Here is a 52,087-nt window from a genome sequence, read left to right on the forward strand (position 1 = left end):
ATGGTGCAAATCGTTCCGGTGTGCAGCGAACGTACCAGGAGTCGATCGAGGCAAGGGCCGGCCGAAATGTGACACGCACGTATCGGTGGGTTTTCATCGCTGGCGAACAGATCGCCAAACCCGCCGATCTCACCGTCAGTTATGACCTGACGTGCGGAAACTACCCCGCGTAGCCGTCCTTCTTCGCATTATCGTGCATTGTTTACATGCTATGAACCGCACCACAAAGATCGCCGTCGGGGTTCCTTTGCGCTTCCGCCGTGCCGAGCGGCCGAGATCGAGGCCGCGATCACCCTTCTCGTACTCAGAAGACCGGACGAAGCTTCGGCGGGCAGCAATGACGTGTTCCTGACACCATATCTCTACGGACACCCTATTGGGCGTCTGTCGACTCCGAACGAAATGATCACATCCACGCCCTGTTCAGGGCATCGTCGGGCATCCAGGCGTCTCTTCTCCGTCCTGCCGGCGCCGGCAGGTCCAGACCGTCGCGCGCGGCGAACCGTCCCCTGGGTGGCACGGCCCGCCGCGCCGCCCAGGCTGCGAATTCCGGGGCCGGCGTCAACCCGAAGAGCTCCCGCATCCCGATGACGTCACGAAATGCGGTCGACGATCGGTTCAGGCCCGCCTGGACGTCATCGGCCACCGGCTCCCACGTGCTCGCGGAGGCACGCACCGCCTGGTGACGCAGGGCAGGCGCCTCGGGGGTCACTCCGGTGACATGGTTACTGCCCGCGGCGGCCAGCAGCAACAGCAGGTCCTCACCGGTGTTCCGGCCGGTGTCGACCTCGCCCCGGTACGACTCGCCCGGAGACGAGCCGCCGATGCGCCGGTTGCCTACGTAGGACATATCGCAACCCATCGGGAGCCCGAGCAGCTTGCCGACAAAATGGTCCTCCAGCCCGGCCCGGATGATCTGCCGGGAACCGACCAGATATTCTCCGCCGCTGGATCCAACTACGGAGCTGACCAGAAACGGATCAAAAGCGCGAGCGACACCGTACGCACGCGCGGAAAGCGTGAGTTGGTCCACCCCGTGGTGTGCCTCGACGGACAGCGCATTTCCCTGCCCCGCCTCGAAGTACATCACCTGGTCGCCGCTGAAGTCAGCGGCACGTTCCCGGTGGTGCTCGAGCACCGCCTCCCGCGCTTGCGCAAGGAGGTCCAGGGTGACTCCGAACGCGTGGTTCGCCCGCTGCGTCCCGGCGACCGAGGCGAACAGCAGATCGACCGGAGCACCCGCATCCATCGCGCCCAGCTGCGTGGCGAGATTGCCGAGGACGCAGGTCTGCGCCGGCGCCCCGAGCTGTCCGACCAGCGCGGCGAGGCCATGCAGGATCCGCTCGACCCGCCCGATCGAGCTGCTTCCCGGATCCACACCGACGACGGCGTCACCGCAGCCGAGGGTCAGCCCGTCCAATGTCAACAGAAGGAGTGTCTCGATGTCATCAGTCGACTGGTCCAGCTGGAAACCGATACCGAACACGCCGGTCGCGCCCATTGAGTTTCGACAACGGGTGACCGTCCGCAGTGGTTTCGCGGCAACAACAAGATCCCGATCGGTCATGATTTTAGCCACCGCCGCCGCTATCTCGGGCGTTATTCCCGCAGCTAACCCAGCATTCCAATGCAGGGAAAACTCCGGCCGCAGGACCAGCTCGCGGAACTCGCCGACGGTAAGGGCGCAGACGGCACCGAACCGAAATTCGTCGTGGCCGCCGATGATCAGATCGGTGACGGCGTCCTCGATCAACGGATTCGCGACGATTTCCGAGAGCCGGACATCCGCGAGCGCCCGTCGGGCCGCGACCCGCTGGGCCGCGGAGTACGCGGCCACCCCCGCCAGTTGATCACCGGCCTTCGCCTCGCCCGCCTTGGCGAACAGTTCCACGAGATCGGCGAATACGTAGCGCTCGCCGTGCACGACCGACTGGAAACTCAACCGTCCACCTCATGTATCTGGTCACATCGTCGCGGCCGCGTTCCCTTCGGCCCTCGGTGGTCACTGGTGAACCTCCCACGGGACCCTCCTGCGTGTCGCCGGCGACCCCGAGGATGAGGAGCGTGTGCATCACGACGCGACAACGGGAGGTTCCCCTGAAAACGACCTTGGCGGCGATCGCGCCGGTACTCGCCCCGCAGGCGGCGCGGATCGGCCGCACCGAACGCAGCGCCGGCTGGTTGCGTCGCGCCGATCTGCTCACCGGCGCCGGCCTGGACGGGATGTTGCGCGAGCTGCGCCAGACATACGGATATGACCGGGGATCCCGACATCGGCCGGATGGAGGCCGATACCTTTTTCGCTCTGACCTGTCCGCCGATACGCGCTCGCCCGACATGGTCCGAGTTCACCCACCGTGGTCGGCGACAGACAGCGATGCGCCGGGGTTCGTGCTGTCTCGTCCACCGGATGGGCGGCCAGTACTGCACGACCTGCCCATTCACATCCGATTCGGAACGCGAGCGGCGCCTGCGCGAGTGGATAGACACACAAGGTGACGAAGGGTTGGCGGTTGGATGACGCCGCCGCCGCCAGGACCGATTTGCTCGTGTTTCCTGCTGAGCCACCGCGGGGCCACCCGGTGGTCATCACTTGCCCCCCGCTCGGTGCCATATACAATTGGCTACTGTAGCGTAGACATCGAGTGAGATTTTTCATTCTCTGCGCAATGGTATAGATCCGGAGCGCACAACATATTACTTTCAGCGACCATCGGCAGGCGGTTGAGGTATGGACCCAGGCGGGTCGCCACCGACGATCGGGGCCGTCCCGGTCTCCCGGTGCGAGGGCTCGCAGGCACGGTAACCATCAGATTTCGTTCTGCTCTCGGCGGAACAGCGGGACGGAATCGGTCCGGGTCAGCCACCGTTGGCTCAGGCGTCTTCGCTGGTGGATCGGCTACCTCAGTCGGTCCGCCGTCCACAAGGGAGAGGGCGGGGCCGGCGGGAAGGTTTCCGTTCGATGCGTGGGGACATGCCTCGGCGGAGCTAGCATGCGGATACCGACTGCCGTGTGGTCGGTCGCACCGCTCGAAGGAGCGCACATGTTCGAGAGATTCACCGACCGGGCACGTCGGGTCGTCGTCCTGGCTCAGGAAGAAGCCAGGATGCTCAACCACAACTACATCGGAACCGAGCACATCCTGCTCGGACTGATCCACGAGGGGGAGGGCGTCGCCGCCAAGGCGCTTGAGTCGCTCGGTATCTCCCTCGAGGGTGTTCGGTCACAGGTCGAGGAGATCATCGGGCAGGGCCAGCAGGCCCCGAGTGGGCACATCCCGTTCACTCCGCGTGCCAAGAAGGTGCTGGAGTTGTCCCTGCGGGAAGCCCTGCAGCTCGGCCACAACTACATCGGAACCGAGCACATCCTGCTCGGACTGATCCGCGAGGGCGAAGGCGTGGCCGCGCAGGTGCTGGTCAAGCTCGGAGCCGACCTCAACCGGGTTCGCCAGCAGGTCATCCAGCTGCTGAGCGGATACCAGGGCAAGGGCGACCCCGCGACCGCCGGCGCACCGTCGGAGGGCACTCCGTCGACCTCGCTCGTCCTCGACCAGTTCGGGCGCAACCTCACGGCTGCGGCGCGCGAATCCAAGCTCGACCCGGTGATCGGGCGCGAGAAGGAGATCGAGCGCGTCATGCAGGTGCTGTCGCGCCGGACCAAGAACAACCCGGTGCTGATCGGCGAACCCGGTGTCGGTAAGACCGCAGTCGTCGAGGGGCTGGCGCAGGCGATCGTCAAGGGCGAGGTGCCCGAGACGCTCAAGGACAAGCAGCTGTACACCCTCGACCTCGGTGCGCTGGTCGCGGGCTCCCGCTACCGCGGTGACTTCGAAGAGCGCCTGAAGAAGGTCCTCAAGGAGATCCGTACCCGCGGCGACATCATCCTGTTCATCGACGAGCTGCACACCCTGGTCGGCGCGGGTGCCGCGGAGGGCGCGATCGACGCCGCGTCCATCCTCAAGCCGATGCTGGCGCGTGGCGAGCTGCAGACGATCGGTGCCACCACCCTGGACGAGTACCGCAAGCACCTGGAGAAGGACGCCGCGCTCGAACGGCGCTTCCAGCCCATTCAGGTCGCGGAGCCGTCGGTGGCGCACACCATCGAGATCCTCAAGGGCCTGCGTGACCGGTACGAGGCACACCACCGCGTGTCGATCACAGACGGCGCCCTGGTTGCGGCCGCATCCCTGGCGGACCGTTACATCTCCGACCGGTTCCTGCCGGACAAGGCGATCGACCTCATCGACGAGGCCGGTTCGCGGATGCGCATCCGCCGGATGACCGCGCCGCCGGACCTGCGCGAATTCGACGAGCGCATCGCGGGTGTCCGCCGGGACAAGGAGTCCGCGATCGACGCGCAGGACTTCGAGAAGGCCGCGTCCCTGCGTGACCGGGAGAAGACCCTGCTCGCAGAGAAGGCCAAGCGGGAGAAGGAATGGAAGGCCGGCGACATGGACGTCGTCGCCGAGGTGGGTGACGAGGAGATCGCCGAGGTACTGGCGATCTGGACCGGCATCCCCGTGTTCAAGCTCACTGAGGAGGAGACGGCCCGCCTTCTGCGCATGGAGGACGAGCTGCACCGCCGCGTCATCGGCCAGCAGCAGGCGATCAAGGCGGTCTCCCAGGCGATCCGGCGTACCCGCGCGGGTCTGAAGGACCCCAAGCGTCCCGGTGGCTCGTTCATCTTCGCCGGCCCCTCGGGTGTCGGTAAGACCGAGCTCTCCAAGACCCTGGCGGAGTTCCTGTTCGGCGACGAGGACTCGCTGATCCAGCTCGACATGAGCGAGTACATGGAGAAGCACACGGTCTCGCGGCTGGTGGGATCCCCGCCCGGCTATGTCGGGTACGAGGAGGGCGGCCAGCTCACCGAGCGGGTCCGGCGCAAGCCGTTCTCGGTCGTCCTGTTCGACGAGGTCGAGAAGGCCCACCCGGATGTGTTCAACACCCTCCTGCAGATCCTGGAGGACGGTCGCCTGACCGACTCCCAGGGCCGGCTGGTGGACTTCAAGAACACTGTTCTGATCATGACCTCGAACCTGGGTACCCGGGACATCTCCAAGGGCCCCGGCATCGGGTTCGCGACCGGACAGGGCGCCATCGACTACGAGCGGATGAAAGCGAGGGTCCAGGACGAGCTCAAGCAGCACTTCCGGCCCGAGTTCCTCAACCGGATCGACGACATCATCGTCTTCCACCAGCTGTCCGAGGCTGAGATCATCCAGATCGTCGACCTCATGCTGGCCCGGGTGGACATCCAGCTCAAGAACAAGGACATGGCCCTCGAGCTGACGCCCGCGGCCAAGATGCTGCTGGCCAAGAAGGGCTATGACCCGGTGCTCGGCGCCCGGCCGCTGCGCCGGACGATCCAACGGGAGATCGAGGACGTCCTGTCCGAGAAGATCCTGTACGGGACGCTCAAGCCCGGCGAGATCGTCGTGGGTGACATGGAGGGCGAAGGGGAGACCGCGAAGTTCATCTTCCGCGGTGAGCCCAAGCCGAACCAGGTGCCCGACGCTCCTCCCATCGATCTGGCCAAGTCCACCGAGTAAGCCAAGTCCACCGAGTAAGAGCGCCCGGCCACGCCGGCCGGGATGTGATGTAGCTCGTCGGCAAGGGGCGGCTCCGCTGTGGCGGGGCCGCCCCTTCCCCGTGTCGCCGCGGCCCTACTGCCGGTCGCTCTAACGACCCCGAGCCTCGCGGGATGGAGGACAGCAGTTGGCTTTGCGCGCGCAAACTCCCGTCGAACACATCCATCTGACGTTCGGGCCGGAGCCGGCCAGGTCAATGGCCGTGTCGTGGACAACGCCGGGCGTGGTGGTCCACCCCCGGGTACGGTTCGGCGGCTCTCCTGGCGATCTCGATCGCGAAATACCCGCCATCACCCGGGTGTACACCGACGCCGTCACCGGTGTGGACGTGATCAGTCACCATGCTCTGCTCACGAACCTCGAACCGGACTCCGTGTACCGGTACGAGGTCCGCCATGACCGGATCGCCCACGTCGAGGACGGGACGCTGCGGACGGCACCCGCCGATCGGGCGAGGTTCACCTTCACCTGCTTCGGCGACCAGGGCACATCCGCGGCCTACGACCCGCTCGGCACCCCGGCGTCTGGACACGTCGTGGCCGGTATCGAACGAATTGATCCACTTTTCACCCTGGTTGCCGGCGATCTGTCGTACGCGAACCAGCGCAGCGACCCGCTGCAGGCATGGTCCGACTGGTTCAGCATGATCAGTACGTCGGCCCGGCACCGCCCGTGGATGCCCGCCGCCGGCAACCACGAGGTCGAGCGCGGGAACGGGCCGCACGGACTGGCGGCCTATCAGAGCCGATTCCTGCTGCCCGACAACAGCGAGCCCGACAACAGCGAGCCCAACGACGGCGAGCCCGTCGACACCCGGGTCGCCGAGGGTGCGATCGCCGCCGGCACCGATCCGGATGTCGCCGGCCTGTGGTACGCCTTCACCGTATCGAACGTACGTTTCGTCATTCTGCAGAACGACGATGTCTGCTATCAGGACGCCGGCATGGTGTATATCCGCGGTTACAGCGGCGGCCGGCAGCGGGCATGGCTCACCCGAACCCTGCGCGACGCCCGAGCCGACCCGGACATCGACTGGATCATTGTCTGCATGCACCAGACCGCCGTGTCGAGCGCCGAGCACCACAACGGCGCGGACCTTGGCATCCGGCAGGAGTGGCTGCCGCTGTTCGACGCCTTCGAGGTGGACCTCGTCCTGTGCGGACACGAACACCACTACGAACGGACGCACCCGCTACGTGGCGCGGTCGACGGTTCTGATGTACTCACGCCGCGCCCGGTCTCACATCGGACGGATGTGATCGACACTTCGCGTGGAACGGTACACATGCTCCTGGGGACGGGCGGGTCGTCGTCGCCGTCGGCCGGCAACCTGTTCGACCCGCCCGCCGGTCGAGTGATCGTCGGTGTGGAACCACGGGAATCCGACCCGAGGCGGCTTCGCTCGATCTACGTGCGCGAGCCGGCACCATGGCTGGCGCTGCGCGCACCGGACCACCCGTACGCGTTCGCCGGCTTCGAGGTGGATCCGGGCGAACCGGGCGGAACAAGCCGCATCCACGTGACCGTGTACGACAGCGCCGGACCCTCACCCGTCCCGTTCGACACGTTCACGCTGGTCAGAACCGGTGCGGCCACCACACACGACGCCAACGCCAACACGGTTGGCAACCCGACGGATACGCACGGCAGCGGCGAGGCCATCCCCAGCTGGGCCTGTTGACGACTCGGGCCGGCTGGCCCGTCGGGCAGCCGGCCGCCTGTCGTGGGAGCACAGACAGGGCTTGCACCTATGGTACGAAGTTCGCTACCTTCTGTTCGCGTCCCGGTGGGGCACACGAACGGCCCGCGCGTTCCCCCGTACGTCGTGGGCTGATCGCCGCCGGGGCGCGCACCGGCGGGACGATGATGACCCGCGAATGCGGCATCCCCGTGTGCCGATAAGAGCGCCCGGCAATAGGCCGCCGAACCTGCGCGACCGAGCCTGTGTGCGAGCGGCTCCCGTCCTGGTGTACAACGTGCATACCAAGGTGGTAGTCGAAGAGGTACCCTCATTGCATGCCACAGATCGCCGTCCGGCTGGACGATGCCGAGGTCGCCGCGCTCGACACGATGGTGTCGTCAGGGCGTTACCACTCGCGCGCCGAGGCCGTCCGTGCGGCCCTCCATACGCAACGGCGCCTGGAGGAAGACCGCATGATCGCCGAGGCGTATGCACGCGGGTACTGTCAGCAGCCACGAACGTCCGACGAACGAGCCCTCTCTACTGCCGCCGCGAACCTGGTACCGACGATCCTCGGTGATGACGGCGGCTACGACCTGGCCGACCTGGGCCTGGCAGCCAACTTCGGCCTGTCAGAGACACCCTGATCGCTCGGCCACCCCCTGGGCCATAATCACCTGGAATCTCCGCACGCGCTACACAATTACGCACAACACGATCATCTGGAACGGAGCAGGTGAAGCCACCCCTGCGTCGCGGCGCCCTCTGGGTCGCCCGACTGCCGCCACCCACCGGTGTGCGACCGGTCGTCATCATCACTCGTGACGCCGCGCTGCCGTACCTGACGAACGTCACCGTCATCCCCGTGACCCGCACGATCCGCGGCATCCCGAGTGAGGTCCCGGTCGGCCCCGACGAGGGCCTGAAGGTCGACAGCGTCGCCAGCTGCGACAACATCACGACGATCCCGTCCGACCTGCTTATCACCGAGATCGGAATGCTCGGGCCGGCACTGCTGCGGCGGCTCTCGGCGGCGGTCAGGCTCGCGGTCGACGTCTGACCGCGCTCCAGCGGCACCTGGCACCCAGCACCCGACATCTCTCAGCGGACCGCCCGGATCGACTTCCGGACCCTGATTTTCAGCGCTGACGACTTTGGCGCCAACCTCATGGGGCCGCCGAGCGTCAGAGCTAGAGAGAGGTTCCCGGCTCTGGACGGAGGGTCGGGAGCTTCTCTCTAGCGGCCCTCGTGCCCTCCGGACGCACGAGAAGATCCATAATCACATGGGTCGATGCCTTCATCCGAGATGTTCGGCATTGTGCACCGACGATTTCGCCGACCCGGTTCGTTCGGTCGACACCCGACGCCTCCGGTGACTCCCTCGCACCCCGCGATGCACGCACCCCAGCCCCGCTCCTTCATCCACGCCCCTATTGCCGGGCGCTCTAAGATCACCAGATTGGATCACCGAATGCAGTCTGCCTTCGGGACGGTCCCGAAAAGATCGGGCCAAGGGGGCAGCCGAGGATGATTCCCGGCGTGCCGGGCCGGCCCGTGATCGCGAATGCGCTGGTCACCGCGACCGCAGCCGCCGCTGCCATCGCCCTCGCTATCGCCGTCGCTATCGCCGCAGGCCACCGCCCGAACAGCATCGCGACAGGGAGACTGCGAAGTTGAACAACCACAACCATCGACCTTTTGAATCTCAACACCCGATCGACCGTTGGGTTTCTTGCGTAGTTTGGGATATAACAACACCACGGTCGCAATCTTGCACTACTTGTTCCGCCCGCGGGCCTGACGTACGCTGCACCTGCGGCGGTCGTCGGCGTGGTTTTGTTGTTCATCATGAAATACCTCGGGTACCTACCGGTGATCACAACAGGACCAACGACTATGGCCGCGGGGCCGGCGACTATTTCCTGACTGGCCATTTGAGGAGGCCGGGCGTGAGAGAACCCAGCAGTCTGCTCGGGCGGTCACGAACGAGTCGGGAGCTTGGGGCCCGCCGTTCCCGTCGTGGCACGGCAGCCACCGCTGTCAGCAGCGGTTTCGTTCACAACGGAACCACACTGACCGCCGACACCCCGCCGTGGACGCTGGCGCGCCTGTGGGCGCCCGACGGGCTTGGCGCCGCGCTCGACGAGGTGACCAGCCGGGTCCAGCGGCCGGCGGTCCTGACCTTCACCAGCGCGACGCTCGGCGCGGTCGTTCACTCCTGGCTCGTCGCGGCTCCCGTCCGGCCCGTGGCGGTACTCAACGGCCGGCACGTCAACGACGCCTTGGTCGCAGGCTTCGCCGACCGCGTCGATGCCCTGCGGCGGATGGATGACGTCCTGGGCGGTGAGGATGTGCACGGGCTCGCGGTGTCCGAGCTACGGGTGATCGTCCGGCTGCTGCGCACCGGTGCATACAGCCAGGACCAGCGTGCGCGGCTCTACGCCGTCGCCGCGGAACTCGCCCGGCTGGCGGGCTGGGCCGCGTTCGACAGCGGCCGTCATCAGATCGCCCAGCAGTTCTGGCTGGTGGCGCTGCGCACCGCCCACGAGGCCGGCGACCGGGCCATCGGCGCCAACATCCTGCGCTGCATGGCGGAGCAGGCGGTGCGCTACGGCGACCCCGCCGACGCGGTCACCATGCTGCGCGCGGCCCGCGCGGGTGCCGGGGACGCCCTCACGGCGACTGAGAAGGCGGTGCTCGCAGGCTCGCTGGCCATCGCCCATGCTCAGGTCGGCGACAGCCGAGCCGTGCGGGCCGAGATCGCCGAGGCGTTCACCCAGATCGAGCAGGCCGAACCCAGCGAGGATCCGGACTACGTGTACTGGTGTTCCCGTCCGACCATCGAGTACTACGCCGGCAAGGCCCTGTTGTGCATCGGTGACGCCGCCGCCGCCATCGGGCACCTGAGCCGGTCCGTCGACGAACTCGATGCCTGCGAGTACCCACGGGAGCTGGTTCATCACCGGGTCTGGCTGGGTGTGGCGCAGGTCGACGCCGGCGAGGTGGCGCGGGCCGTCGACCTCGGCTACCAGGCAATCGACCTTGCTGGTTGCGTCGCGTCGGAGAACGCGAGGGTCGATGTCCTGACTCTGTGCGGCGCGATCGAGATCGCCGGGCATCCCGGTGCGGCCGCCCTCGCCGAACATGCCCGCACCGCCCTGCGCTCCAGCGACCGGGCATCGGTCGGAGTCTGAGCGGGGGTCGAGGCCACCCACGGACCACAGACGACATCCGCGCCCACGGGTCCGCCGCGGCAGCGATGACGCGGCAGCGATGACGCGGCAGCCTGACACATATCCGATGCATCGCGGATACGGCCTGTCAGCGCTGGTCAAGCCCTGCTGGTCACTTGTGTCGATGTCGCGACACATCCGTCGGCCCATCTGCATTGATGCCATTGAGTGGGTACGGGGGACGTCAGCGCGGACGTCCGCTAGCGTGATCGGAATACCCACACGTGGGGGACGGAGGCCATGGACAGTTCGGTGGTACCCATCACATTGATCGTGGTGCTGCTGATCGGCGCGATTCTTTTCGTCGTCGTCTCCAGCCGCGCCTCGGGATTCGGCCCACGGCCGACGGATCCGCCACGTCCGGCGACACCCACCGGGAACACGCGGTCGGGACAACGCCGGCGCCGGCGGTCGGGGATCATCGGGACGATCCTCGCGCTGCTGCGGCGTGCCCCCGCGCGCCCGGCCGGTGCGACCCGTACCTCGAGATCAGCCACACCGAGGGGACCGGATGGTTCCGTGAGTTCCGCCGGCTCCGGCAACCCTGCCCGCCCCGGCAACCTGGGTCCATCGGCATCGTCGAGGACTGCGGCGATCCCCACCACGCCCATACCGCCACCGGCCGGCGAACCGCCGACGACCGCTTTCACGACGGTACCCGGCGGCGAGCAGCCCGATGTCTGGTCGACACCGTCCACGCACGATGCCGGGCATCGGGATCTCGACGCGGCAACGTCAACCAACGCGGCAACGTCAACCAACGCGGCAACGTCAACCAACGCGGCAACGTCAGTCAACACGGCGACGTCAGTCAACACGGCGGTGGCCGGCGCCAGACAGACCCGGGAAAAAGACGCGACGGGGTGGACGCCCCCACCGGTCAGCCCGCCCCCATCCGCGACATCCGGCCGTGAGCCGCCTCGCGAGCGCAACTTCGGTGGTGGCGACCCGTACGCTGGCACCGTGACACAAGGCGCGCCCGGTGGCCGGGATCGCTTCGGGTTCGACGATGCGGCGGCTACCCGCAGGAGCGGCACCTACCCGGACAACCGTGGCGCTGGCGGTCTCGGCGACGCGTGGGGGGAGGACCCCGCCGCGACGATGGCGCCGGATCAGACGATTCCCCCGCTGTCCCCGATGGTTGCGCCGGTCCCGACCGTTCCGCTGGTCGCGGACGAACCGGACGTCTCCACCTCGCCTACATTGCGGTTGGCCGCCGCTGGGCGGACCCGCCGGGGCAAGCGCGGCGGCCCCAATGAGGACGCCTTCGTCGTCCTCGACGGCCTGCTCGCGGTGGCCGACGGAGTCGGTGGCGAAGCGGCCGGCCAGATCGCGTCCACCCTGGCTGTGACGACCGTGGCGAGCTTCCGCCCGCAGTACGCCGCCGACCCCCGCGACGGTCTGCGGGGGGCCCTCGACCGGGCCAACCGGACGGTCCGGGAAAAGCCGTTGCAGGAGCCGTCCTGGCACGGAATGGCCTGCACCCTGGACGTGGTCGTCCTCGGCCGGCAGCACGACACGGGCGAGACCCTCTTCGTGGCGCACGTCGGAGACAGCACCGTCTGGCTACAGCCCGGACGCGGCCGGCCCCGCCAGCTCACGACCCCGCACGCCATCAAAAACGGGCCGCTGCTGAACGCGATCGGGCTCAACGAAGAGGTCGAGCTGGATCTGCTGGAGGAGCCGGTGCGGGCCGGCGACCGGGTCGTCCTCGCCAGCGACGGCATCACCAAGGTCATGAAGCCCGAGCAACTGGACGGCCTGTTGATGGAGCTCGGCACCATGAGCCCCGAACGGGCCGCGGACGCGCTCGTGGACGCCGCCATGATGGCCGGTGCCCGCGACGACACCACCATCGTCGTCGGCGACCTGGTCACCGACACCACCCCCCGCTAGGAGCCCAGCCACACGCCCAGCAACCCGGCTACCCCGCGTTCCCCACGGGGCCGTCATCACATGAACACATCCCCAATCCAAAACCTGAGGCGGCACGGCCGTGGGGAAACGAGCGGCGGTTTCTCAGCCGGCGCTGCCGAGAAGCGTCTTTGCGGCTCCGGTCGCGGCCTGCAGAACCGGGGTCGCGTCCGTCCCGGACCTGTCTTCGATGTACACGGCGACCGCAACCGTCGGTTTCTGAGCCGGAGCGAAGCCGACCGCCCATCCGGTGAAGCCGGCGTCACCGGCAGACCAACTGGTCATCAGCGCGATATCGGGGTTTCCTGCCGCCATCGCATCTCGTATCGCCTGTACTACATCCACGGTCAACGTTACGTCGCCGATCCGGATCGCACAGCTAGCCGGAGACACTTCGATGAAATGGGGGCAGGGCGCTGGCCTGCCGCTGCTCCCAGCAGCCAACGCGGACACCGCCACCGCCATCTGAAAGGGCGTGACCCGGATCGGAGCGTCAGCAGCAACCGCCGGGGTACCTCCGCAGCCCTCCCCCGGCAGTATCGACGATGCCACGATCTGCACGCCGTTCACCGGATGGCTGATTCCGTCGAACCCCAGATCACAGGCGATTGCCTGTGCCCGTGGCAGAAAACGCGCACCGAGCTGGGCCTGTAACGCCTTGAAACTTCCCGCGCAGGAATTTCTTACTATCGTCGAAAAATCCTTGCAGCCCAACGCTTCGGTCGCGTCCGCGTGAAGTCCGACGAGTCCGTTCTTGTCCATGGCGGCGGCGCTGAGGAGTGCAACGATCTCGCCAGGGTCCGCCGACACGCCGGTAGCGAGATTCGCATTGCCAGCGGCCTGACCGTGCGTGGCGATCGCCCGCACCCCGCCGTCCCTCGGGTCGATGACCACAACCGAACCATTGCGGCCGGTATGGTCGAGCGCCTCGGCAGCTTTATGCTGCAGGTCCTTGGAAACGGTCAGTCTGATTTCTTTTGGCAGTGACTGCGCTTGGGCCGCGTCTACCACGGCGTCGGCGAAGACAGCTGGAACATCCGGCGCTTGCCACACCCCATCATTGAAGACAACCTTCTTGAAGCTGCTGCCATCGACCCCGGTCACCGGAATACGACCCCCTCCGCCGCTCCGGCCGACCGTCAGTAATATAAAAGACACGATGACAACAATTATAATAAAAGCAATAACGATGACACGGAGCGGATTCGAAAAATCCACCCTCCGGCGTCGACCAGGAGGCGTCACATCGGTCGCGGAAGCCTCGGCACCCTGTTCCCGACCGCTGCGGGCGTCCTCTCCACGGTTGCTGGTCCATCCCGACCTCGCGGCCGGTCCGGGTTCCCTGTCATAAGCGTTTTGCCGCCAACTCTGCGGTGACTGGGCGGAAGGCGCCGAATCAGGATAGGGCCGTCCTGCCACGACAACGGCGTTTCCAGGCCCCTCGAACTGGGCCGGCTTTACGGCAGGCGGACGTTCCGTTGGGCGCTCCGTGACCGCGGCACGAGCACGGTCGAATGCCTGGTGCGCTTGTCTACGCAGTTCCTCGAGTTCCTGCGAGATCTCCGGATTGACCGACTCGCTAACCAGCCGGTAAATCCCCGCGACCAGGATTTCTATGATCTCCCGGTCCTGCCGACCAACGACAGTGACATCAGAAATTACCCTTTGAACAATTTCCCGACCGTATCGGACCCGCCTGCCACACTCGGTTCGAAGCACATCCTGGAACGCACGGTTCTGCTGATTGACGACATTTCTGCCACGGCGTCTCCCGACCTCGGCAAAGAGGAGGTCGCGCACGCCGTCGTCATCCGCGACAACGGAGGGTATCGGGAACGGACTGTCGCGGATGCGGCGAAGACATATCCAATGCAAGGTGGCGACGTGCGGGCCGGTCAGCCCACCGCCGAGCCGGATCATTTCGACAAGAAAGCCGATTATATCGGAAGACGACGGTTCCGCCGAACTAATCCGTTCCAATACCTCCCCGATGCTCCCCAGAAGCTGACTCTCGCACAGCTCGCGCACTTCCCTGGCCGCAGCGTCTTTCAACTCCTCTTGCTGCCGCGTCAGATGGCCCCGAAGGTCTTGGACCGCCGCGGTCAGCTCGGCTGCCTCCGCGGGAGGCCTCACATAGCTTGAATCAACCGTAGCCGCTGCGGCATTCACCGCTCCGAGCAGTTCGCTGATGACGTCGGATCGTCCCTTGAATATCGTGACGAACGTCCGGTCAACGACCTCCATAACACGTTTCGACAGTTGAACATCAACACCATCGGGACGGTGAAGAGAACCGAATGTCGAGGGAACGAAATCCTGATCCGGGGCGAATTTGAGCTGGCTGACCGCCCGTAGTCCGATTACATGGATACTCGTCAACCAGGCCATATCACGAATCATGTCGACAAGAATGTTGACGACCGCGATCCCGGTATCCGCCTCGTCCTGTACCCATTGGATCCCCGTTCCATACACGGCGATCACATGCTCCCTGATAGGCGGGGGATGCGGGGTCTGCCCCGGGCCTGCGGGTATTCCGGCCGGGGACGGGACCGGAGGTGGGGTTGATACCACGCCGGCCGGCATTTCGGTCGGGGCCGGCGGCAGCACGGGGAACGTGGCGGAGCGCGGGACAGCAGGCCCTTCCGGCGAGCCAAGCCATTCCAGTAGGCCGGAATTTTCTGTCAGCCACTCGCACCACCCGAGGGGATCCGCCGGATTGAACGCTTCCCGCACGATCTCGTCGAACATATGGCGATCGGCTCGGCGGGAAACCTTCACAAGAAGGCGAGCGGCGTCGGTGTATATTTGATGCGGATGCGGAGGCCGGCCGTCGAGGATGGTCAGACCCCCACCCTGCCAGGTGAACTTTTGAGTCGCGAATACCACCCGTGGCGCCGTATCTGCGGGTATGTTGTCTTTCTGCGAAGCCGAAAAGGAAAAACGCCTGACGAGGGCGCCGCAGCGATTGTTGTCCAGTGCCGCCAGCACATTCTGCAGCAGCTGGACCGCCTTGCCCGGCCCGACTCCCGGTACAAGTAGGTGATGGGCACGTTGAGCACTGTCAGGCTTTTCCAGGAAATCGACGACGATCCGCTCCAGAAAGATTTCGTAGTCGTCGTCGCCAACCGCCGGAACAACATAGGGGGCTTTCAGCGGCACCCGCTGCCGGGCACCTGCGGTCACGTACCAATGCTGATTAGGCTTGGTCGCCGGGTCGAAAGGCGTGCCCTCTGCCCAGCTCCAGTCGGCCAGCGCCAAGGCTACAGCGGCCGTGAGCTCGTCCGGCGAACCGATCAGCAGGAAACTGACGGTACCCTTTCGTGCCACGCTGCTGCCGGCGGTACGGTAACAAAGTATCGCCCGGTCTCTGCGGTTCAGATCCTGAGCGATCAAATAGCAGACGCTCGGCCCCCACCTGATGTCGGTACCCCTCGGTTCCCACCAGTGGCGGTAGGATTTGTGCCACCACTCGCGTTCGGGCGGTGGCAGGTTGGATTCCGCCGGAGTAAAACCGGAAAGACCGCCACCACGCCGCGGCGGGTCGTACCGGTAGACCAGATAGTCGACGGCAATGGAGGCTGGCATGTCCGGATCGGATACATTCGATCCGGACATCACCGGGCTCCGCCCTGTCCCGGCCGCTCAAAATCGCCACCGACGGCACGGGCCTCGTCACCCAGCATCCCACTCATGGCCAGGATCGCCGCCAGCGGATCGAGCACCCGCTTGGGTCGGACTCCCCGGGAGTATCTCTTGACGCCGACAGCGGATGCGTTCACGTCCCCATTCCGGGGCGACAGCGGCTCGACGGCCTCCGAACCGGTCGCTGAGACGAAATGCAGCGTCGCCCTGGAGAATACCGAATAAGGTCGCAGCCACGCCTGTGCATGGTTCTGGTGGAGGAAGGCGAAGGCGTCGGCGCTCTCCTCCCAGATCGTGGCCAGGTCGGGCTGCCGGGCCGACCGGTATGAGCTCAGGCCGTCCCTGCGCAGCCAGGACGAGACCGGCTGTTCGAACCTCCATCGATCACATTTGGTAATTGCGATGGCGACCGGTTTTTCCCGCGCGCCCTCCTGGTCACGGAAGCGATGCAGAACAGTGGCGAACGCCCGGTCACGCCGCAGTGGCCGGTTCCATCCGGTTGAGCCGTCGGCCGGATCCTTGATCGCGACATACGGATCGACTACAAAAATCAGTGCATCCATTGCCAGGATGAATTGTGTGTAGGGGCTTTTCTCCGCAAGAATCTCCCCCGAGATGTCGAAGAACGTCACCGCACGGGTCACACCCAGCTCGGGGTTGGAGAGCAGAAACGCGTCCTTGAACTCGGCGCCACTCGCCGACTCGCCGATCCCGTCGCTCTGAATCGCCTCCCCATCGTTGAACAACGGGTCGACGAACTCGCTGAGATAGTTTTCGTGGACGCCCGCGTCCACCGGGTCCACCCCCAGACCCAGTGTCTCCAGCCGGCCGTACTCGATCTCACCGACCATCGAGGCGAGCAGGTGGGACTTACCGCTCTCGGCGAAACCGACAAAGCCGATGACCAGCGGGCGGCCGTACTTCGCGTAGGCCGCCGGGAGATAATGTTCGATCTTGGAGCCGTCGTTGGCCGTCAGTTCACCGTCGTTGTCCGGGCAGCGTTTCCACGCGTCGAGCTCGCGATCCCGGCGCTTGATGGCCGACGTGGTCGCCGGGATCTCCAACGGGCGGTACCGCTCCGCGGCCACCGGGGTGTCGACCCGCTCATACAGCTGGCGCACCTCCTCCCAGACGAACTCGTTCAGGCAGATCGGGCAGCGAACCGTACGTCTGGGGGAGCGGAACCCGCCGTCATCCGTGGTCATGAGTGGTCACCAGAATAAGGGTCGAAGGTCGGAGCGGTCCGGCTCTTACTCCTGGACAGTTCGGCGAACCGCCGGCGCCCCTCCAGGAAACGAGGATCCGCCGTGACCGGTTCGGGGTAGGCGTCGACGGGCACGAAGTCCTGTTCGGCGCGCAGGTCCCGCATGAACAGCTCGATCAGCGGTCGGCCCGCAGGGGTTGGTTCGAAGATGCCCTGCAGGGTCCGGTCCAGACCGCCACCGACGGCGCGCAGGTCGGACGGCCCTGTCATCCCGGGCGGGAGCGGTCCCCCCACCACCTGGACGATCACCAGTCCGGCGCTCCAGAGGTCCGCGGCCGGATCCGCGGGGACACCGCCGTGGCGCGCCTCGGGCGCGGCCCAGCGCGGTGACGGAGCCGGGCCGGCCGGCTCACCGGTCAGCCGGGCGTGCTGGAAGTCAGTGATCTGCACCCGCGGGTCGTTCCAGCGGACCGTCCCCGGGGTGAGGTTGCGGTGCACGACCTTGGCGGCCTCCAGAATGCTCAGCGCCCGAAACAGGCTGGCCTGGAAGCTTTCGTACTTCATCGCCGACATCTTCCTGCTGAACCGGCCGGCGGGCTCACCTCGCTCGTGGAGCAGGATGAACGGCTCCTCAGCATCCGCGTCATAGCCGACCAACCTCGACAGCTCCGCCGGATAACGGGCCTCGCCGATCGTGCGCAGCAGATGCAGGCCGATCTGAATCTCGTTGTCGATGAGGTCGCAGTTGTCCGCGGTCACCTGATCTCTCGGCAGTATCTTCTGGACGAAATCCAGATTGGAATCCGGGTTGGTCAGCCGGCGCCGGCGGTACGGCGCGGACCGGGAAGGCGGGCGGACGGCGCCCGGCCGGCGCTGGCTGGGCTCCTCCCATTCCCCGAGCCGGATCCGAAGCTCCTCCCGCTCGCCGTAAGTCGTGACGTAGCTGAGTTCGGTCAGCGCGTCGGCGCGGCCCTGCGGCGACTCCTTGTACGGGCCACCGGTGGCACCGGACCCACCCGGTGACGAACCGTTGGTGCCGCGGCCGTCAGCACCAGCCGACTCGGCCCGGCCGGGCCGGCGTCCGCCGGGCGAGCCGGACGGGGCACCAGCGCCGGGCGAGGCCTCCGGTGGGTCGTCCGAAGCCTCCGGCGGCCTCCAATCGGGATGCGTCACAGCCGGCCCTCCACAGGCGTCTCGACCACACCGGAGCGCAACCGGACCAGGCGCAGCACGCCGGCGACCTGGCCGCCGGCCGTCCAGACCAGATCAGCACCAGGATGGGGAATATCAGGGCCGCCACCCAGCCCCGACCCCAGGCGGGTGGGGCCGCGGGCGAACAGCGCCTTGGCCGCCCGCGGCGCGAAACGGATCAGGTCCGCGCGTTCCGGTGCGACGTCGAGGTAACTCAGCTCCTCCGGCCCGCACAGCTGCTGGATGCCCGCGTCGAGCTTGGTGGCCCGCAGCACGTCGGCGACCCGGCGCGACTCGGTCCACACCGCGTCGACGAGCGCCGCGCGCCGCTCTCCCGACCGGGCGAACGGCGGAGCCTCATGCACACCCCGGCGGGCCAGATGTTCGGAGTAGACCTCCAGCAGCTGCCCGGACTCGATGGACACGTAGTTTGCCAGCGCGTCCGACGCACCCCGTTCAAGATCCTTCCAGCAGCGCCGGAGCACGGTCTGGATCAGATCAACCAGATCCTCCTGGACGACTCTGGCAATCTCACCTCGCTGGTCGCGCAGCAGGGTGGCGACCTCGACGTCGATGCCGGGCACCCCGCCCGGCTGGTCACCGATGGGATGATGGTCACGCAGCAGCATGGCGTGATCGGTCAACTTCGTCTGCATGTCGAGCAGCGCGCCGGTCAGCGCGTTGGTGATGTCGTGCGCCTCCCGCCGACTGTCGGCGAGCGCCCATTCGTACAGTGCCACCCGGCAGACCAACCTGCGGAGCTCCTCGACCACCACACCGGCCGTGCCGAGCTGTGGCTGCCAGCGTTTCGCCGCGGACACCCACGCCCACAGCGGCCACAGCAGCAGCCCGACCAACCCGAGTGCCGCAAGCCCCGTCTGGACCGACCCGGGCAGGTTCAACCTGCCAGACCACTGCAGATACCACCCCCCACCGGCCGCGGCCAGGGCGACCAGCACCAGCGCGACGAGGTCCAGCGCACCCGCTTCGTCCGGGCTGACCTGGCGGGCGTTCATCAGCAGCCAGGCACCCAGAACGACGACGACAACGATCGTCAACGCCGGAACGACGCTGACGACGGCTCCGGCGACACCGTCGAGCGGCGACCACAGCGCCGCCAGAAAGCAGAACAGGGCCACCGGGACGAGCACCCGTGGCGAGGCGAGGTTCAACCGCAGCGTGCCCGGGTTGTCAAGGTTGTCGAGGACGCTGTCCGGACAGATCCGATCCAGGTCGTCGATGTATTCCCGGCTCCCCCGCGGGTACAGCCGGCGCGCGATCCCGGACAGCCACTGGGACGCCTCGACGACAGAATGACCCGCGTCCAGGGCGTTGTCGGTGAGAACCCGCAGGCTGTCGACCACGGTCCGGGGCACGATGTCGGTGGGTCCCCGGGTCACCACGCCCAGCTCTTCCAGATGGTTACGCCGCGTCTGGTCGAGCCCACGGCTGCCGTCGATCTCGATGAACTCGATCCGCAGGTTCTCCCGCAACTCGGCGAGCCGGGCCGCAGCCTGTCGCATCGCGGACCAGACAACCATCCCCGGCTGATGGCCGCTGAACAGCACCCGCCAGCCACGCATGCTCGTCACTGCGGCGTCAGCGTCCGCGATCCGGCCTGCACACTCCCGCAGCAATGAGTCGATCAGGCCGTCGGGCCGCAGTACGGCGTCGGCGCGCCGGTCGGCCATCCCGAGCAGCAACGGCAACGGTCCGGTGAGGAGCTCCGGGGGTGGCTCACCCTCCTCGCCTGGTTCCGGGTTCGGGGCGAGCAGCCGGTCAAGCGCCCGTAACTGGGCGTCGGAGAGCACGCCGTCCTCAACCCTGCCGGCCACCGCACGCAGACCGGGCGCGGCGGTCGCGTCCGCCATGGAACCGACCCTTTCGGCGACCGCGTCGAACACCTCGTGCTGGCACAGGGCGTCCCGCAAGGCTGCGAGCGCCGGTGCGTCGTCGGGGTCGTCCAGGAGCGAGGGCAGGGACTGCGGCTGGGTCTGCCCCATGCCCCAGCCGACCCCCCGGGCGTCACTCACCCACAGCGTGGCCACCGGCGCGCGGAGGACGAACGGCTTGACCAGCGCGAGCCGGGCCGGATCGAGCCGCGAACCGGCACGCGAACCGGAGTCGCCCGCCCGGGAAGTACCGGCAGCGGCGGCGGCAGCAGTGGTGGCTGTGGTGGTGGCAGCGGAGCCGGCGCTTCCCCGCCCGGGACGGCTCCCGTGCCGGCCCCGGTCCGCGCCGGTGGAGCCGGGAGTCGTGTGAGCCGTATGAGCCGTGCCGGCCGAACGATCCGCCCACGCCCGGCCAGCGGCCGCCTCGCCTCGGCCCGGCCGGGCTGCGTAGCCTTCACGGCTCCCGGCGTGCGCATCGGTGTCGCGATGGCCGACGCTGGCCTCGCCACCGCCGAAATCGTCGTAGTCGAACTCGTCGTAGTCGGGATCCAGATCTGTCTCATCACTGTGGTCGGCATAGCCACGGCCGTCCGGGGATGCCTGATCATTATGATCGCCTCCGTCGGTCGAGCCGCCGCGCTCGGAGTTGGGCGGGCCGACAATCAGGCAGACGACCTGATTCACCGATCGGGCGGTGATGATCCGTTCAAGACCCGGGGCGTGTTCGACGAGCAGACGGGAATCGTCGATCAGCAGCACCCGCCCGGGATCGCTCTCCGCCACGCCCAGATCCCGCACGAATGCCCGCTGAATGTCGGAGAACCGCTCGACCATCATGATCTCCGCATAGCGAGTACGGAGATCGATTTCGACGACCGTCGGCGCGGCTCTACTCAGGGTCGACTCGGTCACGACCAGCTCTCATCGTCCGCTGAATAATCGTCAATCGGATAACTATCAGCCTGAAAACTGTCAGTCCGATTCTCCGACCGGTGGTCGAGCGCACCATAGTCACCGGCCTCGCGATCGTCCCCGGGACTTCCGGCTCCACCGCGGGCGGACCTGCCGCCGACATCCTTGTGGAGTTCGATCGCCCGCCGGCCGTCGTGGTTGTTGTCCCGCTGATAATCGTTCCGGCTCCGGCCGTACCCGGGTTCCGGGTCAGGTGCCGGGTCAGGATGACCACGCCCGCGGCGGCCACCTGCGCCCGCGCCGGCGCCATCGGGAGGGGTGTCCCAGCCCCCCTTTACGTGATCCACATCGTCCTGCCAGTGCTGGTCGTCCCGAGAATCCTCTTCCGGTCCGGGCCCGGTGCGGCCGTACTCCGGACGGTCGGACCCTGCGCGTGCGGGCACCGGGCCGGCGCCACGCGGCCGGCGTACAACCAACTCGTACAGCTCGACGAGGTTGGTACGGGCACGCAGCGAGACGTTCTCGAACGGCATCTCCATGGCCGTGTCGAAGGTCTTCGTCCAGAAGTCGTAGAGTTGACCCGCCCAGCCCCGGCTTCCCGACGGCAGGGTTCGGCGCATGTTGTCGAGCAGCGTGGCCTGCTCCCTGGCGAGGGTGAGCATCCGTAGGAAAAGCTCACTCGGCTGCTTCGTCCGACCGGACAGGCCCTCGGGCAGGGTCCGCATGAGCTGCTCGCAGAAATCACGCCTGATCTGCTCGTCGTCGGCGAGGGTCCAGTCCTCATACGCGCGCAATAGACTTCCCCACGAGGACGCCGGCTCGAACGGCGCCAGCGACAGGGTCATCGACACCATGTGCTCGTCGTCGTCGGCGAGCTGAACGCGTACCTGCGCCGGCGAGTCACGCTCACCACCCCGGGTACGGACGTTGCCGTTCCACATCGCGCACAGCAGATGATGCAGAATGCGGACCCGGTGCTCCTCGGTGGTGGCCAGCCAGCCGTAGTCGTAACCGACCCGCTGGCGCCATTTCAGGAAATCGTGCGGCTGCTCGTCGACCAGGGCGTCGGACCAGTGGTGCAGGATCTCCCGCAGCTCGGGGACCTCGGTGATGCTCATGGACGTCCGGAACAGCACCACCGCGATCGACTCGGCGTGGATCGGCCGGAACTCGACCACCATGTCGGGTTCCCGGGGAAGACGGATCTGTTCCCGCAGGAACCGTTCGATCGTCGGGTCGGCGCCGCCCGCCGGGTAGGAGATGAGCACCTTCAGCGCGCCCGATCCCTGCGGGGTGAAGTTCGCCGGAACCAGACCGTGGATCTTCGCCTGGAACTGGCGGACTTCATCGCTGACAGCAATCAGCGCCTCACGCCGCGCCGCACCGGCGAGCAGACTCGCCATCGTCGGCAGGAGGGCGTCCGCACCGGCGTTGGTCTCCTGCGTGAACAGCCGCTTGACCTCCTGCTTGAGACGCTCCCGGACGATCGCCACAGCCGCCGTCGGGCTACGGTCGATCGCCGCGGCCCAGGCTGGACGCCAGCCGTCGGCGCCGAGCAGCGCCGTGACCACGTCCGCCTCGGTCGCGGTGTTGCGGCCGTGGTCACGGCGGACAAACCGCTCGAGCACCGTCCGGTAGAAGGTCTCCATGTCGACCGGGGGCAGCAGGTAGGTCACACCGACCCGGTTGCGGTAAAGCTCGGCGCTGCGCTTGGCAAACATCCCCGGTTCGTTCTGCGCATGATCATCAAACGCGGCCGTGACCGCGCCGAGTTGCTGGCGTACCCGTTCGAAGGTGCGGCCCCAGCGGGTCGCCTGACCGGCCCACGCCGCGCTCCATGCCGACTGCGCCCGCCAGGTGAACCAGGCGTCCTGGGCCGCCAGGGTCTGCTGCACATACGGGTCGTCCCAGCGCAGTTTGCTCAGACCCAGCCGGCGGTCGCGAATGTCGGCCGGCTGCGGCGGGCTGAAGAAGATCCCGGACGGGGCGAACGGCTCCCGCCGGTAGTCGTCCAGCCGTCGGGCCACGCCGCCACGCTGCTCGTCGTAGTCAAGCCTGTTGTCACCGAGCAGGACCCGGCGGGTCCGGAACAGGTCGAACCGTCCGAGCAGGATGTCAACGGCCTTGGTCGGGTCGAATGCGGCGACCATGTCAGGCACGTCGGCCCGCAGCCGATCCTCGAGCGCGAAGACGCTGTCCTCCATCGCGCGAGCCCGGCTCCGGAGCACCCCGGTGATTTCCAGTGCCCCGCGCGTGGCCGAAACCTCGGTGAACGGCAGCGGTCGGCTGGACAGCAGTGGCTCGAGGTTGGCCGCCGCCATGAACTCCCCGATCGCCGGCTCGTTGTCCTCGCCGCTGCCGGGCACGATCTCGCCAAGCAGGTCGACCGCGCGCGCCAGCAGCCGGGAGGCGACGATGTCGGCTAGATCGTCCACGGGTACGTCCATCGACGCCACCAGGCTGGTCGACACGCCCCGCAGGCCGATACCGGACGGCGCGGGGACCTCGCGCTCCACGCCCCGGTTGATGAAGTCGTCGGCGAACGACTGGTAGAGCCGGTCACCCGCGCCGGCGCCGGTGGCGTCGACCTTGCCCGTCCCGACCAGCGACAGCATCAGCGACACGATCGAGCGGTGCAGGTCGTCGCGGCGGACACCGTAGCTGCCGCTGAACAGGAAGGCGGTCTGGATGGTAGCGGGCGCCAGCGCGGTCGCCTTCTCCTGACCCGGGTAGAGCACCCCGAGCGTTCCGGTGGTTCCGGTGGCGGTCAGCTCCGTGCCGGCGGTGGAACCGTTCTGGTCGTCCACCAGGCGGAACAGGTCGAGCAGGGCACGGCCGGCGTTGAGCCGGGCCCGGCGCCCACCGCCCATCCCCTCCTCGAACGCCGACGGCATGAGCACGAGCGGATAGATCTGCGCCCGGTAGTCGGTCCGCTGGAACGCCTCACCGATCAGATACAGATAGTCGTAGAAGATGCCGGCGCCGGTGCCGCCGGCAACGGAGAACGCGACGAAGACATCACAGGTCTGGCCGAACCGCCCGCCGAGCCGGGACAGCTCGTCGCCAGAGTTACCGATCATCCCGATCGCCCGCGCGATCGGCTGCTGCGCCGGCTCCAACCCGTTACGGAACGTTTCGAACAGGGCGGCCCGCCCGACCGTGGGCAGCTGCCCGGCACCACGGACCAGCGGCGCCACCCGTGGCTCCCCGGCGGGTGGCGGCACCCATCCCCGGATGAACTTTCGGGCGTTGGTCCGCAGGCTCAGCGCAACCTGTGGATAGGTGTCGAACCGGGGTACGAGTTCATGGGTGATGTGCTGGGTGTGCGCGACCGCGGCTTCGTGCTCCTCGCCCGGGACGACCCGGCCGCGGAGCTTGGTGAGCTCGCTCTCGTTCAGGTCGGCGTACACGAACTGGACGCAGGCCGGTAGCTGGTAGGGCAGATAACCCTGGCCGGGAACCCGGCCGATCAGGTCCCGGCCGTCCGGTCCGCACAGCTCGTTGCGGAGCCGGCGTTCCAGCTCGGCTCCGATGAGGCATCCGGTGCCCCCCAGACCGACGAACATCATCGGCTGGTAAATGTTCATGCGGACTCGCTCGCTTCCCTGTCAGATCGCCCACGACCGCGGGGCCCGGAGTCAGCCGTCGCCACACCGGCCGGTCCGGCTTTCATGACTGCTCGAAATCGTCGCCGAAGTGGTCCCGGTCGCGAGGCCTGCGACCGCCGTCACGACCGGGCTGGGTTATCTCGTCATGCAGGTCCGAGCTGCCCCGATCATCCGGAGAACCGGGATCATAACCGCCATACCGGCTCTGCCCGCCAGACCCGCCGTAGCCGCCGGACCCGCCGCGGTCGTCCGCCCGAGCCTGGCTGGCGGCGCGGTCGGACTCCCCGCGGCCGGGTCGCTGCCCGGTGTCCCGCTGCCCGGAATCCCGCCGGCCGGTCTCACGGATGTCATCAGGCCGACCGCCTGGTCGATCAGCACCGGGTCGGAAGCCGTCCTGCTGATAGCCGGTTCCCGTGCCGCCATCCGACGACGACCCGCGGCCGGGCCGGCTCCCCCCGCTCCGCCACGAGCCGGACTGCGCACCGCCGGGGGCGGACTGGCCGTAACCCCCGTCACCCCGACCGCCCCAACCGCCCTCTTGATCGCGGGATGCCCCCGGCGGGCGACCGAAACCGGCACCCGCGCCGGCCCTGTCCCGCCAGCCGCCTGCCGTCTGTCCGCGCCCAGCCCCGTCGGAGGCCGCACCGGCGCCGGCGTGAGCACGACCTGCACCACCCGCACCGGTCCGGAAACGGTTGCGTTCATTCGAGGAGCCGCGTCCGGCGCCGCCCGCGGCCCCGGCTGCCCCCGCCGCGCCTGCCGACCCCGCCGTTCCCGCGATACGGGCATCGAGGAAACCGAGCGCCAGTCCGTCCGCGATCGGTGTAGGCCTCCCACGCAACAGCGTGATCGTCGCGCCACCGGGCGTCCTGACGATGAGCTCGCCGCTGTCCCCGCGGCGCGCCTCATGGGCACTTTCCCGACCGTCGGCCAGATCGAGACGCGCCGACCTGCTCCGGGGGTCCCGGATCGCGAAGGAGAACCGGGTGGACGGTGTCGGCGGCGCGCGGAGTTTGTAGATCTCCGCGTCGTTTCGGTGCAGGACCATGGTGAGGTCGCGGACATCGCGACGGGCGAGGAAGGCCCGGCGCCGACCACGCAACCGGGCCACCGCTGTCAGCACCGCTACCAGCAACAGGATCCACAACCACCACAGGCGCTGGAGCAGCGGCGACGGGTAGGCGACATTCACCGTGAAGAAGCCCGTCGCGACGACGGTCGCGGGGTCGGCCACGTCGTACACGTCGAGCTCTCCGCTGGCCGGCCCGAGTTTCGTACCGGCGCGGAACTGGATCGTCAGTGCCTCTTGCGAGCGTCCGGAACCGTTGGTCTGGATTCTCGCCGGACTGAGCTCGGCAAGAGTGCCCGGGTCCAGATCGATCAGACGCAGCCCGAGAGTACGGGGCCTGCCGTCCGCCGTGTTGATGATGACCGTCCCACCCAGGGTGTCGCCCGGCGCGACCCGTCCGCCGTCAACGCTGATGTCGGCGGTGACCGGAGGCGGCCCCTTGGTGATCCGGGTGGTGAACGGTCGCTCGTCGCCGACGACACCGATCCCGTCGATGCGCCCGACGAACGTGAGATCACCGGTGGCGTTGGTCGGAACGGTGACCTGACCGGCGAACTCGCCGTCGTTCGCCCGTCGGTCGGGGCCCTTGCCGTCGTCGGCGACCGGAACGCTCTGGAGCGGCATTCCGTCACCAGATGCCTCGGCGTGGACCGTGAGCTTGCGCAGTTCGGCCGGGTCGGTGACCGCGTCGGCGCGGGTCTGTAGCCGCACCCGTACGTCGACGGTCTGGCCGGGTTGCGGTGCGGGCGGGGTGACCGCGATCGAGGAGCGGATGCGGCCCTGCCAGATCGCCGAGGCCGCAACCGTCGACGTGGGCACGCCCGCGGGTGCGGTCAGCCGCACCTTCCAGGTACCCGGGCGTGGGTCGCGGATGTGCAACGACTCGGCCGCCGCGTTCTCAGTTGTCGCCTGGAGCACCGAACCGTCGAAGTTCTGGCTCTGGCGTGGTACCTCCACCCCGCGCGGGTCGAAATAGGTGACCCTGACCTTGTCACTGCCCTTCAACACCACGATGGACCCGTCGGTACTGATGGGCGGGATGTCGACGGCCAGGTCAACGGACTCTCCGCCGGCGAGGGTGCCCTGGTCGAAAGCCGAGACGCCAGCGCACCGGGCCGACGCGAACGCCTGCAGCAATGCCTTGCCCACATCGCTGGATGACGTGTAGATGTTCGTCCGCGGCCTGGCGTCGACCGAACGGTTACAGGTCCCCTGAAAGCCGCCGGTGGCGTAGCCGTCGAGCGAGGCCATGTCGACGTTGCCGAAGCCGATCGGCCAGATCTGCACCTTGCCGTCACGGGCTTCATTGATCTTCTCGACTAGCTGCCGCTGTCCTTCAGCGTTACGCGTGGTGACGTCCGGACCGTACTGGGGACTCCCTGAGACGTCGAGCCGTCCATCGGTCAACAAGAAGATCATTTTAGGACGGTTGAGGGCATCCGGCGCGGCCAGGATGTCGAGGGCCTGGGCAAGCGCGGCTACGTGATCGGTGTTGTTACCTTCCTCGGCGGTTCGCCGGTGCAGCGTGCCGATACACCGGAGCAACTCCTGCTGATCACCCAACTGGTTGACGGTCGTCAGGGGGCATACCGGGTTGACCGCGCTCTGGCCCACTCTGCCCTCGGAGCTCCCGAAGCCCAGGACCGCGACCTGGGACTGCGGGGAGACGTCCGCGACGGCGATGACCGAGGCGGCGTTGCGTTCGTTGACGACGTCCTGGTCGGAGAGACTTCCGGACTCGTCAACAAGAACAACGACCCGCACCGGCTGGGTGGCCAGGTCATTGCCTGCGGCATTCGAGGCGGCGGTGCTCGGTAGCGCGCTCGGTAGCGCCTGGCCGCGGGCCGGGACAACCGTCCCGGCCAGGACGATGCCAACAGCTACCGCGCCGCCCATCAGGCGCGCTACCAGGGCAGGCGGCAGCCACGCCTGGCGACCTCGTACGCCCGATTGCTTTACAGCCAATGGACGCTCCCCCCGCGTGGTGGTCCATAGTGAATACCGATCCTACCGGAACGCACGCCAGTTTCCCGACCCGAGTGAATCTTGCACCTCCGCTTGGCCGGCTGTTTACCTAAAACGACACCCGCACTGTTGACACCCATTAACCCCGCAGACTCCAGACAGGGGCGGTCGCGACGCAACCCACCGACAACGATCTACCGATTGCGGAGTAGGTTCTCGTCGGGTATTGCTCGACTGGACAACGCCGGTACGGGGCAGTCGAGCCGGGAAGCGCAACGAACACACGATCCAATTACCATAAGTACACCAATGAACACTCAATGTGAATTCCGTCAAATGCCGAGATTCGAAGAGCTCCGGTGTCGACGGTGGCTATTGTCCGGTACGGTTTTCATCGCGGCGAGAGCTTGGCGCGGTGGGGTCCGGCGCCGACGGGGGTTAGGGATGGCCAGCCGAATGTCCACGGCACGCTTCGGGCGCGCACTGGCGGGGATCTGCATCACCGTCGCGATCGCCTTCTGGGCTGTACCTGTCAATGCGCAAACGCGCTCTCCCGACCCGGCCGCACCGGTGCCGAAAACATCGCCACAACCGGTCCGCGTCCAGATCCTGGTCGACGAATCCGCAAACGTGACGGTCGGCCAGATCGATTGGGAGAGGGATGCGGCCAAGAAGATCGCCGCATCGGCCCTGGCCGGCACACCGACAGGCGACTACCAGGTCGCGGTGGCCGGCTACGGGAGTGCGCCGCCACCGCCAGCGGAAGGAAAGCCCACCTTCGACCGGGTTTGTCCGTTTCAGGAAGCGGGCCTGTCCGCGACCGCGACCGCGACCACGACCGGTTCGTCGATCGCGGAGTGTCTCAAGGGCCTGCACCCACGCAAGGCCGCCGAAGGTAATGACTCCGACATCGCCGGGGCACTGAAGTTCTTCGAAGATGATCTGGTCCGCAACACGCCCCTCGGCACGCGGCGGGTGCTTGTCCTGTTCACCGGCGGTACGGCCAACAGGCGAAACCAGCTCGTGAACGCCGTCCCGACCGACTTGCGCACCAACCAGATCGAGGTGTGGCCACTGGGCTTCGGGTCCGCGGACGCAGCCAGCCTGGACGCGATCGCCCGCGGCGGTTTCCAGGGGTCGGGCACCTGCGAGCGGGATACGCCGTCCGTACACATGGCGGGTACAGGGGATGATCTCATCCCGGCGGCGACGGCGGTTGCCAGTGCTCTCACACCCCGAGCGCTGTGTCGGAGCGAAGCGAAACGGCGAATCCCGCTGCCGGCAACCGACGCGACGATCCGCGTACGGCACGAGGATCGTCTCACGTTCAACTTCTGCCAACCCCACCCCGTGGGCGGCCCGCAGGACTGTTCCGACAGCAGCTTCGTGAAGATCGGCAAGAAAACCCCGGACGGCTCCACCTTCGAGCGCCCCGCCGGCGCGGACGGGTACGACCGGCTACACGTCACCCGCCCGATGCCCGGCGAGTGGACAGTCGTCGCAACCGCGTCACCAGGTGGGCCACCGATCATGTTTGACGTCCAGGTGGAGTGGGAAGGTACGCCGCGTACCGCGATGCTGGTACGCCCGACCCCGCCACAACCCGGGCCGAACGGCGGCCCGCCCATGGTGAACGTGGAAGCACGCCTGTACACCCGGGCCGGTGCACTCGAGCTCCCGCGAGCGTTGGCGGGTGTGACCGCCCGGCTCACCGTCGACTACGGAACCGGAAGCCAGCCACCGGAAGAACTAGACGCCGCGCCCAGATTCGCCGCTGACGCCGGCGGCAGCGACATCATCGTCTTCTCCACGCACGCGCCCTTCAAGATTCCCGTGGCAGCCTCCGGCCCACTGACGTTCACAGCGACCGTCTCCTGGCCCGATGCCAAGGATCCCGCGCAGACTGCGATCATTTACGCCACCTCGATTCAAAAAATCTCGGAGGCCAAGAAAAACTCGGGGCCGACCGTCACCTTCCCGACCTTCAACGGCCCTCTCCCACGCGGCGGCTCGGTATCCGGCTATCTGACCGTCACCGGCAACTGGGGCAGGATCAGAGAAATTACTCTGTGCTCCCCGGAATCCTGGGCGGCCCTCGGGGTCACCATGGACACCGTCACCCTGCGTCCCAACGAGATGAAGGACGGTCAGCCGAAGCTCCTGACGATCCGCGCCGGTGACCACGCATCACTCGGCCCGACCGGCGGGATCATCGAGGCATTCGACCAGCCCGTCGGTTCCTGCCCGGATGACCGGCTCGGAAACTTCCGGCTGGGCGACCAGTTCGTCGCGCTGACCGTCGTCCCCTTCCCCGCCGACAGCCCCGTGAACGAATGGCTGGTAGCGTTCTTCGTCCTCGTCAGCCTCATCATCACGACCACCGTAGGCGCAGGCATCCTCGAATTCCGGAGCCGCATCACCCGACACGCCACGGTAGCCGGTCTTAAAATCAGTCTCTACCGTGACAACATCGCCTGCGATGTTCTGGAGCCGAGCGCTCCCGGAGAATCCACGATTTCTTTCGGAATCGACAATGTGGACGGCACGAGCCGTGGGGATCCGTCTTTCTCCACCGACGACGCCAATGTGAGCAGCGCCGGTCAGCGCTTCACGGTACAACGCAATGGACAGAACGGGATGATTCAATTGGAGCGCAATTCTCCACGGGAATCGGCCACGCACCCGGTCGGTGACAAGCTCGCCCATCTGCTGAACGAACGGGTCTACTTCATAATCGCGGACACCACGCAAAACGCAGCCACGACCGGTGCGACGTCCACCATGGAGCCCTGATGCCCGGGAAGATCGTCACTTTCTACTCCTTCAAGGGTGGCGTCGGCCGATCCATGTGCGTCGCCCAGGTCGCCTGGATACTCGCGTCGAACGGCAAAAAAGTTCTCGTGGTGGACTGGGATCTGGAGAGCCCCGGTCTCTACCGCTACTTCGAGCCCGTGCTGCCGCGGGCCGGCTACGGCACCGACGAGATAAGCGACCGCCCGGGCCTGCTGGAGGCCATGACCTACCTCGCCCCCTATATTTCTCGTGTAGCCGACGCAGGAAACTCGGCGAGCGCAGTCCTGGAAAAGAGAAGAAAGGAGTGCGACCAAGCCGAAGACAAGGCACGGGAACAACTTGTGAGATCCTGTTTTCCCATGTCGACCGACGGACTGTTCGACCTCAACGAGGAAATGCTGTTCATACTACCCGCCGGCATGGAGAATAGAGCAGACGGAAACGGCAATTCCTATCACGCCCGACTGGCCAAACTGGAATGGAGCAGCTTCTATACAAGAGGCGGCGGCGAATTCCTCAAAAGGACCTTTGAACACCTGCGCGACGAGTACGAGTACATACTCATCGACAGCCGGACCGGTTACAGCGGCACCGCCGAGGCATGCCTGCACGACTTTCCGGACACGGTCGTCTTCTGCTTTGCGATGAACAACCAGAACATCGAGGGTACCCGACGAAGAGCCTACGAGATCACACAATCGGGAAGGAACATAAAAATCTTGCTCCTACCCACTCGGGTCGACGGTTCCGACGGACTCAGGCTCGACGCCGCACAAGACCTCTATCATCGCGCCTTTAATAATCTGGTTCAATCATCGACACTGATTCCGCCGGCGGAGCGCGACACCTATCTGGAGGCTGTGGAAATTCCCTATGTCCCAGGCCTCGCTTTCAATGAGAAACTGCCACGACTCCCCGAGGCCAATCACGACGAATCCGACGCGGCGCCACTGGTGACCGCGTCGTGTGAGCGTCTCGCTGGCTATCTGACGGGTGGTGCGAATACTAAGCTGAGGATTAAGGACAAGAATCGGTGGGTGCAGCTGTCCAATCGGGAACCGTGGGACCCGATGACATTCTCCGACATCGTGGTCAGCTCCGCATATGGAGACTATAAATGGGCCGACTGGGTGACATGGCAGCTCGAGGAACGGGGGTTCCGTGTGAGCCGCCATCACGCGTCCAGGCCGGACGTAGACGACCTGGAAAGAATCTGGACGGACCAAGATCAAAAAATATGCCTCGTAGCACTCATGTCGCGCGAATACCAACGGTCCGCCTCCGCGGAGGCCGCCTGGGAATTGTTCTACCGGCAGCAGGACAGATTTAATCGTACAGTCGCGCTCTTGCCGGTGGCAGTCCGTAACCACACTGCGACCGGAATATTCACGCGTCGACGGGTGACCGCGAGCCTGATGGCGCACGATGAGGACGGCGCCCGGCGCGAGCTCTATGCCGCCCTCGGTGAGCCGGCTGGTGCCCGCGCTACCAACACGGCCCGCCGCCGTTATCCCCCGATATTTCCCGCCGAAGTGGCCCACATTCCTCGACGTGCCGCACAATCCGTCCCCGAGTTGCCGGTGGACGATCTGGAGCATTCCTATAATGAGGGCCGCTATCTGCTTGGCACAGAAGAGCAGATTGACACCGCGGTTGACAAACTGAGACAGTCCGCGAATGTGGCGAAGACAATCGGTCACACCTACGCCGAAGCGCGGGCCTGTCTCAGCATGGCGGTCGCGAGTCTCAGACAGGACGACTGGGCCGGTGCGGCCACGAGCCTTCGACGGGCGAACGACAATATAGCCCTACTTGAGCTCGACGGCGCCTTGGCGGAACAGATCACCGACGCGATCGGCATGGCAATGGAGAAAATGGGTGATCGACCGTCACTGGACAGACTGGGTGGGCCACTCGACGACAGGCGTCGCACCTGGGGCGAACTTGAGATCACTCGCTCCACCGCTGCGCGCTATGCCGAGAAGCACACCCGTCAGCACGCTGCGGCCGCGCTGCGCTTACTCGGAGATAACCAGGATGAGCGGGCCCGCGGTAATCTGGCGCTGGGACTCTTCTTTATCTTTGAAGATAATCTCGTCCGCGCCCGACAGAACCTCTCCCTTGCACGCGACCATTCACGCGAAAGTGACCCGATAACTCATTTTGTGGCGTTGACGGCACTTGCTGAAACCGCCCAGGACAGTGAATCCGGCGAAGAGTACTACCAAGAAGCCGCGAGGGCGGCGGTCGGCGACAGTCAGCAGATCATCGCCCATGTCAAGCTCGGTGATTTCGCGAAGAATCGAAATGATGATAATTACCACGTCCACTATGAGAACGCGGTCGGCGTCGCTGGCGGCAGAATTCTGATCTCGACCTACCTGTTACGGGCGCTGGAGCAGACCCGGCCCATCTGGCCGGCACCCAACAGGCTGCAACCAAGGCCTGACGGGCCGACCGACAAGGACGCTGAACGCGAAGCCTCCTGTATCGACCATGCGTTGAAAATCATCTCGATTTCACTGGAACTTAAAAACGAAAAAGCCGGCGAAGAACGGACCACGCTGGTCGAACGTCTCAGCGAGAGGGATAATGCGCTCGAAGTGATTAAAGCACGGCTGGTAGAACTCCGGGCACCCAACAGCCAGACGGTCGAGAAATTTGTCGGCGAAGCTTTTGGACCAGCCTCGAGGTAGCGGCACCGTCCAGTTCGGAATATTCACCCCACCTATTTCCGAATCAGCTCATCCGCGCCCTGAGCGCTGTTCTGCCACGGCGTGGAAGAGTGCGCGGCCGACAGTCTGAGCCTGCTCTTGCTCCGCAGCGTTCGCACCGGCCCGTACCCCGTGCCTCACCAGGCTCCGGACCTTGCACAGCGCCTTGTCGCCAGCACCTTGTTCGTCAAATTTATTCGGATCACGGTGGAACGCCAGCACAGCCGCCGCGATGATCGCCCGCACGTCCTGCAAGAAGCTTGGTGTGATACCACGCAGCAACAGTGTGCCCGCATCGTGGATGTTCTCGAAAGCTTGGGATCCCAATCCCAGTCGACCATACAGCGTATGCCCGTTCAGTGCTTCATAGGGACCCGCGAGAAGGGCATCCACCACCTTTTCCACTTCGCATGAAGTTGCTGCTGCCGGCCAGGGCTCGGGCCAGTGGGAGGCGACTTCCGACGCCACGGCACGGCCGCGGATCCGTTCGACGGCCGCAAGGCATACCCGCGCTCGCAACGGTGCGGGCGGGTACTTTCCGGTGCCAACACCCATTCCAGCGTTCAGAATCGCGTCGAAGAGCGTCACGGCGTATGCCTCGCCGACCGACACGCAGCCGTATATGTCAGCAAACACCTCGCCCGACCAGTCCAACCACTCCGCGCTCACGCCAGCGCTTGCGATCCGTTCGATCAAAGCGTCACCGAGATCAAAACGGTCTTCGATATGATGACCGACCTCGTGTGCGACGTAGAGGAGGTCTGGTACATGGCGGGTCGTGTACCATGGTATCCCGATCATCGGAAATGGTATTTCCCGTTGCCATCTACGGCCTTCTTCCGAACTCATTCCAAACTGGAGAAACTCGCTCCCTCGGAGCTGAGCGAACGGCGTCCGTGAACGGTTGAGGAATACCAGTGGAGGCTCGATCGCAATGGCGTGATCAACTCGATCACTACCGACCTCGACCGCTGGTCGGTAGCAGGCCCAGGCAAACTCGTCAGCGACTGTCAGAAAATCCCTGGTCCATTCGACGAAACGGAGCGTCAGCTTCGAGCGAAAAAAATCCCAGGCATGATGTAGGTCAAGAATAATATCTTGACGATCATCGATCGAACACGTCGCGTCCTGCATCTGCACACCGGCTTCCTTGGCAAATGATTGAAGCATTGTGACGATGCTCCGCACCTGGCTATGATGTTTCTCCAGGGGTCGTCCTGCCATGGCTTGTTGCTCCCACAGGCAAAGTTCGTTCGACAAGCTCTCCACCTGATGTTTCCATTCAACCCGACGCCGTTCGTCCAGCCGGCTCATGCTCGAATCAGCGCCGAGGTAGCGGCGAACACGGCCGTGGCGCGCGTTGCCCAGCCGTTGATACCGCCCGATTTCGGCATGGCGTCCGCCCAGACTCGCTCACGCAGATCGCGGATAGCAGCCAGTACATCGCCTTGTTGGCGCAGCCCCTTGGCCAATGCACGGGCCACTGCTATGCTGTGGCGCAATTCGAGCCCGGTGGCCACCACCACGGGTGTCGCAGCCTCTTGGAACAGCAGGGCCGCGAAAAGATTGCGGAGGAGTAGTTGGGAGTGGAAGTCCGCGGGCGAGCCGGGCTGCGGCGGGTCAAGCACCACGACCGGCGCGGTACCCGGTTCACATTCGGCAATCCAGCTCGCCACCGCCCGAGGTCGGACGTCAGTACCACGGATTCCGCCCGCCGGCCGTCGGTGTGGGCCGTCGGCGGAGAAATCGAGGCACGGCGAATCACCGATCATTGCCAGCGGTGCCCGCAGGTGCAGTATCGTGGGAGTCGGGAGGTCATCGGTCGCAATCAGTCGCAACCCAGTATTTCCCAGAGCCGACCGCCTGATGGGCAAAACCAGGTAGTCACACTCCTCGTAAACCCGGACGATGTCGAACAGCATCGACTCACCGGACGGTTTGACCTGGTATCCCGAACGCGTCGCCGGCCTGACGATTGCTACCAACGGAACGCTGTCGTCGGCATCCTTCCCCCGCAGCGATAGCTGCAATGACCTGTACAGTGTGCGGCCCTGGCCCGGTGAAACGGGAAGCGTGGCCGTGGCGCTGTCGATCTGCAGGTTTGCCAACCCGCTCACATCAGTCGCCCGCGCGGCTTCCAACCAGCGAGTGTTCACCCTGTCGCCGGCGGTTGGCATGCAACGATACATGTTCGGCCACCGATGGCGGTCGCCATCTGCCGCCGGCGGATCGGCCAGTTCCCATGGCAGCATCTGAACTCGGGGCTCATCCGATTGGAGTCGAAGTGTGTCGCTGAGCCCGTCGCCATCAATAGATCGCGACGTGATCCCGGTAAGTACGGCGACGAGTCGCAGCGGTAGGTACGTCTCGTCGGCAGCCATCAGGCGCTGGAGCTCATCAATGTCGACGGTCACGCCCTCAGGCCCAGTAACATCACACCATTCAGTACCGCTAGCGTCCTCGAAACAGACCTTTATTTCTTGCGGTGGCGCGGGCCGACCCAGATCCTCATAGATGCGCCGCGCTTTGTCTTTGTCGTTGCTGCCGCCCCGCTGATCAGACGGCACGATCGCAGCGCGCGCATCGTGTATCGCCGCCGTCCAGCGTGACTTCGTCCGCACCTGACCGGCACTGCCGATCGCTTTCTGGAGCGCAGCATCACGGTTATCTGCGTCGCGGGTTTCTCCGGCGGCTGGCAGCTGCTTGGCCAGTAGTTTGAAAGCCCAGGCGCGCAGGAGCCACAATCTGTCGTCGCTGTCCGGCAGGCTTCCCTCGACCAACGACTCAAGATGATCCCGCAATATCGGATCAAAATTACGCTGACCGGGATCAGGGTTGAGTTCAGCATAGTGATCGCTGGGCCGCGACCAGCGCCATCGCGCCAACAACGGCCAAGTCTCGGGCGGCGGGCTCCCAAGCGACCGCTGATCACGACAGACCCGTCGCGCTTCGCGGAACAACGACGTTCGCAGAGTCGTGTTGGAAAGAAGAACGCCGGGGCCGCTCAGCTTTGCGACCTCCGAACGGAGCCCTTTAAGTTCGTCCGAATCCGACTGCGGTGTATCGCAGAATTCAAGATCCGCCAAGGGAAGAAACCGAGCGGTCACCGGCCGGATCTTAGGGAGCTCTGCGGTTAGTCTGACGGCAAAAAGACCCGCCTCCGCACGTACGTCTTGTGTGTTACTGCTCTGATGGCAGAGCACCAACCCGGTCACCGCGACGCGGGCAGCGATCTGCGGTGGCGCGACGCGTTCGGTCATCGCCGTAAGGCAGTCCGTCAAGACGCCGATAAACGTCAGTATTTCCGCACCGGACGCTTTGATCGCCTGAGCCTGCACAGCGAGTAGCCAGATACGGACAGCGACCTCGTCGAAACGTCCGTTCGGCTCGACAGCCGGCGGTTTGGACACGTCATCGGGTAGTTCTTCGCTGGCCGTTGCCATGTCCCCGACGTCCCGCATCAGGAACGTCCCATACGCCAATCGCCACGTGAGGTGCCCGCTCGTATATCCCAACCCCCGCCACAGTTCCCCAGCCTCGCGAAACTTCTCCCCTGCCTCGTCCAACATGAGCAACTCGCCGAGAAGCGAGGCGTGAAGCTGCAGCGTGAGAGCACGATGGTGGATGCCGTCCTCGACCGATGAGAAATCGTCATCGACGATCATCATGGCCTGGTCAAGGCAGGCGAGGGCGGCCTGCTCATCACCGAGCAGCAGCGCAGCCTCAGCCTTGGCACGGGTCAGTGCGGCCCGCTCGGCGGGGGCCATATCGGCCCTGCCAACCGGTGGAGCCGGATCGGTGAGCGCCCGCCGTGCAGTATTGGCAGCTTCCTGCGGCTCAGCGCACCGCAACAGCAGGTCTATCCGCCGAAGCTTCAGCGTAACCGATGGGGATCCACCATCGGTTACGGCCCGCAGCGCAGCGTCGAAGTCGCCTCGCTGCTCATAGTAATCGGCCAACGCAAGCGTGATCTCTTCCTCACGGCCGCTCCAGCCGGTGGCGGCCTCCAGCGCCTGCTCATAAGCCTCAATAGTCCGATCATCGCCCAGCGCCGCGCGGCAGTCACCTACTACCTGCCAAACGTCGATCTTGTCACCAAGGTCCTCGGGCGTATGGCCGGAGGCGACGTCAAGCACGGACTCCGCGATCTCCAGCGCCTCCCGGGCCGCTCCCTCGGCCAGCCGGACAGCCGCGCGGACCGCGGCCGCCAATACGGGTCGCGGCGACGGTTCGGCGCAGAGCTGGTCGTAACGGCTCAGGTGGCGTGCGGCTGCTGACCAGCGTGGGTCGGGGGCATTCGCCCGGTGCAGCCGTGCCCGCCGGGCAGCAGCATAGGCGAGGAGCAGGTCCGCCTCACCTGGGACAAGCGAACCGACAGTCGGGTTCCCGTCCTCATCCTGATAATCTTCCCCCAGGACATCCCGGGCGAGCACCGTCAGATCGTCGACCGCCCCGGCGCGCCGGCAACGCAGGAGCGCACCCCGCCATTCATCCAATGCGCCCGGATCAGCACACTGGAATTTATGATAGACAACCTCCCGATAACACGAAACCCACTCAACGCCCTGCCCGGGATCAAAATCCACAGATTTCCGGAGAAAATCCTGCGCGAAGGCACGATGCAGGTCCTTGAACACCTGCTCCTCGGCGACGAGTTCGCGCATACACCGACGTGTGCGACTGTGGAAGACGACGGATTCCGGGTCATCCAGAGAATGTTGCAAGAATGACAGGATACCGGCGTGGGAGAGCAGGCCCGCCCAAATTTGATCCAGTTCGTCGTCACCGAAAGCCTGAGATGTGTGCGGAAAGACATTCGGGGCGAGCGGGTTGTCCGCGTCGGCCAGGCCAGCCATTATCTGTTCGAGATGGGGGCGCATCACCGTGCGGACGGCGTCGAGCCGCAAGCGTCGCGGCACGACCCCGTAGCGCAGCAACCACCGTACAGCCGGGTCGACGATGGTCAGCACTACTTTTTCGAGCAGGTGAGGCAGTGCCGGTTGGCCGTCCATTTCGAGCTCGGCGGCAGCGACCACCCCGTCCTGGTTGATCAGATCGGCATGAAGATCGGTGTAAAGATCGGCATAAAGCGCCAGTGCCAACGGTGAACCGCCGGCCTGACAAACACCCGTCACCACCAGGTCGCGGTCCTCGATGCCGCGTATCTCCCGTAGGTAACGCCCAGCGGTCTCTTCGTCGAAGTTCGTCACTTCGATCTTCTCAAGGTCTGCGAACCAGGCCGGCACCTCCAACCCGTCGGTGGTAGGAAAACCGGTTGTCTCCAGCCCCGACGCGAGCAGTTCGGAGTGTCGGCCAGCAATGATCAAACGTAACGCCGAACACCTGCGGTGTACGTCGGCGAACAGCCTGAGGAGATCACGCGTCTTCTCCTCATCGAAGTTCAGCAGCGCTTCGACGGTGTCGACGACGACGACAACCAGTTGATTTCGGATAACCGTCGAATTTCGGGATGGCAACTCGATCTTGGCGATAAATTCGTCCGTGACCTTACGCCCGATGTCCGCGGCGGCCTGGTCGTCGGACAAGATCCGCGCTGCTGCCGCGATTTGCTCCGACGGTTCCGCCGGCCGAAGCAGACCGGCGAACATCTCATAGTGTCCGATGAGCCACTCGAAATTCGCGGTATCCGTGTGCAGCTGCAACTGCGCGGCGATCGGTAGCAGGATCAGCCACGGATGTCTTCCGAGGATGACCGGGTCGAGCGCACCCAGGTCGACCCGGGCACAGGGAATGTCAGTGAGCGGGCCGTCGCCACCGGCGCCTTCGCCGGGATGTGCCGGAACGCAGCGCCGGGCGATGAGCCACTGCAAACCCATTGATTTACCGCTGCCATCGGCTCCGAACATGTACCAGCCACGAACACCGCTGTCGCCGGCCAGCAGGCGTTCCACCTGCTCGCGCCAGCCGTGGGGTGGCAGAAAATGGGCCGACCGCCGGTATTCCACGGACCAGTACTGCTGCCGACGGAAATAGCCGGCCCACTCGTCGTAGTAGTCATGGAGATCAGCGCGATCAAGGCGAAACTCATCGCCCAGTACGCTGAGAGCATCCCGGAAACGTGCGAAGTCGCGAGCCCGGTCCGCGGCGGCAAACTCGGCGGTGAACAGCCTCCTAGCCTCCGCCGGATCGGCGATCATAATGTGTCGAAAATACTCAAGCCGATTATTCCGCTTCTTCTGGTAATGAGCCAGCTTCTTGGATAGATTCTGTAACTCGGTCGATTTTTTCCGCCCGGGCTCCGCTCGCCACCAACTCTTCAGGTAATATTCACGTTCCTCAGTTTCCAGCCGGAACTGGTTTTTCCTGCCTGGCGCCTTCTCAACGAGTCCATGCCACTCAAGCACGTCGAGACCGGGGCTGTCGTCTAGGCCCGCCTCAGGCCGCAGGATTTCCTTCAGCGCGCGCCGGTCGAAGATGTGTGCAACTGCGCAGAGCTGGAGCAGGAGGGGCCACTTCGGGGGCAGCGGCTGCTGTCGGGTCAACCCAGTCCCACCGGGATCCAGATGGCCAAGCTCGGCGGGCGGCGGGACCATTATTATGACCAGGCCCGCAGTTTAGAATCGTCCGCTGCCCGCTTCCGGATGCGACCGAACCCGTGAAAGGACCTTTCGAAACTTTCTGGCAGCATGTCGAGGTAGCCCTCGAGTTCATCTGGCCTGACGAAGGGCTGACCAAGACGTTCGAGATACTCGCGGAACAGCCGCTTGAACTGATCGCCGGGAGGTTTGAGGGGTCCTACTATCGCACGCAGGCGCTCTTCAACCGGGGGCAGTTGCCCGCGCGGAGCCATGATATCCCACATGAGGACGACCCGTAGTCGCCGCCGCTCCCCGATTAATATCGGTACTATAAAATTACTATAGAAAAGCTTGAATTCATCGCCGTCCATACAGTCATTGCAATTTTCCTCGGGATCGAGAGATTTTCGATTCCCAACCTTAACATGATCAAGAAATATCACCCGAACGATATCGCCGTCCACCCGCTGCGATACTTCGATGAGTTGCGTGACGAACGCTTTCACGGTACGCATCGCGAGCCTGCTGTCCACTTCTACGGGGTACGGCGGGAGATAGTTGCCGACGAATTCACTCCGCGGAATATGATCCGGGTTTTCCGCGTCCGTCACCGCTTCGAAAATTAGAGTAACTATATCCAGCGCCTTTTCAACCGAGACTTCGACTGGCAGTCCGCTGACATCCCGTATCTGTTTTCCATCGGGGTCCAGCCGGCCCACCAGTTTATTGCAGTCGACATAGGTGACCCGGAGCCCGCGCAGTCGCAGGATCAACAGTACCCACAGGGCGAGGGACGTCTTTCCAGACCTTTTGTCCCCACTGATGACCGCGAAATTCTTCGGCTTCATACCGGGGACGGGAGGGTCGATCGCCCACCACGCGTCCCTGCGTTCCGTGTCACGGTCGACGAGGAGGGATTTCCCATCCATTTCCGGGCTGTGAAACGACTGCAGGCGTTCGACCGCATCGCTGTCGGCGGGGTCGACGTCCACATGTAAAAGATCTCCCCATGGACGAGCACTCAATAACCGGGGCACGGCCCACACGGGACTGTCGAGGCGCAACTCGTATCGGGCGATCGCGATCGCTTGGTCGACCGCGGGGGGATCGCTCCTGCCGAGGACATCATAAAAGGCGCGGGAAAACTGGACTGCATGGCTGGACTCGATCTCAGCCCGCATCGCGACCACGGCACCCGCCCCGGAGTCCAGAAACGCCTGTGCAAGATCCTTCGTATCACTGGTCAGGTCATTGCCCTCGGTGCGGCAGACGTTGAGGACGACGAGCCTCAGTTTCCACCTGCTGAGGGTGCGGCGACGGACATCGTCTGCACATAACTGCCAGTCCACTCCGGTGCGTGGCCTGAAACTGAGCATCGAAACGCCGTTCTGCATAAGAAACCCATGTCCAATAAAATGCAGGACATGTGGATGCAAGGTGTCGATGGTCTTGGACAGGTCATTTTTTGAAGGCCCAAACAGCACCTCAGTATGCACCCGTACCGACCGGGCGGCAAGACCCGTTGTGATGCTTACGACTTCCTGATCCGCCAACAGTCCAGGCGTGTCCGGCTCACAGACCACGACCAGGACACGCAACGGACCTTTCTCCCTGTCGAGATCCCACCGACCGCCGTGCCGGTGCCACAGCGACCAGGGTATTTCGTGGTCCTGGAAGAAAAACCCGGAGAGGCTCTCGTCCGCCGGCCCGCATCCGTACATCAGCTCCCATGGCAGGTCACGCAACCCGCCCTGCTGGAGTGGCTCATCGGGCAGCGCGAGCAGTACCCGATTCGGAGGATCCGTTTGAAGTGCACGCCATTGGTCCTGAACCTCCTGCCGGTTGACCAGGGCAAACAGGCTTTCGCCCACCCCCTGCCGGAGGCTGTCGTCACCAGCCTCGCTCAGCGGTCCCCGCTCAGCCATCTGGTCCCGAACGGCCTGCACCTCCGCAGCTGAGAACGAGGCATGGCCCGCTGTCAACCCCTGGGGGGAGCTGCTCTGGCCGACCCCGCACGGCTCGGTATGACGGTCCAGGTTGACTACGTAACCTCCCGGGTTCGTCGGGTCGGATCGGATATCGAACACCACGGTCGGACCGGTGGGCACGCAGGGAGCCAGCGGCGCTTGTCGCGCCCGCGACGGCTCCGCCTGGTATGTCGTCATGGCGTCAGACGGATTGGACATCGGCAGCGTCATACACCGACTCGGGCGGCGCTTCGCCTGGGGGAAGCACTTCGATGACGTGTGCGGGATGCTCACCCACGTAGCTGATCAGCGCGGGTGGAACGTCCTTCGGGAAGGCGCCGCGGCCGCCCTGACTCATCCCGAAGTCTTCGACCACTCTACGGAGGAAGGTCCTCTTCAGCCGCGTTACCTGGAACATCGGTGTGCAAGCCTCGACCGTCCAGGAGTCGTTGCGGGCGGTGGACCGGTCGAGATCGAAGTTCATGGCGAGATCGACGACTGTGAACGGCCCCGACCCGACACCCGCTCGGGCATTGAGCCGGACCGAGCCACCGGACTCGCTCGCGCCGGAGAGGAGAATCCCGCCGGACGCCGTCACCACGGACGTGACCACGACCTTGTCGAGGTCCCAGTCGTCGACCCACCACCGCCGCAGCAACGTTGTGGCGACCTCCGTCGCGTCCGCGACGTCGATCTGGGTCACCCCGTCGTAGGCCACCAGCATGGCGTCGCCCCGCCGGAACCGGATCTCCGCCTGCATGCGGGCATCCGCGACACCCGCTGCCGGCGCAAACGTGATGTCAACGCTTCCGTTCGAGTCATGCTCGAAGCTCGGGATCGATGCTCCGGCGCGGATGGATAGTTCTGCGGTCATATCGCCGGCCCGCACCAACCTGGCCGACGTCGCCACGAAGATGTCCCCGACCGCGACGACCCTGGTCAGGGGCCAGTTCACCCACCAGTTCGGCCAGCGCTGCACAATAATGTGCCGATAGCGTCCGACGACGTCTGGCATGTGTCCCCCCGGATGCCCGTTGATTGCATGGAACGCCGCGCTGCGCGATCGGTTGACATCGTACCGAATCCGGATAATCAGCTGTCTAGCGGTAGTCGGTCTGAAACTGGACAACATCCGGTCGGGAGAAGGCAGATGGCGGACCCGCGAACGTGCACGAACCGGGAGTGCGGCTGCGTCGGTCAGCACCGGGTCGGCACGGGATCGGTACAGAAAGAACGGACGCCGGCGTCAGCTGGCCGTGCGGCGCACGAAGATCTGTAGATGTTTGTCGTTGGGTACGCCTGGCGGCTGAAAAAGCATACGCAACGACAAACATCTGGCGATCTTGCCGGCGAACGGTAGAGTACGGCCACCAACCGGAATGTGGCTGCTGCTCAGTGGACGCGGGGGTCGGCGGGGCAGTCCAAGGCGCTGGCCCCGGTCAGGCCGCTGACGGTCAGCCGGGCGGACAGGCGCACCGGGCCGGGCGAGTCAGTGAGGATGCCCGTCCAGCCGTCCGCCGCCTCGAACACGCACGCCTCATACCCGTCGTCCAGCCGCCAGTACGGCGTGAAGTGCACGAGGACGATCGCGAGCCCCGGTGCGGAGAAGTTCACCGCCAATGAGCTGACCCCGAGCTCGGTCAGGGTCGCCGGCCCCCGCACCAGGCCCGGCGCGTCGGTGACCAGCCAGACCTTCCAATGCGCGTCCGACCACGCGAGCTCCAGGTAGGGCTGGCCGGCCGCCAGCAGCTTCGCCTCCTCGACGGCGGAGGAGTCCAGCTCCACGTCCGGCAGCGCCACGAAACGGACGCCGCGTTCGAGCAGCCACCGGTGGTAGGTGCTGGGGGAGAGCGTGCCGTTGTAGAACAACGAGTTGTACGTCATGTCGAGCTGCCGTTCCCAGCCGCGGGCGAGCGGGACGTGCGGTGCTACCAGGGACGCCTCCCAGTGCGCACGGGTGAACGGGACCTCCACCCGGCCCACGGCCACCGGGCCGTGGTCGAGGTAGTCGAGCAGCTCGGTGTAGTAACCGGGCTGACCCGACGCATCCCCGTAGGTGGCCAGTGCGCCGTGTACGGGGCCGATCTGCCAGCCGACGAGCGGTATCGCGACAACGAGCAGCACCCGTGGACGGCGGGCCAGCAGCATCGCCGCGACCGGACCCGCGAGCAGGGTCGCCGGCCGGGCGATGTTCCCGCCGATCTGCGTCGGGACGAAGAAGAAGACAGCGGCAGACACCGCCCACAGCCCCAGTCCCCGGCGAATCGCCACCTCCTGCTTCGGGACGACGACCAGCCCGGCCGCGATCAGCGCGAGCAGCGAGAGGAACGTCAACGCCGGGAACGGCTGCACACCGTGTTCGGGGAACAGCAACGCGACGATGATGCCGCTCGCCGCGCCGACCAGCGGCAGCACCCGACGCCGGTTGAGCGTGCCGAGCAGGGCCAGACCGATCAGCAGCACGAATCCGCCGGCGAGCGGCGAGGCCAGCGACGAGCCGATCGCACCGACCCACGCCGTCTTCATCCGCCGCTCACGCACGCCGAGCAGCGCAAGCGCACCGAACGCCATCCCGAGGGCGAACGGCATCCGCCCGACGACAAGGTTCGCCACTGTCGCGACCGCGAACCAGACCAGCGCCAGGTCGTGGTCGTGGTCGTGGTCGTGGTCATGGGTCCGGCCGCTGCCACGCAGCAGCCGAGTCACAATCATGGTGGACGCGACGCAGGCGAGGCAGCCCAGGGCCTGCACCCCGAACAGTGCTCCGAGCGGCGGGAAGAGCACGCTGTAGCCGGGTACGGTGTGCCCGCCGTACCACTGGTCGTCCCACAGGAGCGCACCGCCGTGCTTGAACAGCCACACTCGGTATTCCTGCGCGGGGGTGTCCGGACCGGTGAGCCCAAGGGCCAACGACAGCCCACACAGGACGGCAGTGATCACCCATGGTCGGCGCCGGCACGCCGCGGCGCCGGCGAGCGCACCAGCGACGATGGCCCGAACCGCTGTGGATGGGGAGTGCCGGTCGACAGTTCTGCCGACGGATGCCGCCACGTGCCGAAACGGGGGAAAGAAGACTGGGAAGGAGCGGATCGCCGGCGGCTCGGGTTCACCCGCGAGTATTCGGCCTGTCACGTTTCGTCCTACCACGGTTTCACGTGGCACAGTTTCACAACGGTCGTCCTGATACTCGTCACAACGGTCGTCGGGATGCCGGTCGGGATGCCGGTCGGGATGCCGGTCGGGATGCCGGTCGGGATGCCGGTCGGGATGCCGGTCGGGATGCTCGTCGCGATGCCGGTCTGAATGCCCGCCACGATGCGACTCACGCGACCGGCATGCGCGCAGCCGGTGTTCGCGAAGCAAGGTGCCGAGTGGACCCAACCGACACCTCCCAGTGTCCAACCTCCGGGAACCCGCGGACCGGAACTACCCGGTCAGCGCCGATCCGGACCGCCGGCGGCGGCATCGATGAGCGGCAACGAAGATCTATAATGCTGTTCCGTAACCGTACGGTCCTATTTGATACACCCGCCGTCTGGCCGACGCTGGTAGGCGCCATCGCGGCAGTTACCGCCGTGCTCGCCGAAGCCCGGCTCGGACCACGCAACCCGAACACACTCAATCCCTCGTCCTGGTGGGGGATCCTCCCATCCGGCCCACCGCCTGGCACGACCCGGGGCTGGCTGGCCGCGATCGCCGCCATCGCCGTGATAACGCTGTGTGTGTGCTGGTGCGCCCTGATCCGCGCGACCCTCCGCGAAACCCTCGCGCCATCCCGCCTGGCCGTCACCTCACTCGGGTGGGCTCTGCCGTTCGCCCTCGGCCCCCCGCTGTTCAGCCGGGACGTCTACGCGTATGCCGCTCAGGGCGAGCTTGCCCGCCACGGGCTCGATCCTGCGACACACGGCATTTCAGCGCTGCGCACGCTCGGCCCCCACCTGGACTCCTTCGTGGCCGCGGTTGATCCACGCTGGCGCGAAACTCATGCCCCCTACGGCGGAACGGCCGTGTTCGTCGAGAAAACGGCCGCGGCGGCCGGTGCCGCGCTGTTCGGTGCTGGTCCGATCGGTGCTGGTCCGATCGGTGCTGGTCCGATCGGTGCTGTGCTCCTGCTGCGCCTCGTCGCCGTCACCTCGGTGGTGGCGCTGGTGATGCTCACGTTGCGCCTGCTGCCCCAGCAGACGGGCAGCCAACGGACGGGCAGCCAACGGACCGCGCTGGTGCTCGCGCTGCTCGCCTGCAATCCGGTCACCGTCATCCACCTGGTCGGCGGAGCGCACCTGGACGCGCTGGCCGGCGCACTGAGCGTCGCGGCCCTCGTGGTCGAGCGGCACCGCCGTCGCCTGGATCTCCGTTGGCGGCCCGATCGCCGGCCACCTGGACTCCCGATCAGTTCGTATGCCGCCCGGGCGTGCGCGGTCGCCCTCGCCTGCCTGGCGGGCACGGTCAAGGCGACCGCCTTCCTCGCTCTCGCCGTACTGCTCGTCGTCCACGTTCGCGAACAGCTCGTGAGCGGCACCAGCACAGCCGTCAGGACCGGGGCGACTCCACGTGCCCGGACTGGCGCCCCCCGGGGCGGCGCGGCTGGCGCCGTCATCGCCGCCGTGACGGGTCTGTTCTTTGATCTCGCGGTGGCCACAGCCACGATCACGGCCAGCATGATCGCGGCTGGCTTCGGTCCGACCTGGATCACAGCGCTGTCCACCGCCGGCAGGCTGCGGACCGACATCGCCCCGGCCGCGCTACTCGCCCATCTGATCTCGCCATCACTGCGGCTACTCGGCGTCGGCGGCCACGCCGACGCCGTCCTCACCTGCGCCCGGATGTTGTCGCTTACCGTAGCCGCAGCCGTCATCGCAGGGCTGTTCGGCCGGGCCTGGCGCAACCCGACGGCAGCTGAAGCCGGCACGGCTGCATGGACCGCAACTGCTGGTGGGACTGCAACGGCTGATGGGACTGCTGGACGCGTCCCGGACGACGTCACGATCATCGGTGTCGGCGGGATGGCGGTGGCCCTGGGCGGTCCTGTCCTCTATCCCTGGTATCTGGCGCTGGCCGTCCCCGCGCTCTCGGTAATGGTCAGCACGAATGGTTCACCTGCATTACGCCGACTGACGATCATCACTTCGGTGACGCTGTGTGTGACGTCGTTGGCGTCGCTGGCTCCGACCTGGACGCTACTGAATCGGCATCCGCCCGTAGCCGTGGCGCTGGCCGCTGTTGCGGCCCTGACCGTGGCCGCCGCCATGATTGCCACGGTGGCCACGGCCCTGACCGCGACGGCAGCCAAGCGGCGCGAACAGCGTCCCAGCAGACGATGAGGAGCAGACCGTTACGGGCGACCAGGAGCAGGCTCGCGACAACTCTGCCCTGGATGACGTCTTCATAACGGATCGGATAGACCACGAACGAGAGCAGGCACGTCGCCAACAAGCCGATGGTCACTCGGCGACGCGAGTCAACCATGCGGCGGGCCGCGGCAACAGCCTGGCCGGACGAGTACCGACGACACGCGGCGACGGCCAGTACCCAGACCAGGTACTGCGGGCTGAGAACCCGACTTGTCACGAGTACGACCAGCAACAGCGCCAGCATGCGGTCCGCCGGGTCGATCGCCGCACGAGATTCCGCCGTGGCTCGGGATTCCTCGGGCCTTCGGGACGAACGCGGCAGCCACCAGCGCGCGGCAGCGGCCAGCACGACCACAACCTCTACGAACGAGCAGATCGTTGCAACCAGCTGCGCCAGCTTGGATCCAAACTGCAACGCCCCCCAGGCATATGACGGTCCAGCATGTAGCCCGACCATGTGCGCAAGGACGAACGGGGTCGCCGAAACCGCCTCGACCTGCAGGCCGCGGGCTTTCTGCGCGCCCAGGAAGCCGAAGGCGTCCCGCCACCAGCCGGCGGCGAACAGCACCCCCGCGACCAGCACGACCGCCCCCACCAACCCAGCCGCCATACGCACCAGGGCGAGATGGGCTGCGCTGTCGGCCGGGCGCCCCGACGGTTCGCCCGAACATCCGCGCAGCCGCCCGGCCAACCGGATGCCCGCACCCGACCCACCCAACGCAAGCAGCAACAGCACCGGCCACACCTTCACAGCGGTCCCAAGACCGACCGCAAGACCGACTCTCCCCCAACGGCCGCAGCTGTACCTGTTCGGCCCGCTCGGCGTCGGCCCGCTCGGCGTCGGCCCGCTCGGCGTCGACCCGCCGAGCCCCGCGACGGCGGTCACGGCCAGCACCGCCGGCACCATGTCGAACCGCGCCATCGACACCGGTCCGAGCGCACAGATCCCGACCAGCCAGAACCGGACCGCCGACGCCGAACGGCGAGCAAGAATGCCGGTGATCGCGGCGTCCGACGCGAGAATCAGCAGAAAGAACCCGACGTCGTACGGAAATCCGGTCGCAGCCTCCAGCACAGACGGGACGACCAACACAATGGCGGCAGCCGGGGGATACTGCCAACGATCGTCGCCGACAGGTAGGCCTCGACCGTGGAGCAGGCCATCGCCCCACTGATCGTAGAGCCGGACGTCGCCCAGCACACCGTGCTGGGCACCCAGGACCTTCGCCGTGATGGCCAACACAACCAGCGCTACCCGGGTGACCAGCCAGAACACCCAGATCCGCCGGCCTGTCCACGGCTCGAGCCACCGGCGGGCGCGGTCCACGCAGCGTCGGCGGCGGTCCGCAGACCCGCTCCCCACACGCCGACCAGACCGTCGCCGTGTCGCCCTTGCGGGGCGGATGTCAACCGTCCGCACGATCAGGACGGTAGCCGAGACCCACGTCCGGGACCCACGCCCGGACGGCTGTCCGGGTGCCTCATCGGCCCCGGTAGGCTTCCGGCCATGCAGGCAAGGGAGACTTCGGTCAACCCTGCCGTGACGCATCGACCAGCAGGCAAGTACTCTGCGTGATATAGCCGTGCATATGTGCGACCGCCGCACGGATCGTCTCAGCGATCAGGCTGACAACCGACGGTGACCATCAGGGACATGGTCGACAGCTACGACCTGACACCCGGTCACCGACAAGCGGGCAGATGCGGCCTCTCTGCCCGCGACACCGTCAGCCCGGCGCGTGGCCGGCGCGCGGCGCGGTCAACGGGGACCGCGTACAACACAAGGAGGTGTCTGAATGCTCGGATCTCCATCGGCATGGGACACGGCACGGATCCAGCTGGAGAACGCCGTCCGCCACCTCGGCCTTGATGACGGCCTCCACGATCTACTCCGGATGCCGCGTCGAGCGATCACCGTGAGTGTTCCGCTGATGCGTGACGACGGGCACCTGCTCGTCCTTTCGGGCTATCGGGTCCAGCACAACCTGGCCCGCGGACCAGCCAAGGGCGGCATCCGCTTCCACCCGTCCACCGACCTTGACGAAGTCAAGGCCCTGGCTATGTGGATGACGTGGAAATGTGCGTTGATGGGCATCCCCTACGGCGGTGCCAAGGGCGGTATCGCCGTCGACCCGCGCCTGCTCTCCCTCGCCGAGCGGGAGCGGATGACCCGTCGTTACGCGGCCGAGCTCGTCCCGCTCATCGGACCCGAAAAGGACATCCCGGCCCCGGACGTGGGTACCGATGAACAGACCATGGCATGGATCATGGACACCTACTCGACGCACACCGGCTACACCGCACCCGGAGTCGTCACCGGCAAGCCGTTGTCGATCGGCGGATCGGCCGGGCGGGCCGGCGCGACGAGCCGGGGTGTACAGCTGGCGGCCTTCGCTGCGCTGGCCGAACGCGGCCTCGACCCCTACGACGTCACCGTCGCCGTCCAGGGGTTCGGCAAGGTCGGCGCACTCGCCGCGCAGTACCTCCACGACGCCGGCTGTCGGATCATCGCGGTCTCCGACGTCAAGGGTGGCGTCTACAACCCGCAGGGGCTCAATCCAGCTGCCCTTCTCCGCCGCGTCCAGCGCGGCGAAGACACCGTCGTCGGGCACCCCGGAACCGACACGATCACCAACGCAGAGCTACTCGAGCTCGACGTCGACCTGCTGGTGCCCGCGGCGCTGGAAGGGGTCATCACCGCGGCGAACGCAGACCGGGTCAAGGCGCGGATGATCGTCGAAGGCGCGAACGGCCCGATATCCGCGGACGCCGATCCGATCCTCGACGGGAACGGGGTCGTGGTCGTCCCCGACATCCTCGCCAACGGCGGCGGCGTCGCCGTCTCCTACTTCGAATGGGTACAGGACATCCAGGCCTACTTCTGGACGGAGGACCTGGTCAACGACCGGCTGCGCGACATCATGAACCGCGCCTACGGGGAGGTTTCAGCGCTAGCCACCGAGCGTGGCGTGAGTATGCGCGCCGCCGCGCACATCATCGGGGTCGCCCGGGTCGCCGACGCGCACCGGACTCGCGGCCTCTACCCCTGACGCCGCCGTCCCCGCGACCACCCGTCCCTGGGACCGCCGTCCCCGAGACCCCCGAACTGCCCACGGCCGCGAGGTGGGGTGGGAGGGCCGAACCCATCGGCGCCCACCGCCGACACCCTGATGATCGTCTCCATGTCGTCCGCCGGAGACGTCCTGTTCCTACGCTGGTGACCACATGTCTGGCAACGGTGCGTCAGGACGGTGTCATGCGGACGGGCCTCCACCGCGACCGGGCGCATCGGGCCGCCACACTGCGCTGCCCGATCACCGGGGTTGACGTCCACATGACGGGACCACAGGCAGCATGGGCAGTGGTTGGTGTAACCGTCACCGTGGACCGGTGTCCCACAGACGAGGCACTGGAAATCCTCGGTGGTACGGACGAAGCGCCGGGTCACCCGCTGACAGTATTGGAACGCCTGAGAATTAGAGCGACCGGGCTGTTGTCGGTGAAGCTCAATGATTGATCTTCTTCATGGCACGGCCAGACCAGGCCACATCCACCGGAAGTGATCCCGCGTGTCGCCCGCCTCGGCCGAAGTTGTCGGACCCATCCTCTGAAATAGTGGGCGGCGAACCACAGCCCTGTGATTCGCGGATCCCGTCCCGTCTGGAGGAGGCCATCGCCGTGGCAGTCGCCCACGTCCTGGCACCGGAGTCCGAGACCTTCGGCCCGCCGCCACATCCCATCGAGATACCGGCCGCCGAGCCACGGGGCTCCGAGCCACGGGCCGCGGTGCCACACGCAGGGGAGACTCAGGGCTCCGTCGACTCCCCGGTGTCCGCACGCGCCGCACATGCGGATACCAAAAGCGACACAACGGATGCGTTGAGCAATCGCCAACGCCAGATCCTGGAGTTCGAGCGGCACTGGTGGCGCTATGCGGGCGCCAAGGAAACCGCGATCCGCGCCGAGTTCGCAATCTCAGCAACCCGCTACTACCAGATACTGAACGCTCTGATCGACTCCCCCGCAGCCCTCGTCGCCGACCCCATGCTGGTCAAGCGACTACGCCGGTTGCGGACGACACGCCGACGGGCACGCGCCGGCGACACCGCCCGACTCGACCCGGCTGAGATGTGAGCGCCCGCCATGACCGATACCACCGTCACGTCGCCCAGCCCGCCCCGGCCGCCCCGACTGCGTCCCGGTGATCGACTGCACGCCATCGCGGCCGGCAGCATTGCCGTGCTCGCCGTACTCGGCTGCATTCTCGTGGTCAACCTGGTGAATGACCCGTCCGCGGACAAATCTGCTGCGGCTGCCGCTGCGGCAGCGGCAGCCGCAGCGACCACTTCGGCATCGGCACACGCCCCGGCGACAGGCGCGTCGCCGACAGCCGCGGCGCCCAGGCCGGCAACCTCGCATCCAGCCGCGGCAGGTACCTCGCCGTCGCCCAGAGTCACGTCGCAGCCGCCGGCCGCCGCGGCACCCGCCCCGACCGCCGCACCGAAGCATGTCTTCATTCCGATCGTGATCCTTAACAATTCCAGGATCCCCGGTCTTGCCGATTCCGCCCGGGCGCGGCTGGAAGCCGCCGGCTTCACAGTGACACGGACCGGCAACTACCAGTCAGCGTATGACGTCCCGGAGCCGACCGTGTTCTACGACGAGGGACGCCTGGACGCGGCTCAGACCGTGCTGGACCTGATCCCGGACGTGAAGCAGGCGAAGTCGAAAACCAAGAACTTCATTGCGGACGATCCACTCATCCTTGTCGTAACAAGGGATTTTTCACCAACCACAACCTGACCCGCCAACGGCCGCGCG

The 52,087-nt window shown here is 66.1% G+C and carries 28 protein-coding genes; 14 read left to right on the top strand and 14 right to left on the bottom strand.

What is annotated here, in order from left to right; translation table 11 throughout:
* Nucleotides 1-406: 406 nt before the first annotated feature.
* Nucleotides 407-1,942 carry an ethanolamine ammonia-lyase subunit EutB gene (gene eutB / locus U9978_RS14430; protein WP_322761637.1) on the bottom strand — a complete coding sequence of 512 codons (1,536 nt, stop codon included), beginning with the start codon at nt 1,940-1,942 and terminating at the stop codon, nt 407-409.
* A gap of 435 nt (nt 1,943-2,377) precedes the next feature.
* Here eutB and U9978_RS14435 point away from each other — a divergent pair, with 435 nt between their 5' ends.
* The 6 genes from U9978_RS14435 to U9978_RS14460 all read left to right on the top strand — a co-directional run bounded on the left by U9978_RS14435 (nt 2,378) and on the right by U9978_RS14460 (nt 10,463).
* Nucleotides 2,378-2,521 (top strand): (2Fe-2S)-binding protein, encoded by a 144-nt coding sequence (locus tag U9978_RS14435; RefSeq protein ID WP_322761670.1) that lies wholly within the window; start codon nt 2,378-2,380, stop codon nt 2,519-2,521.
* 523 nt (nt 2,522-3,044) lie between these two features.
* Complete coding sequence (locus U9978_RS14440; protein WP_322761671.1) at nt 3,045-5,549, top strand: ATP-dependent Clp protease ATP-binding subunit; 2,505 nt, start codon at nt 3,045-3,047, stop codon at nt 5,547-5,549.
* 172 nt (nt 5,550-5,721) lie between these two features.
* Entirely contained in the window at nt 5,722-7,269 is a 1,548-nt protein-coding gene (locus U9978_RS14445; RefSeq protein ID WP_322761672.1) for a metallophosphoesterase family protein, read from the top strand.
* 335 nt (nt 7,270-7,604) lie between these two features.
* Nucleotides 7,605-7,916 carry a ribbon-helix-helix domain-containing protein gene (locus U9978_RS14450; protein ID WP_322761638.1) on the top strand — a complete coding sequence of 104 codons (312 nt, stop codon included), beginning with the start codon at nt 7,605-7,607 and terminating at the stop codon, nt 7,914-7,916.
* A gap of 89 nt (nt 7,917-8,005) precedes the next feature.
* The gene (locus tag U9978_RS14455) at nt 8,006-8,329 is read left to right on the top strand and encodes a type II toxin-antitoxin system PemK/MazF family toxin (protein WP_322761639.1); all 324 of its coding nucleotides are present in this window, start codon (nt 8,006-8,008) and stop codon (nt 8,327-8,329) included.
* 889 nt (nt 8,330-9,218) lie between these two features.
* Nucleotides 9,219-10,463 (top strand): XRE family transcriptional regulator, encoded by a 1,245-nt coding sequence (locus U9978_RS14460; RefSeq protein ID WP_322761640.1) that lies wholly within the window; start codon nt 9,219-9,221, stop codon nt 10,461-10,463.
* A gap of 239 nt (nt 10,464-10,702) precedes the next feature.
* Here U9978_RS14460 and U9978_RS14465 read toward each other — a convergent pair whose 3' ends face one another.
* Entirely contained in the window at nt 10,703-11,302 is a 600-nt protein-coding gene (locus tag U9978_RS14465) for a hypothetical protein (protein WP_322761641.1), read from the bottom strand.
* Nucleotides 11,303-11,465: 163 nt separating this feature from the next.
* Between U9978_RS14465 and U9978_RS14470 the strand changes: the two genes are divergently transcribed.
* The gene (locus tag U9978_RS14470) at nt 11,466-12,398 is read left to right on the top strand and encodes a PP2C family protein-serine/threonine phosphatase (protein ID WP_322761642.1); all 933 of its coding nucleotides are present in this window, start codon (nt 11,466-11,468) and stop codon (nt 12,396-12,398) included.
* A gap of 123 nt (nt 12,399-12,521) precedes the next feature.
* On the opposite strand, the gene U9978_RS14475 is transcribed toward U9978_RS14470, so the two are convergent.
* The 6 genes from U9978_RS14475 to U9978_RS14500 all read right to left on the bottom strand — a co-directional run bounded on the left by U9978_RS14475 (nt 12,522) and on the right by U9978_RS14500 (nt 27,902).
* Complete coding sequence (locus tag U9978_RS14475) at nt 12,522-16,034, bottom strand: hypothetical protein (protein WP_322761643.1); 3,513 nt, start codon at nt 16,032-16,034, stop codon at nt 12,522-12,524.
* Nucleotides 16,034-17,266 carry a hypothetical protein gene (locus tag U9978_RS14480; protein WP_322761644.1) on the bottom strand — a complete coding sequence of 411 codons (1,233 nt, stop codon included), beginning with the start codon at nt 17,264-17,266 and terminating at the stop codon, nt 16,034-16,036. The genes U9978_RS14475 and U9978_RS14480 overlap by 1 nt, the downstream gene beginning before the upstream one ends.
* Nucleotides 17,263-18,438, bottom strand: a complete 1,176-nt coding sequence (locus U9978_RS14485) for a protein kinase domain-containing protein (protein WP_322761645.1) — start codon at nt 18,436-18,438, stop codon at nt 17,263-17,265. Before U9978_RS14485 ends, U9978_RS14480 begins: the two co-directional genes overlap by 4 nt.
* The gene (locus U9978_RS14490) at nt 18,435-21,260 is read right to left on the bottom strand and encodes a hypothetical protein (RefSeq protein ID WP_322761646.1); all 2,826 of its coding nucleotides are present in this window, start codon (nt 21,258-21,260) and stop codon (nt 18,435-18,437) included. The genes U9978_RS14485 and U9978_RS14490 overlap by 4 nt, the downstream gene beginning before the upstream one ends.
* Nucleotides 21,257-24,847 (bottom strand): tubulin-like doman-containing protein, encoded by a 3,591-nt coding sequence (locus U9978_RS14495; RefSeq protein ID WP_322761647.1) that lies wholly within the window; start codon nt 24,845-24,847, stop codon nt 21,257-21,259. The genes U9978_RS14490 and U9978_RS14495 overlap by 4 nt, the downstream gene beginning before the upstream one ends.
* 82 nt (nt 24,848-24,929) lie before the next feature.
* On the bottom strand, nt 24,930-27,902 hold the full coding sequence (locus tag U9978_RS14500; RefSeq protein WP_322761648.1) for a VWA domain-containing protein: 2,973 nt from the start codon (nt 27,900-27,902) through the stop codon (nt 24,930-24,932).
* Nucleotides 27,903-28,358: 456 nt separating this feature from the next.
* On the opposite strand from U9978_RS14500, the gene U9978_RS14505 reads away from it, so the two are divergent.
* Together U9978_RS14505 and U9978_RS14510 are read left to right on the top strand one after the other, a co-directional pair.
* Nucleotides 28,359-30,695, top strand: a complete 2,337-nt coding sequence (locus U9978_RS14505; RefSeq protein WP_322761649.1) for a vWA domain-containing protein — start codon at nt 28,359-28,361, stop codon at nt 30,693-30,695.
* On the top strand, nt 30,695-33,391 hold the full coding sequence (locus U9978_RS14510) for a KGGVGR-motif variant AAA ATPase (RefSeq protein WP_322761650.1): 2,697 nt from the start codon (nt 30,695-30,697) through the stop codon (nt 33,389-33,391). The genes U9978_RS14505 and U9978_RS14510 overlap by 1 nt, the downstream gene beginning before the upstream one ends.
* A 48-nt stretch (nt 33,392-33,439) precedes the next feature.
* Here U9978_RS14510 and U9978_RS14515 read toward each other — a convergent pair whose 3' ends face one another.
* The 5 genes from U9978_RS14515 to U9978_RS14535 all read right to left on the bottom strand — a co-directional run bounded on the left by U9978_RS14515 (nt 33,440) and on the right by U9978_RS14535 (nt 44,855).
* Nucleotides 33,440-34,723, bottom strand: coding sequence for a hypothetical protein (locus tag U9978_RS14515; RefSeq protein WP_322761651.1), 1,284 nt, complete (start codon nt 34,721-34,723; stop codon nt 33,440-33,442).
* A complete protein-coding gene (locus tag U9978_RS14520; protein WP_322761652.1) occupies nt 34,720-39,912 on the bottom strand; it encodes a hypothetical protein in 5,193 nt (1,730 codons plus the stop codon). Before U9978_RS14520 ends, U9978_RS14515 begins: the two co-directional genes overlap by 4 nt.
* A gap of 53 nt (nt 39,913-39,965) precedes the next feature.
* The gene (locus tag U9978_RS14525) at nt 39,966-42,146 is read right to left on the bottom strand and encodes a CHAT domain-containing protein (protein WP_322761653.1); all 2,181 of its coding nucleotides are present in this window, start codon (nt 42,144-42,146) and stop codon (nt 39,966-39,968) included.
* Nucleotides 42,118-42,930 carry a hypothetical protein gene (locus U9978_RS14530; RefSeq protein ID WP_322761654.1) on the bottom strand — a complete coding sequence of 271 codons (813 nt, stop codon included), beginning with the start codon at nt 42,928-42,930 and terminating at the stop codon, nt 42,118-42,120. Before U9978_RS14530 ends, U9978_RS14525 begins: the two co-directional genes overlap by 29 nt.
* 377 nt (nt 42,931-43,307) lie before the next feature.
* Complete coding sequence (locus U9978_RS14535; protein ID WP_322761655.1) at nt 43,308-44,855, bottom strand: hypothetical protein; 1,548 nt, start codon at nt 44,853-44,855, stop codon at nt 43,308-43,310.
* A 111-nt stretch (nt 44,856-44,966) separates the two neighbouring features.
* On the opposite strand from U9978_RS14535, the gene U9978_RS14540 reads away from it, so the two are divergent.
* The 3 genes from U9978_RS14540 to U9978_RS14555 all read left to right on the top strand — a co-directional run bounded on the left by U9978_RS14540 (nt 44,967) and on the right by U9978_RS14555 (nt 50,316).
* Nucleotides 44,967-45,218, top strand: coding sequence for a hypothetical protein (locus tag U9978_RS14540; protein ID WP_322761656.1), 252 nt, complete (start codon nt 44,967-44,969; stop codon nt 45,216-45,218).
* Between the two features lie 188 nt (nt 45,219-45,406).
* Nucleotides 45,407-47,236, top strand: a complete 1,830-nt coding sequence (gene mptB, locus U9978_RS14545) for a polyprenol phosphomannose-dependent alpha 1,6 mannosyltransferase MptB (RefSeq protein ID WP_416210968.1) — start codon at nt 45,407-45,409, stop codon at nt 47,234-47,236.
* 1,826 nt (nt 47,237-49,062) lie between these two features.
* The gene (locus U9978_RS14555) at nt 49,063-50,316 is read left to right on the top strand and encodes a Glu/Leu/Phe/Val dehydrogenase (RefSeq protein WP_322761658.1); all 1,254 of its coding nucleotides are present in this window, start codon (nt 49,063-49,065) and stop codon (nt 50,314-50,316) included.
* Here the strand turns inward: U9978_RS14555 and U9978_RS14560 are convergent.
* Nucleotides 50,307-50,714 carry an RNHCP domain-containing protein gene (locus U9978_RS14560; RefSeq protein WP_322761659.1) on the bottom strand — a complete coding sequence of 136 codons (408 nt, stop codon included), beginning with the start codon at nt 50,712-50,714 and terminating at the stop codon, nt 50,307-50,309. The genes U9978_RS14555 and U9978_RS14560 overlap by 10 nt on opposite strands.
* A gap of 380 nt (nt 50,715-51,094) precedes the next feature.
* Between U9978_RS14560 and U9978_RS14565 the strand changes: the two genes are divergently transcribed.
* Together U9978_RS14565 and U9978_RS14570 are read left to right on the top strand one after the other, a co-directional pair.
* Nucleotides 51,095-51,400: a DUF3263 domain-containing protein gene (locus U9978_RS14565; RefSeq protein ID WP_416210969.1), complete on the top strand. Its 306-nt coding sequence runs from the start codon at nt 51,095-51,097 to the stop codon at nt 51,398-51,400.
* A gap of 9 nt (nt 51,401-51,409) precedes the next feature.
* A complete protein-coding gene (locus U9978_RS14570) occupies nt 51,410-52,069 on the top strand; it encodes a LytR C-terminal domain-containing protein (protein ID WP_322761661.1) in 660 nt (219 codons plus the stop codon).
* Nucleotides 52,070-52,087: the final 18 nt, after the last annotated feature.

Origin of the sequence: Protofrankia sp. Cr2 (assembly GCF_963555885.1) — a bacterium.
In the GTDB taxonomy this organism is placed as follows: Bacteria; Actinomycetota; Actinomycetes; order Frankiales; family Frankiaceae; genus Protofrankia.

Bases quoted from the DNA above. Each gene is read 5' to 3' on its own strand.
- U9978_RS14525 (WP_322761653.1), bottom strand. From the start codon at position 42,146: ATGACGCTGCCGATGTCCAATCCGTCTGACGCCATGACGACATACCAG.
- mptB (WP_416210968.1), top strand. From the start codon at position 45,407: ATGCTGTTCCGTAACCGTACGGTCCTATTTGATACACCCGCCGTCTGG.
- U9978_RS14450 (WP_322761638.1), top strand. From the start codon at position 7,605: ATGCCACAGATCGCCGTCCGGCTGGACGATGCCGAGGTCGCCGCGCTC.
- U9978_RS14495 (WP_322761647.1), bottom strand. From the start codon at position 24,847: ATGAACATTTACCAGCCGATGATGTTCGTCGGTCTGGGGGGCACCGGA.
- U9978_RS14510 (WP_322761650.1), top strand. From the start codon at position 30,695: ATGCCCGGGAAGATCGTCACTTTCTACTCCTTCAAGGGTGGCGTCGGC.
- U9978_RS14440 (WP_322761671.1), top strand. From the start codon at position 3,045: ATGTTCGAGAGATTCACCGACCGGGCACGTCGGGTCGTCGTCCTGGCT.
- U9978_RS14530 (WP_322761654.1), bottom strand. From the start codon at position 42,930: ATGCCAGACGTCGTCGGACGCTATCGGCACATTATTGTGCAGCGCTGG.
- U9978_RS14480 (WP_322761644.1), bottom strand. From the start codon at position 17,266: ATGACCACGGATGACGGCGGGTTCCGCTCCCCCAGACGTACGGTTCGC.
- U9978_RS14435 (WP_322761670.1), top strand. From the start codon at position 2,378: ATGCGCCGGGGTTCGTGCTGTCTCGTCCACCGGATGGGCGGCCAGTAC.
- U9978_RS14555 (WP_322761658.1), top strand. From the start codon at position 49,063: ATGCTCGGATCTCCATCGGCATGGGACACGGCACGGATCCAGCTGGAG.
- U9978_RS14515 (WP_322761651.1), bottom strand. From the start codon at position 34,723: ATGAGCCGGCTGGACGAACGGCGTCGGGTTGAATGGAAACATCAGGTG.
- U9978_RS14505 (WP_322761649.1), top strand. From the start codon at position 28,359: ATGTCCACGGCACGCTTCGGGCGCGCACTGGCGGGGATCTGCATCACC.
- U9978_RS14570 (WP_322761661.1), top strand. From the start codon at position 51,410: ATGACCGATACCACCGTCACGTCGCCCAGCCCGCCCCGGCCGCCCCGA.
- U9978_RS14475 (WP_322761643.1), bottom strand. From the start codon at position 16,034: ATGTCCGGATCGAATGTATCCGATCCGGACATGCCAGCCTCCATTGCC.